The organism is Amycolatopsis decaplanina DSM 44594 (genome assembly GCF_000342005.1).
In the GTDB taxonomy this organism is placed as follows: Bacteria; Actinomycetota; Actinomycetes; order Mycobacteriales; family Pseudonocardiaceae; genus Amycolatopsis; species Amycolatopsis decaplanina.
In genome coordinates this window covers 57,672-115,342 of the sequence record NZ_AOHO01000014.1, presented here as the reverse complement: position 1 = coordinate 115,342, position 57,671 = coordinate 57,672, and the positions used below count along the sequence as shown (strand labels likewise).

The 57,671-nt window shown below is 68.2% G+C and carries 51 protein-coding genes and 2 pseudogenes (2 of these 53 cut by a window edge); 16 read left to right on the top strand and 37 right to left on the bottom strand.

Translation table 11 applies throughout. The features are described 5' to 3' along the window. Positions 1-1,466, top strand: partial view of a 30S ribosomal protein S1 gene (gene rpsA / locus H074_RS00895; protein ID WP_007028125.1) — the 3' portion only. 34 nt of this gene lie to the left of the window's left edge; only the last 1,466 of its 1,500 coding nucleotides appear in the window; its start codon lies off the left edge, out of view; its stop codon occupies positions 1,464-1,466. Positions 1,467-1,623: 157 nt separating this feature from the next. On the opposite strand, the gene H074_RS00890 is transcribed toward rpsA, so the two are convergent. Beyond that, entirely contained in the window at positions 1,624-1,848 is a 225-nt protein-coding gene (locus tag H074_RS00890; protein WP_007028124.1) for a hypothetical protein, read from the bottom strand. 197 nt (positions 1,849-2,045) lie between these two features. Here H074_RS00890 and coaE point away from each other — a divergent pair, with 197 nt between their 5' ends. Continuing rightward, positions 2,046-3,230, top strand: a complete 1,185-nt coding sequence (gene coaE, locus H074_RS00885) for a dephospho-CoA kinase (RefSeq protein WP_007028123.1) — start codon at positions 2,046-2,048, stop codon at positions 3,228-3,230. A 3-nt stretch (positions 3,231-3,233) separates the two neighbouring features. On the opposite strand, the gene H074_RS00880 is transcribed toward coaE, so the two are convergent. The 5 genes from H074_RS00880 to H074_RS00860 all read right to left on the bottom strand — a co-directional run bounded on the left by H074_RS00880 (position 3,234) and on the right by H074_RS00860 (position 8,925). After that, the gene (locus tag H074_RS00880) at positions 3,234-3,860 is read right to left on the bottom strand and encodes a response regulator (RefSeq protein WP_007028122.1); all 627 of its coding nucleotides are present in this window, start codon (positions 3,858-3,860) and stop codon (positions 3,234-3,236) included. Then, positions 3,857-5,131 carry a sensor histidine kinase gene (locus tag H074_RS00875; protein ID WP_007028121.1) on the bottom strand — a complete coding sequence of 425 codons (1,275 nt, stop codon included), beginning with the start codon at positions 5,129-5,131 and terminating at the stop codon, positions 3,857-3,859. The genes H074_RS00880 and H074_RS00875 overlap by 4 nt, the downstream gene beginning before the upstream one ends. Continuing rightward, entirely contained in the window at positions 5,128-6,648 is a 1,521-nt protein-coding gene (locus H074_RS00870; protein ID WP_007028120.1) for an ArnT family glycosyltransferase, read from the bottom strand. The genes H074_RS00875 and H074_RS00870 overlap by 4 nt, the downstream gene beginning before the upstream one ends. Positions 6,649-6,737: 89 nt before the next feature. Next, positions 6,738-8,270: an ArnT family glycosyltransferase gene (locus tag H074_RS00865; protein ID WP_007028119.1), complete on the bottom strand. Its 1,533-nt coding sequence runs from the start codon at positions 8,268-8,270 to the stop codon at positions 6,738-6,740. Between the two features lie 139 nt (positions 8,271-8,409). Beyond that, entirely contained in the window at positions 8,410-8,925 is a 516-nt protein-coding gene (locus tag H074_RS00860; RefSeq protein ID WP_007028118.1) for a ribonuclease FAU-1 family protein, read from the bottom strand. Positions 8,926-9,067: 142 nt separating this feature from the next. On the opposite strand from H074_RS00860, the gene H074_RS00855 reads away from it, so the two are divergent. Together H074_RS00855 and uvrB are read left to right on the top strand one after the other, a co-directional pair. Continuing rightward, entirely contained in the window at positions 9,068-10,354 is a 1,287-nt protein-coding gene (locus tag H074_RS00855; protein WP_007028117.1) for a DUF5685 family protein, read from the top strand. Between the two features lie 51 nt (positions 10,355-10,405). Next, entirely contained in the window at positions 10,406-12,562 is a 2,157-nt protein-coding gene (gene uvrB, locus H074_RS00850; protein WP_007028116.1) for an excinuclease ABC subunit UvrB, read from the top strand. A gap of 72 nt (positions 12,563-12,634) precedes the next feature. On the opposite strand, the gene H074_RS00845 is transcribed toward uvrB, so the two are convergent. The 5 genes from H074_RS00845 to H074_RS00825 form a co-directional block, all read right to left on the bottom strand. Next, positions 12,635-14,044, bottom strand: a complete 1,410-nt coding sequence (locus H074_RS00845) for a S28 family serine protease (RefSeq protein ID WP_007028115.1) — start codon at positions 14,042-14,044, stop codon at positions 12,635-12,637. Positions 14,045-14,133: 89 nt separating this feature from the next. Further along, on the bottom strand, positions 14,134-14,904 hold the full coding sequence (locus H074_RS00840; RefSeq protein WP_007028114.1) for an enoyl-CoA hydratase/isomerase family protein: 771 nt from the start codon (positions 14,902-14,904) through the stop codon (positions 14,134-14,136). Positions 14,905-14,947: 43 nt separating this feature from the next. Further along, positions 14,948-15,370, bottom strand: a complete 423-nt coding sequence (locus H074_RS00835) for a hypothetical protein (protein WP_039921155.1) — start codon at positions 15,368-15,370, stop codon at positions 14,948-14,950. Positions 15,371-15,628: 258 nt separating this feature from the next. After that, positions 15,629-16,588 (bottom strand): ABC transporter permease, encoded by a 960-nt coding sequence (locus H074_RS00830; RefSeq protein WP_007028112.1) that lies wholly within the window; start codon positions 16,586-16,588, stop codon positions 15,629-15,631. Continuing rightward, entirely contained in the window at positions 16,581-19,490 is a 2,910-nt protein-coding gene (locus tag H074_RS00825; protein ID WP_007028111.1) for an alpha/beta fold hydrolase, read from the bottom strand. The genes H074_RS00830 and H074_RS00825 overlap by 8 nt, the downstream gene beginning before the upstream one ends. A 318-nt stretch (positions 19,491-19,808) precedes the next feature. Here H074_RS00825 and H074_RS00820 point away from each other — a divergent pair, with 318 nt between their 5' ends. Continuing rightward, on the top strand, positions 19,809-20,783 hold the full coding sequence (locus H074_RS00820) for a TerC family protein (protein ID WP_007028110.1): 975 nt from the start codon (positions 19,809-19,811) through the stop codon (positions 20,781-20,783). Positions 20,784-20,813: 30 nt separating this feature from the next. Continuing rightward, positions 20,814-22,775 (top strand): S9 family peptidase, encoded by a 1,962-nt coding sequence (locus H074_RS00815; protein ID WP_007028109.1) that lies wholly within the window; start codon positions 20,814-20,816, stop codon positions 22,773-22,775. A 72-nt stretch (positions 22,776-22,847) separates the two neighbouring features. Here H074_RS00815 and H074_RS00810 read toward each other — a convergent pair whose 3' ends face one another. The 3 genes from H074_RS00810 to H074_RS00800 form a co-directional block, all read right to left on the bottom strand. Next, on the bottom strand, positions 22,848-23,504 hold the full coding sequence (locus H074_RS00810; RefSeq protein WP_007028108.1) for an RES family NAD+ phosphorylase: 657 nt from the start codon (positions 23,502-23,504) through the stop codon (positions 22,848-22,850). 98 nt (positions 23,505-23,602) lie between these two features. Then, positions 23,603-24,184: a hypothetical protein gene (locus H074_RS00805; protein WP_007028107.1), complete on the bottom strand. Its 582-nt coding sequence runs from the start codon at positions 24,182-24,184 to the stop codon at positions 23,603-23,605. A gap of 338 nt (positions 24,185-24,522) precedes the next feature. After that, the gene (locus H074_RS00800; RefSeq protein ID WP_007028106.1) at positions 24,523-25,503 is read right to left on the bottom strand and encodes a LacI family DNA-binding transcriptional regulator; all 981 of its coding nucleotides are present in this window, start codon (positions 25,501-25,503) and stop codon (positions 24,523-24,525) included. 114 nt (positions 25,504-25,617) lie between these two features. Here H074_RS00800 and H074_RS00795 point away from each other — a divergent pair, with 114 nt between their 5' ends. Continuing rightward, positions 25,618-27,141, top strand: a complete 1,524-nt coding sequence (locus H074_RS00795) for an FGGY-family carbohydrate kinase (protein ID WP_007028105.1) — start codon at positions 25,618-25,620, stop codon at positions 27,139-27,141. Here the strand turns inward: H074_RS00795 and H074_RS00790 are convergent. Then, positions 27,072-27,764, bottom strand: coding sequence for a helix-turn-helix domain-containing protein (locus H074_RS00790; protein WP_051071862.1), 693 nt, complete (start codon positions 27,762-27,764; stop codon positions 27,072-27,074). The two genes, H074_RS00795 and H074_RS00790, sit on opposite strands and share 70 nt — an antisense overlap. A gap of 30 nt (positions 27,765-27,794) precedes the next feature. Here H074_RS00790 and H074_RS00785 point away from each other — a divergent pair, with 30 nt between their 5' ends. The 3 genes from H074_RS00785 to H074_RS00775 all read left to right on the top strand — a co-directional run bounded on the left by H074_RS00785 (position 27,795) and on the right by H074_RS00775 (position 29,677). Then, a complete protein-coding gene (locus H074_RS00785; protein ID WP_007028103.1) occupies positions 27,795-28,199 on the top strand; it encodes an NUDIX hydrolase in 405 nt (134 codons plus the stop codon). 202 nt (positions 28,200-28,401) lie between these two features. Beyond that, positions 28,402-28,887 (top strand): MmpS family transport accessory protein, encoded by a 486-nt coding sequence (locus H074_RS00780; protein WP_007028102.1) that lies wholly within the window; start codon positions 28,402-28,404, stop codon positions 28,885-28,887. 22 nt (positions 28,888-28,909) lie between these two features. Then, complete coding sequence (locus tag H074_RS00775) at positions 28,910-29,677, top strand: ABC transporter permease (RefSeq protein WP_007028101.1); 768 nt, start codon at positions 28,910-28,912, stop codon at positions 29,675-29,677. On the opposite strand, the gene H074_RS00770 is transcribed toward H074_RS00775, so the two are convergent. The 11 genes from H074_RS00770 to H074_RS00720 all read right to left on the bottom strand — a co-directional run bounded on the left by H074_RS00770 (position 29,640) and on the right by H074_RS00720 (position 41,997). Beyond that, positions 29,640-30,326 carry a histidine phosphatase family protein gene (locus tag H074_RS00770; protein ID WP_007028100.1) on the bottom strand — a complete coding sequence of 229 codons (687 nt, stop codon included), beginning with the start codon at positions 30,324-30,326 and terminating at the stop codon, positions 29,640-29,642. The two genes, H074_RS00775 and H074_RS00770, sit on opposite strands and share 38 nt — an antisense overlap. Positions 30,327-30,354: 28 nt before the next feature. After that, positions 30,355-32,214 (bottom strand): Na+/H+ antiporter, encoded by a 1,860-nt coding sequence (locus tag H074_RS00765; RefSeq protein ID WP_007028099.1) that lies wholly within the window; start codon positions 32,212-32,214, stop codon positions 30,355-30,357. Between the two features lie 48 nt (positions 32,215-32,262). Continuing rightward, positions 32,263-32,658, bottom strand: a complete 396-nt coding sequence (locus H074_RS00760; protein WP_007028098.1) for a VOC family protein — start codon at positions 32,656-32,658, stop codon at positions 32,263-32,265. A 5-nt stretch (positions 32,659-32,663) separates the two neighbouring features. Beyond that, a complete protein-coding gene (locus H074_RS00755) occupies positions 32,664-33,068 on the bottom strand; it encodes a helix-turn-helix transcriptional regulator (protein WP_198935874.1) in 405 nt (134 codons plus the stop codon). A 117-nt stretch (positions 33,069-33,185) separates the two neighbouring features. Next, positions 33,186-36,284 (bottom strand): glycosyl hydrolase 2 galactose-binding domain-containing protein, encoded by a 3,099-nt coding sequence (locus tag H074_RS00750; RefSeq protein ID WP_200865741.1) that lies wholly within the window; start codon positions 36,282-36,284, stop codon positions 33,186-33,188. A gap of 275 nt (positions 36,285-36,559) precedes the next feature. Continuing rightward, on the bottom strand, positions 36,560-36,952 hold the full coding sequence (locus tag H074_RS00745) for a YchJ family protein (protein WP_007028095.1): 393 nt from the start codon (positions 36,950-36,952) through the stop codon (positions 36,560-36,562). 13 nt (positions 36,953-36,965) lie between these two features. After that, a complete protein-coding gene (locus tag H074_RS00740) occupies positions 36,966-37,343 on the bottom strand; it encodes a DUF1801 domain-containing protein (protein WP_007028094.1) in 378 nt (125 codons plus the stop codon). 72 nt (positions 37,344-37,415) lie between these two features. After that, positions 37,416-37,619 (bottom strand): helix-hairpin-helix domain-containing protein, encoded by a 204-nt coding sequence (locus H074_RS00735; RefSeq protein WP_007028093.1) that lies wholly within the window; start codon positions 37,617-37,619, stop codon positions 37,416-37,418. 14 nt (positions 37,620-37,633) lie between these two features. Continuing rightward, on the bottom strand, positions 37,634-39,904 hold the full coding sequence (locus H074_RS00730; protein ID WP_235096630.1) for a UvrD-helicase domain-containing protein: 2,271 nt from the start codon (positions 39,902-39,904) through the stop codon (positions 37,634-37,636). Positions 39,905-39,929: 25 nt separating this feature from the next. After that, positions 39,930-40,343 carry a hypothetical protein gene (locus H074_RS00725; RefSeq protein ID WP_007028091.1) on the bottom strand — a complete coding sequence of 138 codons (414 nt, stop codon included), beginning with the start codon at positions 40,341-40,343 and terminating at the stop codon, positions 39,930-39,932. A 400-nt stretch (positions 40,344-40,743) separates the two neighbouring features. After that, the gene (locus tag H074_RS00720; RefSeq protein ID WP_007028090.1) at positions 40,744-41,997 is read right to left on the bottom strand and encodes an HNH endonuclease signature motif containing protein; all 1,254 of its coding nucleotides are present in this window, start codon (positions 41,995-41,997) and stop codon (positions 40,744-40,746) included. A gap of 153 nt (positions 41,998-42,150) precedes the next feature. Here H074_RS00720 and H074_RS00715 point away from each other — a divergent pair. After that, a pseudogene (locus H074_RS00715) lies at positions 42,151-42,435 on the top strand (DUF1684 domain-containing protein); the annotation flags it as partial. Here H074_RS00715 and H074_RS00710 read toward each other — a convergent pair. The 7 genes from H074_RS00710 to H074_RS00680 all read right to left on the bottom strand — a co-directional run bounded on the left by H074_RS00710 (position 42,417) and on the right by H074_RS00680 (position 50,611). Continuing rightward, positions 42,417-43,412, bottom strand: a complete 996-nt coding sequence (locus H074_RS00710; RefSeq protein ID WP_007028088.1) for a BtrH N-terminal domain-containing protein — start codon at positions 43,410-43,412, stop codon at positions 42,417-42,419. The pseudogene H074_RS00715 and the gene H074_RS00710 overlap by 19 nt on opposite strands. Continuing rightward, positions 43,409-44,212, bottom strand: a complete 804-nt coding sequence (locus tag H074_RS00705) for a MerR family transcriptional regulator (RefSeq protein ID WP_007028087.1) — start codon at positions 44,210-44,212, stop codon at positions 43,409-43,411. Before H074_RS00705 ends, H074_RS00710 begins: the two co-directional genes overlap by 4 nt. 46 nt (positions 44,213-44,258) lie before the next feature. After that, positions 44,259-47,168 carry an alpha-L-fucosidase gene (locus H074_RS00700; protein ID WP_007028086.1) on the bottom strand — a complete coding sequence of 970 codons (2,910 nt, stop codon included), beginning with the start codon at positions 47,166-47,168 and terminating at the stop codon, positions 44,259-44,261. 157 nt (positions 47,169-47,325) lie between these two features. Next, positions 47,326-48,012 (bottom strand): hypothetical protein, encoded by a 687-nt coding sequence (locus tag H074_RS00695; protein ID WP_007028085.1) that lies wholly within the window; start codon positions 48,010-48,012, stop codon positions 47,326-47,328. Between the two features lie 36 nt (positions 48,013-48,048). Next, on the bottom strand, positions 48,049-48,774 hold the full coding sequence (locus H074_RS00690) for a HEAT repeat domain-containing protein (protein ID WP_007028084.1): 726 nt from the start codon (positions 48,772-48,774) through the stop codon (positions 48,049-48,051). Positions 48,775-48,964: 190 nt separating this feature from the next. Continuing rightward, positions 48,965-49,459: an AMIN-like domain-containing (lipo)protein gene (locus H074_RS00685; RefSeq protein WP_007028083.1), complete on the bottom strand. Its 495-nt coding sequence runs from the start codon at positions 49,457-49,459 to the stop codon at positions 48,965-48,967. Between the two features lie 78 nt (positions 49,460-49,537). Next, positions 49,538-50,611 (bottom strand): DUF6734 family protein, encoded by a 1,074-nt coding sequence (locus tag H074_RS00680; protein ID WP_007028082.1) that lies wholly within the window; start codon positions 50,609-50,611, stop codon positions 49,538-49,540. Between the two features lie 102 nt (positions 50,612-50,713). On the opposite strand from H074_RS00680, the gene H074_RS00675 reads away from it, so the two are divergent. Together H074_RS00675 and H074_RS00670 are read left to right on the top strand one after the other, a co-directional pair. Continuing rightward, the gene (locus tag H074_RS00675; protein ID WP_235096628.1) at positions 50,714-51,346 is read left to right on the top strand and encodes a hypothetical protein; all 633 of its coding nucleotides are present in this window, start codon (positions 50,714-50,716) and stop codon (positions 51,344-51,346) included. Between the two features lie 26 nt (positions 51,347-51,372). Continuing rightward, entirely contained in the window at positions 51,373-51,702 is a 330-nt protein-coding gene (locus H074_RS00670) for a hypothetical protein (protein WP_007028080.1), read from the top strand. A 57-nt stretch (positions 51,703-51,759) separates the two neighbouring features. Here the strand turns inward: H074_RS00670 and H074_RS38655 are convergent, their stop codons facing one another. Beyond that, positions 51,760-52,734 (bottom strand): beta family protein, encoded by a 975-nt coding sequence (locus H074_RS38655; RefSeq protein ID WP_007028079.1) that lies wholly within the window; start codon positions 52,732-52,734, stop codon positions 51,760-51,762. A gap of 397 nt (positions 52,735-53,131) precedes the next feature. Between H074_RS38655 and H074_RS00660 the strand changes: the two genes are divergently transcribed. Next, a complete protein-coding gene (locus H074_RS00660) occupies positions 53,132-54,286 on the top strand; it encodes an HAF repeat-containing protein (protein ID WP_007028078.1) in 1,155 nt (384 codons plus the stop codon). Between the two features lie 266 nt (positions 54,287-54,552). Here H074_RS00660 and H074_RS00655 read toward each other — a convergent pair whose 3' ends face one another. Then, the gene (locus H074_RS00655; protein ID WP_007028077.1) at positions 54,553-54,981 is read right to left on the bottom strand and encodes a PaaI family thioesterase; all 429 of its coding nucleotides are present in this window, start codon (positions 54,979-54,981) and stop codon (positions 54,553-54,555) included. Beyond that, positions 54,981-56,189: a 3,4-dihydroxy-2-butanone-4-phosphate synthase gene (locus H074_RS00650; RefSeq protein WP_007028076.1), complete on the bottom strand. Its 1,209-nt coding sequence runs from the start codon at positions 56,187-56,189 to the stop codon at positions 54,981-54,983. Before H074_RS00650 ends, H074_RS00655 begins: the two co-directional genes overlap by 1 nt. Positions 56,190-56,520: 331 nt before the next feature. Here H074_RS00650 and H074_RS00645 point away from each other — a divergent pair, with 331 nt between their 5' ends. Then, on the top strand, positions 56,521-56,799 hold the full coding sequence (locus tag H074_RS00645; RefSeq protein ID WP_007028075.1) for a type II toxin-antitoxin system Phd/YefM family antitoxin: 279 nt from the start codon (positions 56,521-56,523) through the stop codon (positions 56,797-56,799). Further along, complete coding sequence (locus H074_RS00640) at positions 56,792-57,196, top strand: type II toxin-antitoxin system VapC family toxin (RefSeq protein WP_039921109.1); 405 nt, start codon at positions 56,792-56,794, stop codon at positions 57,194-57,196. Before H074_RS00645 ends, H074_RS00640 begins: the two co-directional genes overlap by 8 nt. Before the next feature lie 381 nt (positions 57,197-57,577). Here the strand turns inward: H074_RS00640 and H074_RS39020 are convergent. Beyond that, positions 57,578-57,671, bottom strand: a pseudogene (locus tag H074_RS39020) (MBL fold metallo-hydrolase) (its annotated part continues 101 nt past the right edge of the window); the annotation flags it as partial.

The window sequence follows — 57,671 nt, the reverse complement described above, 5'->3', positions numbered from 1 at the left end:
CCGCCGGGCCCCAGCAAGTCGCTATCAACGACATCGGGTCGGAGGAAGACTTCCTCGCTGCGATCGACAAGACGATCAAGTACTTCAACGATGGCGACATCGTCGAAGGAACCATCGTCAAGGTCGACCGCGACGAGGTCCTGCTCGACATCGGCTACAAGACCGAGGGTGTCATCCCCTCGCGCGAGCTCTCCATCAAGCACGATGTCGACCCGGCTGAGGTTGTCACCGTCGGCGATGAGGTCGAAGCCTTGGTTCTCCAGAAGGAGGACAAGGAAGGCCGTCTGATCCTGTCCAAGAAGCGTGCGCAGTACGAGCGCGCCTGGGGCACGATCGAGGAGCTCAAGGAGAAGGACGAGCCCGTCAAGGGCACCGTCATCGAGGTCGTCAAGGGCGGCCTCATCCTGGACATCGGCCTGCGCGGCTTCCTGCCCGCGTCGCTGGTCGAGATGCGCCGCGTGCGCGACCTGCAGCCGTACGTCGGCCGCGAGCTCGAGGCGAAGATCATCGAGCTGGACAAGAACCGCAACAACGTGGTCCTGTCCCGCCGTGCCTACCTGGAGCAGACCCAGTCCGAGGTGCGCAGCGAGTTCCTCAACGCGCTCGCCAAGGGCCAGGTCCGCAAGGGCGTCGTGTCGTCCATCGTCAACTTCGGTGCCTTCGTGGACCTGGGTGGCGTCGACGGCCTGGTGCACGTCTCCGAGCTGTCCTGGAAGCACATCGACCACCCGTCCGAGGTCGTCGAGGTCGGCCAGGAGGTCACGGTCGAGGTTCTGGACGTCGACATGGACCGCGAGCGCGTCTCGCTGTCGCTGAAGGCGACCCAGGAAGACCCGTGGCGTCAGTTCGCCCGCACCCACGCGATCGGCCAGATCGTGCCGGGCAAGGTCACCAAGCTCGTCCCGTTCGGTGCGTTCGTGCGCGTCGAGGAGGGCATCGAGGGCCTGGTGCACATCTCCGAGCTGGCCGAGCGCCACGTAGAGATCCCGGAGCAGGTCGTCCAGGTCAACGGCGACGTGATGGTCAAGGTCATCGACATCGACCTCGAGCGTCGTCGCATCTCGCTGTCGCTGAAGCAGGCGAACGAGGGCGTCACGCCGGAGACCGAGTTCGACCCCACTCAGTACGGCATGGCCGCCGAGTACGACGCCGAGGGCAACTACATCTACCCCGAAGGCTTCGACCCGGACACCCAGGAGTGGCAGGAAGGCTTCGACAAGCAGCGTGAGGAGTGGGAGCGTCAGTACGCCGAGGCTCACACCCGCTACGAGGCTCACATGAAGCAGGTCCAGAAGGCCGCCGAGGCCGACGCCGAGGCCGCTGCCGACGCCGCGACCGGTGTCACCTCCGGCGACTCGGGCGAGCAGAGCTACACCTCCGCTCCGGCCGAGGCCAAGAGCGGTGGCACGCTCGCCAGCGACGAGCAGCTCGCGGCTCTCCGCGAGAAGCTGTCGGGCGGCGCGTGATCCAGGCGCTCAGCCAGTAGCTGACAGACAGCGGCCCCGGTCCACCACGGACCGGGGCCGCTGTCTTTGTCCGCACTCGCAATTCGGCACCTGGTTGCGATCCGGGATCAGCGCAAGTAGATGACTACTTGCGGCAGGAGCGGGGCGGGAAAGCGGGTCAGGAAGTGGCGGTCCGGACGGCCGGCACCCAGACGTGTTCGAGCGCCGCGGCGCGGGCCTTGCGGCGAAGTCCGGCGAAGCTGTGCTTGGCGGGGACCAGGAGCGCGCTCAGCCACGTGCGCCGATATTCGGCGAGGGCTTCGGCCACGGGACGATGGAGGACACAGTGCACCAGGCCCGGCGTTCCGAGCCGGTGCCTTCCGACGTGCTTGCCGACTGTCATCTTTCCTCCGTGTGGGCTATCTTCGCCGCGCACGGTACGCAATCAAGCTCCCGAAGCCGGGTAATCGCCCGGCGTGTCACCCATAAAGGTCGTGTAACGCGTCACGATGAACTTGCCTTTTGCGCCCTTCTGTGCCGGGTGTACCCATCCAGTGACCCTGAGCGGTCGGTTCAGGTCGCGCCACTAGGCTGATCGTCATGCTGCGTGTGGGCCTGACCGGCGGGATCGGCGCCGGAAAATCGACGGTGGCGAACCGGCTTTCCGAGCACGGCGCCGTCCTCATCGACTCCGACAAGATCGCCAGGGAGGTCGTCGAGCCGGGGACGCCTGGGCTCGCGGAACTCGTCGAGGCGTTCGGGGAAGACATCCTCGCCTCCGACGGTTCGCTCGATCGCGCCGCGCTCGCCGCGAAGGCGTTCGCCGATGAGGACTCACGCAAGCGGCTGAACTCGATCGTCCATCCGAGGGTCGGCGCCAGGACGGCCGAGCTGATGGCGGCCGCGGCGCCTGACGCGATCATCGTCCACGACATCCCGCTGCTGGTCGAAGGCGGACTCGCGCCGATGTACCACCTCGTCGTCATGGTCGACGCGCCGGAGGAGGTCCGTGTCCGCCGCCTGGTCGAGGCGCGGGGAATGGCCGAGACCGACGCGCGCGCCAGGATCAAGGCGCAGGCCACGACCGATCAGCGCCGGGCGGTGGCCGACGTGTGGTTCGACAACAGCGGAGCGCCCGACATCGTGCTCGCCGAGGTCGACGCGCTGTGGGCGGACAGGCTGACCCCGTTCGAAGCGAACGTGCGGCTCCGCAAACCGCGTGCGCCGATGTCGCCGAAGATCGCGCCGTATGACGAGACCTGGCCCGCGCAGGCCGAACGAGCACTCGCGCGGATCCGCGTCGTGGTGGGCGACAACGCCGTAAGGGTCGATCACATCGGTTCGACGTCCGTACCGGGGCTTCCCGCCAAGGACATCCTCGACCTCCAGCTGACGGTGTCCACTTTGGACAAGGCAGACGAGCTGGCCGACGCGCTCTCCGACGCGGGGTTCCCGCGGGCGGAAGGGGAGTGGTTCGACGACGCGCACGGCGAAGAGGGGACCTGGCCGAAGCGGTTCCACTTCGGTGGAGACCCGCGCCGTCCGGTCAACCTGCACGTCCGCTCCCAGGAGACGCCTGCCTGGCGGCTCGCGCTGCTGTTCCCGGAATGGCTGCGGCGGAACCCCGGCGAACGTGACGCCTACGCGGCGGTCAAGAACGCCATGGCCGCGAAGCACGCCAGTGATGGGACAGTCGAGCAGTACACCGACGAGAAGCAGGTGTGGGTCGACGCGGCCTTCGCGCGGGCCGACGCGTGGGCGGATTCGACCGGCTGGACCCCGTAGGGCTCAGCCCCCGAGAAGCCCCCGTGCGAAAGCGGTCGCGACGGCGGCCGCGCGATCCTTCACGCCGAGCTTGGCGTAGGCGTGCACGAGATGCGTCTTCACCGTGGCCTCGCTGATGAACAGCAGTTTCGCGGCCTCCTTGTTGGTCGAACCACGCGAGATCAGGGTGAGGACTTCGAGTTCCCGCCGGCTCAGCGGCTCCGGCGCGGGTGCGCGCATCCTGCCCAGGATCAGGTCTGCGACGGCGGGGGAGAGCACAGCCTCCCCGCGCGCCGTCGCCCGGACCGCGCGGAAGAGCTCCTCGCGAGGAGCGTCCTTGAGCAGGTAGCCGGTCGCGCCCGCTTCGATCGCCGGGACGACGTCGGTGTCGGTGTCGTAGGTCGTCAGCACGAGGATCCGTGCGGGATTCCGGAGTTTCACCAGCTTGGCGATCGCGGCCACTCCACCGGAGCCCGGCATCCGCAGGTCCATCAGCACGACGTCGGGGCGGAGTTTCTCCGCCAGTGCGACGGCTTCGTCGCCGGACGACGCTTCTCCGAGCACCTCGAACCCCTGATCCGCGGTGAAGATGCCGCGCAGCCCGTCACGGACGATGGGATGGTCGTCGGTGATCAGCAGCGTGATCGTCATGCTCGGGCCTCCAGCGCGATGGCGGGCAGATCGGCCGACACGGCAGTCCCGCCGCCCGGCTCCGATTCGACGTGCAGTGTTCCCGCCAGCCGGGCGACGCGGGCACGCATCCCGGGGATGCCGAAACCGCCGTCACCCGCCGGGCGCGCGTCCGGCGCGTTCGGTTCGAAGCCCTTCCCGTCGTCCCGGACGTCGACGGTCACCTGATCGGCCATGTAGGACAACGTGAGCCCCACGATCGTGGCGGCGGCGTGCTTCTCGACGTTGGCCAGCGCCTCCTGGGTGATCCGCAGCAGTGTCGCTTCGATCTCGGGATGCAGCGCCCGCCCGGTCCCGGTGGTGGTGAACCGGACCTCGACGCCGGTCCGGCCGCTCCACTGCCGGGAGACCTCGCCGAGTGCGTCCGGCAGGGTCGCGGCGGCCAGTGGCTGCGGGCCGAGCGCCCGCACCGAACGCCGGGCGGCGGTCAGGTTCTCCCGCGCCAAGGCCATCGCGGAGCCGACGTGCCGTTGCCATTCCGCGGGATCGCCTTTCGCCTCGGCGGCCGCCTCCAGCTGGGTGATGATCCCGGTGAAGCCTTGGGCGAGGGTGTCGTGGATTTCCTGGCTCAGCCGCTGACGCTCGTCGAGGACGCCGGTTTCGTGTGCCTGGCTCAGTAGTTGCCGGTGCAACACCGCGTTCTCCTCCTGCGCGGCGGCAAGTTCGTCGAGCACGCGTTTGCGTTCCGCGTGCTGGCGCGCCATCGCCGCCGAGACGAGCCCGCCCCCGCCGATGGCGGCCGTCTGCACCAGCGTGACCACGGTCCACAGCGCGGGCTGATCGGCGAACGCCCGCACCGGGCCGCCGTTGGGGATCGTGTTGATCAGCGCCGAGACCACGAAGATCCCGGCCAGCGCCAGCGGGGCGGGCCGCAGCCGCATCGCGTCGAAGAACCCGGTGATCATGAAGATGAGGAAGATCGTGTCGTGTCCTTCGAGCACCGCCGCGATCGTGACGAGCCCGGCGAAGGACACGGCGACCACGACCGGATGCTCGGCCCACCGCTTCGGTATCAGCGTGAAGGTGAGCAGGAGCCAGACGGCCGCGATTCCCGCCAGCCCCAGGGTGGTCACCGGGTCGTGCCCGGAAATCACGAGACTGAGCACCGTGCTCAGCGCCAGCAGCGCGTACGGCAGGTACTTTTCGACCCGGCCGGACCAGGGCCGCCACAGCGACCCGCCGTCGTCCGGCGACGGCCACAGCGAGTCCTGCCACCGGATCCAGCTGGTCATACCCGGAATTCTCTCAGTCCGGGCCACGCCGTCGCCCAGGATTCGGTGTGGCCGGTGACCAGCCAGATCGGCATCCCGCGGCTCACATTGCGGACGCCTGTCGCGTTGTCCACGCGGGCGACGATCCGGGCGTCGGTGAACGAACGCAGCAGCCGCGCCGGATCGGGCCCGACGAACAGGACGCTGTCCGCGGTCTCGGGTGGATGCCCGAAGTACCAGAAACCCCGGCTGGGGCTGTACACGGCGGGAAGCCCGTAGTCGGCGCCGTACCGGTCCAGCGCCCCGGCCTGCCAGTATCCGGCCGTGACGAGTGTGGTGCGGGCCCGCTGCTCCGGCGGGAGCCGGTGATAGGCCTCCGCGACCGAACGGGCGAGGTCCGGCCAGCCGATCTCCTCCAGCGCGTACGCCGGGCGCGGTACGTCCCGGCCTTCCGCGAGCCAGGCGGACGGCCACACCGGCAGCGCGTACGGGAGGGTGTACAGCGCGGAAAGCAGGAACACCGGCCAGGCCGGGATCCAGCGGAACCACCAGGACGGCTTCAACTGTCCGAAGTGGACGGCCGCGCCCGCCCACAGGACGCCGAACATGCCCGCGGCGTAGTAGTACCGGCCGTTGGACAGGATGAACAGCGCGATCACGCCGACGGAGGTCCAGCCGAGGAACCGGTATTCGCGCAGCCTGGCCGAGAACAGCAGGACCCAGAGTCCATAAAGGACACCGACGACTCCGATGCCGAGCCCGGCGCCGGTCAGCAGGGCGGGCAGGAACCCGGAGCGGCCGCTCCAGCCACCGGTGGTCTCGTGCGCGATGACGTCGCCCATCTCCAGCTGCGGCCAGCCGTTCGCGGCCTGCCACCAGAGGGTGGGTACGAGCGAGAGCGCGGCGATGCCCGCGCCGATCCAGAGTTTGGGCCTGCGCAACAGATCCCGGGGTCCGAAGACCAGGATCGCGATCCCGGCGGCGACCCAGAACGTCGCGATGAGGAGCTTGACGTTCAACGCGACGGCGGTCGCCACGCCCAGCCACGGCAACAGGTTGTCGTCACGGGTCCGCATCCACCGCACGAGCACCCACGCGATGAGCGTCCACAGCGCCGGATCGATCGTCGAGGTGGCCAGATAGTGCCCGCTGCCGAGGAACTGCCCGCAGATCGCGTACGCGGCGGCGGCGCGGGTCTGCGCCCGGCGGTCTCCGCCCAGTTCGTAGGCGATGAGCCCGGTGAACACGACACCGGCGGCCGTCGCGAGGACGGCGGGCAGGCGGAACACGAAGACGTTGCCCGGCGCGAGTGTGTCCATCGCCAGCGCCAGGAACGGGAGTACGGGCGGTTGGTCCGCATAACCCCAGGCCAGCCGCTTGCCGGCGGCGAGGAAGTACAGTTCGTCACCGAAGTAGCCGTACCGCCACGCCGTCGCCAGCAGGACCGCCGCGGCCGCGGCGGCGAGCAACCCCACCGGGAGCCGGGCGAACGCCGCACTGGACACGGTCGGTGTTTCGGCCGCGCGGGCGGCTTCCATCCATTCCTCGCAGATCCCTCGGGTGCCGGTCCTCTCGCACCTTACGTGCCACCGGCGTGGCGCGTCGGTCGTAAGAGGACCGGCGAGGCTCAGAAGCCCCAATCCGTGAGTTTCGGCCATACCGTGTCCCAAGTGCCGTTCCGGCCGGTGGCCAGCCAGATCTTCATGCCCTGACTCACGTTCGTGATCCCGGCCCGGTTGTCGAGCGCGCCGACCTCCCGCACCTGCGTGAAGTACGGCACAAGGCCCGAAGGGTCGTTTCCGACGAACAGGATGTCCCGTGCCGATTCCGGCGGCCTCGGGAGCGTCGCGTAGCCGCGGTTGGGACTCGACGGCGACGGCAGCCCGAGCTCCGGTCCATAGTGGTCGATGGCACTGGCCTGCCAGTACTTCGCCGTGACGACACCGGTCCGGGGCGGGTCGGGAACTGTCTTGTACGCCTGTGCCACCGACTCCGTGATCTCCCGCCAGCCGATCTCCTCGACGGCGAAGATCGGCCGCGCCCATTCCGGGGTGGTCGCCAGCTCCGCACGCGGGAGGATCGGCAGCGTCTGCGGGATCGCGATCACCGCGGCCACGAGGTACACCGGCCAGGTGGCGATCCAGCGCCAGTACTTCGACGCCTGGCCCGCTTCGATCTCCACCGCCGCGGCGGCGAACAGCGGGGCGAACATCCCGGCCGCGTAGTAGTAACGCCCGTTCGCCAGCAGGAACAGGGCGAGGACGCCGAGCGCGGTCCAGCCGAGGAACCGGTACGGCCGCAGGCGTTCGGACCGCAGCAGGCGCAGGAGTCCATAGCAGACCAGGATCAACCCCACCGGTACTCCGGCGCTCATCACCAGCGTCGGGACGAAGGTGGCGCGCCCTCCCCAGCCGGCCGAGACCTCTTGGGAGATCGCCGTGCCCATGGTCAGCTGCGGCCATCCGTTCGCCGCCTGCCAGACGACGGTGGGCGCGATCATCGCCGCGGCGATCAGCGCGCCGAGCCACAGCGCCGGACGGCGGACGAGGTCACGGGGCCCGCACACCACCGCGGCGGCGAGCGCGACGACCCAGAACGCCCCGATGAGGAACTTCGTGTTCAGCGCGAATCCGGTGACCACGCCGCCCCAGATCAGGAGCCTGTCCTCCCGGGTCCGTACCCAGCGGACGAGCAGCCAGATCAGCAGCGCCCAGAGGAACGGATCGATCGTGCTGGTCGCCAGGTAGTGCCCGCCGCCGAGCATCTGGATGGACACCGCGAAGGTCGCCGCCGCGATCGTCTGCGCTTTGCGGCCGCCGCCCAGTTCCCTGGCGATCAGCGCCGTCAGCACGACACCGGCGACCATCGCCAGCATCGCCGGGATCCGCAGGACGAACGGCGAATCGGCGCCGAACGCGTCCATCAGGCGGGCCAGCAGCGGCAACAGCGGCGGCTGGTCGGCATACCCCCAGTCCAGATGCCGACCCGCCGCCAGGAAGTACAGCTCGTCGCCGAAGTAGCCGTAGCGACCGGCCGTCGCCGCGAGTACCGCCCCCATCGCCCCGGCGATCGCCGGCACCGGTGTCCTGGCGAACGGCGCGACTTCCGCGCGTTGTCGTCCACCGGACCGTTCTCGGAGCCCCTCGGCCTCGATGACCACGGGTATCCGCCCCCTCTCGATCGGTTACGCCCGTGATCGAGAGTCCCGCAACCGGCCCGCTGCCGGGATCCATCGGCCGGTCAGGATCGGCTCGCCCAAGGGATGAGCGAGGATCAACCGATCGATGGATGCCGGCGGATCAGTGCCGTCGCCAGCCGAGTGTGATGTCCTTTGTGGACAGCCAGCCGCGGAGGTCGTGACCGTGGGCAGCCAGCCCGTCCACGGTCGCGTGACTGACGCCGAGCGCGCGTTCGGCGTCCGCGCGGGAGAGCAGCCCGGCCGTGACCGCGGCGAGGAGTTCGTCGGTGTCGATCACCTGGACGGATTTCTTGTCCCGCAGGACGAGGTCGAGATAGAGGTCGGTGGCCACCCAGATGCCGTCTTCACGGCGGATGTCGACGACGTCGAGGTAGAAGTCCTGATCGCGTTCGTGACCGGGGGTGAACCAGAAGTCGGTGATCCGCAGGCCGAGATCCGGCAGCAGCCAGGACTCGATGTAGTGGAACTGCGCCCGTCCCGGCGTCGGCCGCGCCATGTACAGGCCGAAAGGCTCTTCGCGATATTCGTCGACGGCCCTCACGACGCCCTTGGGATCGGTGTTGGTCTTCGCGGCCGGGTCGAAGTACTCGACCTTCGGCGGGTGCAGCGCGGTCATGCGCCCATCTTGGAAGGCGCCGACGCCCGCGAACACCGCCCAACCGGGTGGACGATCACGGTTTCCCGGTTCCGGGGGAGGAACGCCGTCCGGCCGGATAGGGTGCGCTGGTTCCGCCATAGGGATGAGTGGGAGTCGAGAGATGTTCGGGATCATCAGGCCGTGCCGCCACCGGCTTTCCGCGGGTCTGCACGCGGAGTGGCTCGCCCATCTCTGTGGTCTCTGTCTGGCGTTGCGCGATGAACACGGACATCTCGCCCGAATGGTGACGAATTATGACGGCTTGATCATCTCGGCGCTCGTCGAAGCCCAGTCGCCGCGTGCGGAGGGGCGGCGCGACGCCGGCCCTTGCCCGCTTCGGGCGATGAAGGGAACTTCGGTGGCGAAGGGCGGCGGTGCCCAGCTAGCGGCGGCGGTCTCCCTGGTGCTGGCGTCGGCCAAGGTCAGTGACCACGTCGAGGACCGTGATGGTGCCTTCGCGCGGCGTTCAGTCGCTCTCGCCGCGAAGCGGGTCGCGACGCGCTGGGCGGACCAGGGGAGCCGCACGGGTACCCGGATCGGGTTCGACACGGCGGTCCTGACCGAGGCCGTCGACCGGCAGGGCGAGATCGAACGCGCCGTCCGCTTGGGTGATTCGGCCGTGCTCGCCACCGAACCCGCCGAACTGGCGACGGCGGCCGCGTTCGCGCACACCGCGGTCCTGGCGGGACGTCCGGAGAACGCGGCGCCGCTGGCCGAGGCCGGGCGCCTGTTCGGCAGGGCCGCGCATCTGCTCGACGCCGTCGAGGACCTCGCCGTGGACGAGGCCGCCGGTGCGTGGAACCCGTTGACGGCCACCGGCACCGGGCTCGCCGAGGCGCGGCGCCTGTGCGACGACGCCGTGCTCGGCGTCGAACTCGCCCTTCGCGAGGTGAAGTTCGCTCAGCCCACGCTGGTCCACGCGCTGCTGGTGCACGAACTGCGGCAGGCGGTGCGGCGCGCCTTCGGGCACGGGCTCGCCGGACACGGCCACGGTCCGCAGCAGCCGCCCCCGGGCTGGATCGGACCGGGACCGCGGCCGCAAGGGCACCCGCATCAACCCCATCCACCCCAGCGGTACCCGCAAGGCGGCTATCAGCCTCCGCCTCCGCCGCAGGGTGCCCCCGGTGGCGGGGGACCGCCCCAAGAGCCGCCGAAGAAGGGCGGCAAGCACAGCGGCGGCGCGCCGATCGACGGCCAGGGCGGTGGCTGCTGGATCCCGAAGTTCCGGGTCCCGCCCAAGCCGAGGAACTTCTTCTTCGGCTGCGCCGTGGCGACCTACATGTGCTGTTCGTGCCAGTTCTGCTGCCGCGATCCCTTCCCGGGCCCGTGGAGCGGGAAGCCGAACGGTTCCTGCGACTGCAACTGTGATTGTTGTGACTGCTGTTCCTGCTGTGACTGTTCGTGCTGAGCCGACCGGGGGAACCGGAAACTGTCGGACCCAGCGCCTACTCTGGTTCCCGTGGCTTTCGCATCCGAACACCCCGTGCTCGCCCAGTCGGACTTCCGCCCCGTCACGGACATCCCCCGGACCGGTGGCCGGTTCGAGGTGGTCAGCGAGTACAAACCCGCCGGTGACCAGCCGGCGGCCATCGACGAGCTCGAACGCCGGGTCAAAGCAGGCGAAAAGGACATCGTGCTGCTCGGTGCCACGGGTACCGGCAAGTCGGCGACGACGGCTTGGCTGATCGAGCGCGTCCAGCGTCCGACGCTGGTGATGGCGCCGAACAAGACGCTCGCCGCACAGCTGGCGAACGAGCTGAAGGAGCTGTTCCCGCACAACGCGGTCGAATACTTCGTCAGTTACTACGACTACTACCAGCCCGAGGCGTACATCGCGCAGACGGACACCTACATCGAGAAGGACTCGTCGATCAACGACGACGTCGAGCGGCTCCGGCACTCGGCGACGATGAACCTGCTGTCCCGGCGTGACGTCATCGTGGTCGCGAGCGTCTCGTGCATCTACGGCCTGGGCACGCCGCAGTCGTATCTCGACAGGTCCACGAAGCTGAAGGCCGGCGAACAGCTCGACCGGGACGTCTTCCTCCGCGCGCTGGTGGATGTGCAGTACACCCGCAACGACATCGCCTTCGCCCGCGGCACCTTCCGCGCTCGCGGCGACACGGTCGAGATCATCCCGGCGTACGAGGAGCTGGCGATCCGTGTCGAGTTCTTCGGCGACGAGATCGAGAAGCTGTACTACCTGCACCCGCTCACCGGCGACATCGTGAAAGAGGTCGACGAGGTCCGCATCTTCCCGGCCACGCACTACGTCGCGGGCCCGGAGCGGATGGAGAAGGCCATTCGCGGCATCGAGGCCGAGCTCGAGGAGCGGCTGGCCGAGCTGGAGAAGCAGGGCAAGCTGCTCGAAGCGCAGCGGCTGCGGATGCGCACCGCGTACGACATCGAGATGATGCGCCAGGTCGGGTTCTGCTCCGGCATCGAGAACTACTCGCGGCATATCGACGGTCGTGACGCGGGCTCCGCGCCCGCCACGCTCATCGACTACTTCCCGGACGACTTCCTGCTCGTCATCGACGAGTCGCACCAGACCGTCCCGCAGATCGGCGGCATGTTCGAAGGCGACATGTCGCGGAAGCGGAACCTGGTCGACTTCGGGTTCCGGCTGCCCAGCGCGGTCGACAACCGGCCGCTGACCTGGGAGGAGTTCAGCGACCGGATCGGGCAGACGGTGTACCTGTCGGCGACGCCGGGGCCGTACGAGATGGGGCAGGCCGGCGGCGAGTTCGTCGAGCAGGTGATCCGGCCCACCGGCCTGGTCGACCCGAAGGTGGTCGTGAAGCCCACCGAGGGCCAGATCGACGACCTGGTGCACGAGATCCGCGAGCGGGCCGAGAAGGACGAGCGTGTCCTGGTCACCACGCTCACCAAGAAGATGGCCGAGGACCTCACCGACTACCTGCTGGAGCTGGGCATCCGGGTGCGGTATCTGCATTCCGAGGTGGACACGCTGCGCCGGGTCGAGCTGCTGCGGCAGCTGCGCGCGGGCGATTTCGACGTGCTGGTCGGCATCAACCTGCTCCGTGAGGGTCTCGACCTGCCCGAGGTGTCGCTGGTCGCGATCCTCGACGCGGACAAGGAGGGCTTCCTCCGCAGTGGCACGTCGCTGATCCAGACGATCGGCCGCGCGGCGCGAAACGTGTCGGGCGAGGTGCACATGTACGCGGACAAGATCACCGACTCGATGCAGCACGCCATCGACGAGACCGATCGCCGCCGCGCCAAGCAGGTCGCCTACAACAAGGAACGGGGCGTCGACCCGCAGCCGCTGCGGAAGAAGATCGCCGACATCCTCGACCGCGTCTACAGCGAGGCCGAGGACACGGAGTCCGTCGCCGTCGGCGGTTCGGGCCGGAACTCTTCGCGGGGCAAGAAGCCCGAGCAGGGTGATCGCGTGCGCAGCTCCGGGATGCTCGCGGACAAGGACGTCGCCGGGATGCCGCGCGCCGAACTGGCCGACCTCATCCAGCAGATGACCGACCAGATGATGCAGGCCGCGCGCGACCTGCAGTTCGAACTGGCCGCCCGGCTGCGGGACGAGGTCGCGGACCTGAAGAAGGAGCTCCGGGGAATGGACGCGGCCGGCATCAAGTAGCCGCGTTTCGTCCTCCGGTCGCGATCCTTGCGCGTGCAAGTACCGCGATCAGAGGACGAAACGCGTGAGGAGTCAGAGGCGCGGGCGGTGAAGCATGGTCAGGTCGGCGTCGAAGTCCGGGAATCCGGCGGGCACCGAACGCGTGCTGACGCCTGGCGAAACCGGAGGCAGACCGGCCCACCGCCGCACGGTGTTCGTGGCTTCGGCGGCCTGAGCCGCGGGAAGCTGCGAGATGCGAGCGCCGTGGTTCCCGCCCGGCACCGTGTAGCTGTAGGAGTCCTTCGTGCCGAAGCCGAGCCGGAACGGCTCGGCGCCCCACGGGTCGTTGCCGCCGTAGATGAACATCAGCCGCTTCCCCCGCGACTTCACCCAGAAGTCGATGTCCGGCATCGCCAGGTGGTCGAACCGCGGGATGTCGACCGACTTCGGCACGAACGTCCGCGACACGTTGGAGCCCGGGTAGCGCAGCAGATCCCGGAGATAGCCCTCGTAGGACTCGGGGGCGCCGAGCTGGTAGGACGCCTGGAAGTAGTACGGAACGTAGATCTCGAGGTTCTGGTCGGAGTAGGTGTTGAGGCTTTCGACGCGTTCGAACCAGGCGTAGACCTCGGCCGCCGGAGCGCCCGCCTTCGGGATCGTCGCGCAGTCCGCCTGCTTCTGGTACTGCCAGAAGGCGAAGTACGAGTCGATCACCGAGATCTCCAGCGACACGTCGGCCGAGCCGACGGTGTTGAACGTGTAACCGTTCTTGGCCGCCTCGGCGGCGGCGAGCGCCGCGAACTCGGAGCGCCGGGTCAGCACGTCACGCTGGATCGCCTTGAGCGCGGACCGGCAGGCCGGGTCGTTGCCGACGTTCGCCAGGAACTCGTTGTAGCGGTCGTGTTCGTTGATGACGTCATTGGGCGCGACGTACGGGATCGTCGCGTCGACGTCGTCCGGGAAGAACCTACGGAAGTAGGTCGCCGTCATGCCGCCCTTGCTGCCGCCGGTCGCGAGCCACTTGCCCGGGTAGAGCCGCTTGAACGCCTCGACGGCGCGGTGCTGATCGGCCGCCGCCTGCCAGATCGTCAGCTGCTTGCCCCAGTCCGGACGCTCCGGCCGCGAGGGGGTGAAGAACCGGTACTCCATCGACAGCTGGTTGCCGTCGACGAGCTGCGTCGGCTCCGATCGGTTGGGCGATTCCGACACGTTGTACCCGCTCGTGTACACCACGGTCGGCGAGCGGAATTCCTTGTGCAGCAAAGTGAAACGCTGCTGGAAGGTGCCGGCGCCCGGCCTGCGGTGGTCGACGGGCTGGGTGTAGGTGAGTTTGAAGAACCGGTACCCGGTCGGTGCCGGGTTCTCCGAGACGACGGTCAGGCCGGGGATCCGCCCGAGCGCGTCCTTGATGTCCTCGGGTGCCGCCTGCGCTGCCGGGGTCAGCCCGGCCAGTGCGAGAACGATGATCGCCAAAACCGACCACGCGGCCGTGAGCTTCCGCATCCATGCCCTCCCCATCGCCGACCTTCGAGCGGTCGGATACTCACAGAGTCCCCGCCGGTGGGCAATCACCTATCCGGTCGAGCCCGAAGTCACGCCTGCCCGCGCAGCACCCGGTCGACGTAGGCCTTGATGGCCGCGAGCGACTCAGGGGAGCTCCACAGTTCGAGGACGTGGGCGTCGTCGCCGCTGCGGTGTTCGGCGATCCGCTCGTGGAACGGCCGGTGCAGCTGCGCCTTCGTGTGCGCGTACGCGGCCGCCGGGATCTCGGCGAGTTTCCCGGCCACCTCCACCGCCCGCCGGACGACGTTCTCGGGCTCGGTCACCTCGTTCACCAGGCCGAGCCGGAGCGCGTCCGCCGGCGGGTGGGTCTCGCCGAGGAACGCGAGTTCGGCGAGGATGTCGGCGCCGAAGCCGGAGCGCAGGATCTCCAGGGCCGCCAACGGGAACGGCACGCCGACGAGCAGCTCGGTGATCCCGATCCGGCCAGGGCCGTCGGCGAGGACGCGGCGGTCGCAGGCTGCGGCGAGCACCGCCCCACCTGCGATCGCGTGTCCGTTGACGGCCGCGATCACCGGTCCGGGGAAGCCGAACACCGAGAGGAACGCGTCCGACAGCGTGGGCAGGAAGTCCTCGAGATAGTCCGCGCCGCCGTCGTGCACTCGCCGCAGGTCGACGCCCGCCGAGAAGATGCCGCCGGTGCCGGTCAGCACGACACCGCGATAGCCGCCGAGCTGGACGTCTTCGAGCCGGACGATCAGTTCCTGGCAGAACTCGGTGTCGAGGGTGTTCGCCTTGCCGTGCCGCAGGGTGACGACGGCTATCCCGCCTTCGTCGTCCACGCGGATCGAAGAGGTGGCCATGGGCCGACCGTACCGGAGCCGATGGAGTTCTACAGTGGACCGTTCAGTCCGTCAGCCGCACGGTGATGGTCGGGCTGTAGGAACGCTTGCGGTTCCAGCCGGTCTCGGCACCGATGCTCAGCTGGATGGCCCGGTCGGAGGGCGCCCAGTAACCGGTGCGGACGAAGTAGGCGTCCATCGCGGACAGCCTGCTGCTCGACTTGCGGCCGCAGATGGTCTCCCAGCCCCACTGCCTGCCGCTCTCCTCGACACCGTTGCGCCGGACGAACAGATGCGGGTTGCCGATGTCGCGGCAGTAGGTGCCGCCCTCGGAGATGTAGAGGACCCCGTCGATCTTGTAGAACCGCTTGTTGTCGAGAAGGGTCACCTGACCCGAGACGGCGAATCCGACGTGGGCGCCCTTGCCGGAGCTCATGGACCAATCAAGAAAGAACTCTTGAACCGGTATCTCGATCGACTGGGTCATGGTGACGTCCCCGCTTTCCGCTCGCGTCGGCACGTTTCCCCTGAAGATAAGGATTTCCCGGAGGTCTCCGAAGATGAATGCGTACTTTTCACCCAATGAGTCGATGATCGGAGAAAACGATGTTCTCATGCGCATGAAACACCGATTACCGGCGCTAATGGGTGAAGGTCGCCACGGCCAGTGAAAACCGGGGCCCACCAGGAAGAGGATTTCGTCTTCCCGGTGGACCCCGGTCGTTTCTTCAGCGCGGAAACGCTCTCAGCTGGTGATGTCCTTCGTCGCGAACCGCCGGCCCGCCAGCAGGAAGAACACCGTGCCGTACAACGCCGCCGACACCATGCCGTTGGCCATGTTCGTCCAGTCGATGTCGGTCGAGATCAGATCCATCCACGAGAACGCGAAATGCGTCGGCAGGTAGTCCCGCAGGCCTTCCAGCGCGGTGATCTGGTCGAGGATCTGCGAAACGATCGCGACGATCACCGCGCCGCCGACGGCGCCCAGCGGGGCGTCGGTGGCGACCGAGAGCAGCATCGCCAGACCGGCCACCCAAGCCAGTTGCAGGATGATGTAGATCGTCGCCAGCCCCATGGCCACGAGACTGTCGCCGAACGACACCGCGTCCCCGGTCGGGCTGATCGCGTCGCCCGCGCCGTACCAGATGACGCCGACCACCAGCGACACCAGCGGCAACAGGACCAGCGCGACCGCGGAGAGGATGCCGGAGACGATCGCCTTCTGCCGCAGTACCCGGTGCCGGGGGACCGGCATCGCGAGCAGGTATTTCAGGCTCGACCACGACGCCTCGCTCGCGATCGTGTCGCCGTAGAACAACGCGACGATCATCGGGAGCAGGAACGTGCCGGAGACGAACAGGGCGAGCACCACGAAGTTCGGCGCGCTCGCGGTGGCGAGGTCGACGAAGCCGCCGCTGCGCCGGTTCGGGTTGGCCTGCCCGATCTCGAACGCGATCACCAGGATGAACGGCAGCAGTGCGACGAACCCCAGCATGAGCTGGGTCCGCCGCCGTTTGAGCTGCCGCTTCAGTTCGACGCCGAGCCGCAGTGTCCGGTCGGCGCGGTAGCCCGCCACCGCCCCGTCCGGGCCGACCTCGGTCGGTTCGTGCGAAGCGACCTCGGTCAGCTCGAGCAGGGCCGCCGGATCGGTGTGCACGCCGTGATCCGCCCGGGTCGCCGGGCCGGAACCATTGGTCTTACTCACCCTTCGAGTCCTCTCCGACCAGCTGCAGGAACGCGTCTTCCAGACGGCGCCGCGGCCCGGCCTGCTCGACCGCGACCCCGGCCCGCACCAGGGCGGCGACCGCCTCGGCGCGCGCGAGACCGTCGAGATCCGCGTGGACCAGTTCACCGTCGACGTCGACGCCGGAAACGCCACCGACCTTCCGCAGCGCTTCGGCCGCTTCGGCGGGCTTGTCGACGCGGAACGTCGCCTCGCCGCTGGAGGCGGCCAGTTCGCCGACCTCGCCCGAGGCGACCAGCATGCCGCGGTGCATCACGACCACGTGCGTACAGGTCTGCTCGACCTCGGCCAGCAGGTGGCTCGAGACCACCACGGTGCGTCCGGTCGCCGCGTAGCGCTGGAGCACCTCGCGCATCTGGTGGATCTGTGGCGGGTCGAGCCCGTTGGTCGGTTCGTCGAGCACCATGAGCTCCGGCAGGCCGAGCATCGCCTGCGCGATCGCGAGCCGTTGCCGCATGCCCTGGCTGTAGGTGCGGACCCGCCGGTTCACCGCGTCGCCGAGCCCGGCGATCTCCAGTGCCTCGGCGAAATGCGCCTTGTCCTTCGGGCGGCCCGTGCTCGCCCAGTACAGCTCCAGGTTCTCCTTGCCGGACAAATGCGGCAGGAAGCCCGAACCCTCCACAAAGGACCCGATCCGGGACAGTACCGGCGCGCCGGGCGCGATCAGATGGCCGAACACGCGGATGGTGCCCGCGGTCGGCGTGATGAGCCCCATCAGCATGCGCAGGGTCGTCGTCTTGCCCGCGCCGTTCGGTCCGAGCAGGCCGAGCACCTGACCGGGCTCGACCCGGAACGACAGATCCTTCACCGCGACGAAGCCGCCCGCGTAGGCCTTGCGCAGACCCTCGATCACCAAGGGCGTCTTCGCGAGGCTCTCGTCGATGTCGTGGGCACGGCGGCGGCGGAACGCGGCGAGCACCGTGATCGCGATACCCGCGAGCAGCGTTCCGGCGATCCCGAGCAGCTGCGCGGTGGGCGCGCCCGCGCCGACCGAGGTGCCGTGGACGACCGGCACGCCGAGCCGTCCGCCGTCCGCCAGCCCGATGCGGAACACCGCGGGTTCCACCGGCGTCGCGAACGCCTGGTCCGTCGTGCCGACGACCAGCCGGAGCGTGTGCCCGGCCTCCAGCGGCCGCACGATGCCCGGCAGGGTCACCGTCACCTCGACCGGGCTGCCGTCGGCGGGCAGGCCCGGGACGCGGAAGGGTGCGACGGCGTTGGCCGGAAGCGTGCGGACACCTTCCGAGTTGACGTCGTAGAGCTTCGCGAACAGGACGGCTTCTTTCTGCGGAGCCGCGACGGAGGGATCCGCGGAGACCTGCAGCCGGACCGTCGGCGAACCGGCCGCGATCGTCTGCGCGTCGAGCGGCGGCGTCGCGAACTGCGCGGCCTGACCCGGCGGGTCCAAACTGAACAGTCCGGACAGCCGGGACGAGCCCGCCACCGCCCCGTTCAATCCGGGGATCCCGCTCACCGCGGCGGGGTTGCCGCCTGCCGGCCGGACGACCGGCTGAGCAGGGCCGGCCAAGGTGAACTGACGTCGCTCGGTGGCGTCGCCGGTCGCTCCCGGGTACGCCGGTGCGGTGACGGTCCGGACCGAGGGGGCGCCGTTGGCCCGCAGCGTGCCCTGGATGTCGTAGCTGAACCCGGTGCCGGGATCGGTGCCCTGTCCGGTGAGGGAGAACTTCAGGAAGTCGGCGATCCGCGCGCGCAGTTTCTGCCCGGGCTTCCCGCCGTCGTGGCCGCCGGTGTACCAGATCGTGTGAACCTTGCCGCCCGCCGCGGTGATCTGCCGGGCGGTCGCGTCGGACTGGTCCAACCCGAACAGCGTGTCGCTTTCGCCCTGCACCAGCAGGGTCGGCACGGTGATCTTGTCCGTCACGGACGCGGGGGAGACACGGCGGAGCAGATCGACGGTCTTCTGGCTCGCCTTACCGGTGGTGGCGAGCTCGGTGTAGGCCTGGCAGACCTCGGCGGTGAACCGTCCACAAGGGTCGGCGGAGCCGGACGGCGGGCGCTGTCCGGCTCCGCCGCCGAGCGGCAGTGACTGCGCCGCGGCACCTGCCGCGCCCGTGCCCTGTGCCGCACCGGATTCGCTCGTCTCGTCGCCGGCTTCGGGTGCGTCGTTGGCGGGCGAACCGCTCTGCGCCGCGCCGGAACCGGCGGAGAAGAAGATGCCCGCCCACGACTTCTTGAAGACACCGTCCGCGGTGAACGCGCCGGCGGCCGGGGTGGTGGCGTTCGGCGCGGCCGGGGCGGCGGCGTTCGGGAAGAGGCCCTGCGCGAGATCGTTGTAGGTGATCACCGGCGCGATCGCGTCGACCCGTTTGTCGCTCCCGGCGAGCAGCAGGGAAAGCGCGCCGCCGTACGAAGCGCCGGACACGGCCACCTTCGGGTCACCGTTCTCGCTGAGGACCTCGGGCCGGGCGGCCAGGTCGTCGATCAGCTTCCGGGCGTCGGCGACCTCGCGGTCGGGGTCGTTCAGCGCGATCTTCCCGGTGCTGCGGCCGAAACCGCGCGCGGACCAGGTGAGTACGACGAAACCCTTGTCGGCGAGTTCGCGCGCTTCGGTGGCGACACTGTTCTTGTCACCGCCGAAACCGTGGGCCAGCAGGACGGCCGGAGCCGGAGTCCGCTCGGGCAGGTACGTGGTCGTGTCGATCTTGACGACCTCGGACGAGCCCGGGGCTTCGGGCAGGTCGAGAGTCGCATCCTGGGTTTTGATCGCGGACGGGGCGGGTTCGCTGTTCGTCCACACGACGGCCGCGGCGGCCAGGACCACCACGACCGCGGCGAGCGCGGTGAGCTTCGCGCCTCGCGTGCGAGGGAGCGGGATTCGGGGCACGGAATGACCGTATTTCACCGAAGCTGAGAATCGCTTCCCCGGCACACACGGACCACACAAGCGTGACGTCACGTCACCACCGGAACGGGTACCCGACGAGGGAGAAGAGGTGGGTGTGACGGGAGTTACGCCATCATCTTGGTGACAAGGGCAACCTTAACTGGCGTCATGCGTACAGACAGGTCAAACTGGACCAGCTGTGAGGGGAGTATTCCTTCGCGGCGGTGTCGTCAGCACGGTGGCCTTCGCGGGCCCCCGGCACCGTCGGCCGGTTTCGCACCGGCGGAAGAGACCTCCGGTTAGTTGCTGCTGTGCACTATCCGGAGGGTTGGTTACATGTCTGTTCCCCTGTGGCTATGGATCGCCACGGTCGGTGGTCTGCTCGCGCTGATCGCGCTCGACCTGGTCATCGTCGATCGCAAGCCGCATGAGGTCACCACCGGCGAAGCCGCCCGGTGGGTCATCTTCTACGTCGCCGTGGCCGTCGCGTTCGGCATCGGTGTCTGGGTCTTCGGGGGACACGACCCGGGAGTCGAGTTCTTCACCGGGTACATCACCGAGTACTCGCTGAGCGTCGACAACCTGTTCATCTTCATGATCATCATGACCTCGTTCAAGGTGCCCGCGATCCACCAGCACCGCGTGCTGCTGATCGGCATCCTGCTCGCGCTCGCCATGCGCAGCGTGTTCATCGCCGTGGGCGCCGCGCTGATCGCGCAGTTCGTCTGGGTCTTCTTCCTCTTCGGCGCCGTCCTCATCTGGACCGCGATCAGCATGATCCGCAACAAGGACGAAGACGAGGAATACGAAGAGAACGCGCTCACCCGCTGGGTGCGCAAGCTCTTCCCGGTCACCAACGAGTGGCACGGGCACAAGTCCTTCGTGAAGAAGGACGGCAAGCGCTGGATCACCCCGATGTTCCTGGTGATTGTCGCGATCGGCAGCGCGGACCTGCTGTTCGCCGTCGACTCGATCCCCGCGATCTTCGGTATCACGCAGGAGGCCTTCCTGGTCTTCACCGCCAACGCGTTCGCGCTGATGGGCCTGCGCCAGCTGTACTTCCTGCTCGGTGGCCTGGTCACCAAGCTGGTGTACCTGTCCTACGGCCTCGCGGTGATCCTCGCCTTCATCGGCGCCAAGCTGTTCCTGCACGCGCTGCACGAGTACCACGTCGTCCCGGACTGGCTGGACATCAACAACTGGGTCTCCCTGGGTGTCATCGTCGTGGTCCTGAGCGTGACGACGCTGGCCAGCCTCGCGAAGGCGAAGAAGCTGGAAGCCGCTGAGCAGGAGTCTTCAATCAGTAGTTAGAGCTGCTAAGGATCGGGTACCGTCGGGGCCGTGCGTCCCGTTGACATCGAAGCCCTGACGGTCCCCGGCATCCTCGCGCTGCACGGCGACCTGCTGCTCACCGCGGTGAGCAGGCCTGATCTGAAGACGAACAGCTACCGCGGCGGCCTGCGCAGGGTCGACCTGGGCGGTGGCGGAGAAGGGCCTTGGACCCACGGGACCAAGGACTCCGCCCCCGCCTTCTCCCCGGACGGCCGGTGGGTCGCGTTCCTCCGGGCGGGAGAGGGCTCCGGGCGCGCCGCCAAGCCGCAGGTACACGTGATCCCCGCGGCCGGGGGTGACGCGAAGCGGATCACCGACCTGCCGCTCGGGGCGGGTGCCCCGGTCTGGGCGCCCGATTCCCGCCGCATCGCCTTCGTCGCCCGTGTGCCCGAGCCGGGCCGCTACGGCACGGAGAACGCGGACGGCGAAACGCCGGAGCCGGGTGAAGAGGCGCCGCGGCACATCACGAACCTCTTTTATCGCGTCGACGACGCGGGTTTCCTCAACGACCGTCCACAGCGTCTGTTCGTCGTGGACACCGTCGCCGCGCTGCACGAGGACGCGCCGGCCGAGCTCACGCCGCTGACCGACGATCGGGCCGACGTCGAGCATCCTTCGTGGACGGCCGACGGCGAGCACGTCCTGTTCACCGCCCCGCGTGACTGGGCCGCCGAAGACACCGTCCGTTCGGACGTCTACGCCGTGCCCGCCGCCGGCGGCGAACCGCGGCTGCTGGTCAGGACGCCGGGCACCGCGAGCCGGGCGGTCTGTGCCCCGGACGGTTCCATCCTGTTCTACGGCACCGAATTCCCCGGCCTGGAAGAGATCGCCCGTAACACCGGGCTCTGGCAGGCGCCGTGGCCTGTCGGCGCCGAGCCCTCGTCCGCGCGGCGGCTGACCGACGTCGAAACGGTGGACTGCGACAATGCGGCGAGCCCCCCGGTCGTCCTCGGCGGCGAGGTCCTCCTCGTGGTCCGCACCCGCGGTGCCGCCGAGCTCCGCGCCGTCCCTCTCGACGCGGAGCTGGCGGAGCTGAAGTCGTTGCGCTATCTGGCGGGTGAGCGCGCCGCGGTGAAGTCGTTCGCCGTCGACGGCGAACGGATCGCCGCGGTGATCGGGACGCCCGAAAGCTCCGGCGACGTCGTGCTGCTGTCGGACGGGGAACCGCGCGTGCTCACCGACTACTCGAAGACGTTGCGGGACAGCGGGATCCTGCCGCTGGAGGAACTGAACACGACCGCGCCCGACGGCTACCCGGTCCACGGCTGGATCGTCCGCCCCGAGGGTGACGGGCCCCATCCCGTGGTCCTGATGATCCACGGCGGACCGTTCGCGCCGTACGAATGGAAGGTCTTCGACGAGGCGCAGGTACTCGCCGAGGCGGGTTACGCCGTCATCCTGGGGAACCCGCGCGGTTCCGCCGGCTACGGCGAAAGCCACGGCCGGAGCATCGTCCACGGCTTCGGCACCGTGGACGCGGACGATTTGCTGGCCCTGCTGGACGAAGCGCTCAAATTGTCCAATCTGGACAGCGATCGCGTCGGCGTGATGGGCGGCTCGTACGGTGGCTTCATGACCAGCTGGCTCGCCGCGCACCACGGTGGCCGGTTCCGCGCCGCGTGGAGCGAGCGCGCGGTCAACGCCTGGGACTCGTTCGTCGGCAGTTCCGACATCGGCTGGTTCTTCGCCGGGGGCTACGTCGGGGACGACCTCGACGAGCAGCGCAAGCGCAGCCCGCTGACATATGCGGGGAAGATCGACATCCCGTTCATGGTCGTGCACTCCGAGCAGGACTGGCGATGCCCGCTGGAGCAGGCGCAGCGGATGTACGTGGCACTGCGGCAGAACGGCGTCGAGGCCGAGTTCCTGCTGTTCCCCGGCGAGGGCCACGAACTCACGCGATCGGGGCTGCCGCGGCACCGGGTGCAGCGGTTCGACGCCGTGCTGGAGTGGTGGGGCCGTCACCTCTGAGCCTCGGCCGCGGGTCTCGTGAGTGGTAAGGACGGTTAGAACCGGCCTTACCACTCACGAGACCCCGGCGGCTCAGCTGAGAAGCGTGTAGTTCAGCTCTTCGCACACCCGGCCCAGAGGCACGTCGAGACCCGGGTGGTCCAGGGGGAGCAGCACGTCCGGCGCGACCGGCAGCGAATTCCCGGCGGGCGGGTCCCACAGGGCGAGCGCGGGGCCGCCGGAATCCATGGAGGACCGGTACCAGACGCCGTCGAGGTCGCCGAAGGCGGCGCGGATGGCGCGGGCCCAGGCCTGGGTGATCTTCTTCGGTCCGCTGGAGATCTCCTGCGAGGCGCCGACGCGGGTCGGCCACAGGCCTGCGAGGTCGAGCAGCCGCAGTGTGCGGGTCGGCCGCACGACGACCAGGCGCGGGCCGCGGGATTTGCGGTCGACCGTCGACGTGGTCTGGAAGACCTCCGCGATGCTGGTGCGCACGGTGAGACCGAAGTACAGGACGCCGTTCCCGGGGTCGGTGACCGGGCGACCACCGCGACCAGGGGTCTGCGGGTCGAACCGGCCGTGCGGGAGCGGGCCGCTGTAGCGGAACGAATTCCACTGCTGGGGGTGGTTGCCGTGCGCGGTGAAGATCCTGACCAGCCTGGTGCCGGGGTGCACCGTCACCACGTCGTTGGTGCGGTGCAGCTCCTTGACCAGGACAGAGCGTGCGGGCGGCAGGGGGAGCCGGGCCATACCTCGGGAGTCGTCCGTCCTTGTCGGGTGATCTTGCTCGTTGGGGTCAGCCTACGGCCTACCCCCGACTGAAATTTTCCGTCGTCGGGCAAAACCACTTAGAACGGCGTACCCAGCGTGGCCACCAACCTGGCTACGTGCTCGGGATCGCCACCGGAGAGGAGCCATTGGCGCGGGGTGGCGGGGTGCTCGTTGATCACCAGATCGGCCTGCGGTGTGCTCATGAACGCGGCGACGACGAGCGCGGGCTGGTCCTCGGGCACGGCGCGCAGCACGACCTCCAGGCCGGGAAGCACCCCGGAGCCGGCGAACTGCCAGGCGGGCAGCCGCCAGCCCTGGTCCTTCCAGCCGGTGAGCCTGCCCTCCTTCAGACGGTGGCGGATACGGCTGTCGTCCACGCCCAGCGCTTTCGCTGCTTCCAGCACGCTCAGCGCGGAATCGGCCAGTACGGCGTGCGCGGCGACCGTGCGGGCACGGAAGTCCGGTTCGTCCTCACCTCGGGGGGAAAGGTCCAGGCCGACGTCGGTCAGCGCGGCGCGCTGATCCGCCGAGAAGTAGTGCGAGGGGTCGGGGTTCGGTGGGGTCAGCCTCCGCGCCGCGTCCTCGACGAGGTTCAGGAACTCGTTGGCGTCGACCTTCAGGCCCGCCTTGGCGAGAACGTTCTCGAGCGCTATCGACATAGCGCCTAGGGTAACGCGTCTGTGCGGGTTCGTGCGGTCTCATCTCGATTTCGTGGGGGAATTCACCAGAGAAGAACACAGAGTGCACGGAATCCAACACGTGCAGTAGGCAATGTCGCCATAGTGTGCCCGTAACGGGCGAGCTTGTCCAGAACTTCGGCTTGACAGGTCGTAAGCGGGAACTTACCTTCCGAAAGGTAATCGATTTCTTCCCACCGCTTCGGAGAACCCGGCTGGTGTGGGGCCGGCTTGGGGGAACAAGGGGGTGGGGCGTTCCTGGGCGGCCGGTGCGATCCGGTCGCCCAGGCACGTCGTGCACCTGGGATCTCCGTCCGGTGTCAGTCGCGCCGTGAGCTCCGGCGCACGATCAGTTTCGCCTGCAGCGTGGTCGTCGTGGCCTTGCGCGTGCTGTCGCCGATGCGGGCGAGCAGCAACTCGGCGGCGACCTTGCCCACCTCGTTCGCGGGCTGGGCGACCACCGTCAGCGGCGGGTCGATCAGCGTCGTCCACGGCGCGTCGTCGAACGACACGATCCCCACGTCCTGTCCCGACCGCAGGCCGCGTGCGGCCAGCGCCTCCAGGACGCCGATCGCCATCGTGCTGTTGCCGATCAGCAGCGCGTCCGGCGGCTCGGGCTCGTCGAGCAGGCTGAGCGCGGCGAGCCTGCCGCCCTCGGCGCGGAATTCGGCCCGCCGGGTGAGCGCGTTCTCTTCGCCGACGGCGTCGGTGTAGCCGGCCAGCCGGTCTTCGGCCGTGCGCACCCCGGGCGGCCCGCTGACGCAGGCGACCCGCCGGTAGCCGCCGTCGAGCAGGTGCCGTGTCGCGTCACGGGCGGCGAGCCGGGTGTCGACCAGCACCTGGTCGCCGGTGTTCTTCAGCAGTGGCCGGTCGACGGCGACCACGGGCGTGCCGCGTTCGGTCAGCCTGTCGACGTTCGTGGCCCGGCCGGTGGGGGAGAGCACCACGCCGGCGACCCGCTCCTGGAGGGCGACGTCGATGTAGCGCCGCTCCTTCTCCTCGTTGTCGTCGGCGTTGCACAGCACCACCGAATAGCCCGCGGTCTGCGCGATGTCCTCCACGCCGCGGGCGATCGCGGTGAAGAACGGGTTCTCCACGTCGGAGATGATGAGCGCGAGTACCGCGGTTTCCTGACGGCGCAGATTCCTCGCGAGCCCGTTCGGGTGATAGCCCAATTCCGCGGCGGCGGCCTGCACCCGTGCCGCGAGTACCGGGTCCACAGTGGACTTCCCGTTGAGCGTCCTCGACACGGTCGCCGTCGAAACCCCGGCCTTCGCCGCCACGTCGTTGATGGTGGCCACCGCGACCTCCCCTTCTGCAGGTGTATTGACACCTTCGCACGGGAAGAATAGCTTGACCGACAATCGTTACCATCCGCTGATCGCGCTACTCGCGCACAGGAGTTCGGAGGTGTCGTGGGCGAACCGGGCCTGGTGCTCGGCATCGACATCGGCACCTCGAGTTCCAAAGGTGTCCTCGTCGATTCCCGGGGCGCCGTGGTGGCACGGGCGTCCCGGCCGCACGACACGTCCCGCCCCCGTCCCGGCTGGTACGAGCACGACGCCGAAACCGTGTGGTGGCAGGACTTCCTGTTGCTGACAAGGGAACTTTCAGCGGGCGCCGGGGATCATCCCATCATCGGAGTGTCGGTCAGCGGGATCGGGCCGGTGCTGTTGCCCGCCGACTCTTCCGGAAAACCGTTGCGCCCGGCGATCCTCTACGGCGTCGACACCCGCGCGTACGACGAAATCCGGGAACTGAACCGTGAATTTGGCGAAGAATCCATTGTGGAACGTGGTGGGAGCGCGCTCGGCTCACAGGCAGTCGGGCCCAAATGGCGCTGGCTGGCCAAGAACGAGCCGGACGTGTTCGAACGGGCGAAGCTCTTCCTGATGGCGAGTTCGTTCCTCGTACTGCGGCTGACCGGTGAGTACGTCCTCGACCATCATTCCGCGAGCCAATGCGATCCGATGTACGACCTGCGCGAGGCCCGCTGGGCGCCGGACCGGGTCGCCGCGATCGCTCCCGGCATCGAACTGCCCAGGCTAGCGTGGCCGACCGAGGTGATCGGCTCGGTCACCGCCGGGGCGGCCGCGGAAACCGGTCTGCCGCAAGGGATACCGGTGACGGCGGGCACGGTGGACGCCTGGGCCGAGGCGACCAGTGTCGGGGTCACCGCGCCCGGTGACACGATGCTCATGTACGGCACCACGATGTTCCTGATCCAGATGCTCTCCGATCCCCGCCCCGGGCAGGGGTTGTGGACGACCCGCGGTGTCTTCCCGGGCAGCTATTCGCTCGCGGCGGGGATGGCGACGTCCGGCGCGATCACCGACTGGCTGCGGGATCTCGTCGGCGGCGAGTTCGGGGAACTGGCCGCGGCGGCGGCCGAGGTCCCGGCGGGCAGCCGCGGATTGCTGATGCTGCCGTATTTCGCGGGAGAACGGACACCCGTGCCGGATCCGGACGCGAGGGGCGTCATCGCCGGGCTCACCACTTCCCACGATCGCGCCGATCTGTACCGCGCGGCGCTGGAAGGCACGGCGTTCGGGGTGCGGCACAACCTCGAAGCCATGCGGGAGGCCGGTGGCGGCACGGGCCGGTTCGTCGCCGTCGGCGGCGGGACACGAGGCGGCGTGTGGACGCGGATCGTCAGCGACGTCGCGCGGATCGACCAGGAGATCCCCGCGGAAACCATCGGCGCCGCGTTCGGTGACGCCGTTCTCGCGTCCATCGCCCTGGGGCGGGAACCGGATATCGATGCCTGGAACCCCGTCGCCGGAATCGTCCGCCCGAGCGCGGACGCCGACGTCTACGACGAGTTCTACCCGCACTACCGTGACCTGTATCGGTCCACAGTGGACACCGCTCACTTCCTGGCGCGGAAGAATTCGCTCGCCTTCAGCCCGGAGAATTCCCGGCAATCCCGGCTCAGATGAGCTTGATCGGCGTACCCCGCCGAGAACGCCAGCGAGGCGAGATCCGGCGCTTTCCCGGCGAGACCGATGGCGCGCTGGAACCGCGTGACGCGCAGGTACGTCGCCGGGCCGTAGCCGACCGCGAGGGTGAACCGCCGCCGCAACTGTCGCTCCCCGGTGGGGAACCGCTCCAGCGCGGCGGAAACCCGGGGCACACCGCCGTCCAGCCTGGCGATCAACTCCGAGATCTCCCGGTCGGCTCGTCCGGCCCGGCGCCGCGCGACGACGTCGGTCAGCGAAGCGGCGCCGGAGAGCACCCGTTCGGCCAGCAGTTCGCCTTCCTTCCCCCAGAGGTCGCCGAGGGGGACGCGCTGATCACGCAGTTCGTCGGCACCCAGTCCCAGGACGTCGCCCGCCCTGCCGGGGGCGAACCGCACGCCGCGAGCCCGGGCGCCGGGCGATGTCTCCCAGGTCCAGGCCGTGGTGTCCGGCCCGGCGACGAAGACCTCGCCGCCGCTCTCCACCAGGTCCACGCAGCCGTCGGGCACGATCCGCTTCGGCGCCCCGCCCGCGTCCTCCCACAGGCAGCGCACCACGCCGTCCAGCCCGCCGGGTGCCGCCGTCTCCCGATACACGGTTGCCATGATGCCCCCGGGCTACGACAGAATCAGGTCGTGTCCGAAGCAGAGATCGATTCATTGGCCTGGATCCACGTCCGCGACCGCCGTCTGCTGTCGGTGCGGACCGAGGGTAAGGCCAAGTTCTACCTGCCAGGAGGCAAACGTGAGCCGGGCGAGGGCGACGTCGCCGGGCTGTGCCGGGAGATCAGGGAGGAACTCGGCGTCGAGCTCGACCCGCCGAGCTTCCGTTTCTTCGCGGTGCTGAACGAGCAGGCCGACGGCTACGCGGACGGCCGTCGCGTCCGCATGACCTGCTACACCGCCGAGCATCGCGGCGAGCCCGCGCCCGGCCGCGAGATCGCGGAGTCCGCTTGGCTGTCCTCGGCGGACGCCCACCTCTGCCCGCCGGCGGGGCGGCGGATGCTCGGGCTGCTCGCCGACACGGGTCTCATCGACTGAAGCCATGTCACTCAAAGTGAGCTATTCGGCTCACTGTGTTTAGGCCAATCACCCCATAACCAGGCACTGTCCGCTCACTGGGGACACCCAAAAGGGTGAATATCGGGTTTCTTCCCGATAACGGCTAACGCGGAGTCACCTTCGAACGAGAAGTAGTCGACGCACTCGACGGAAGTGCGCTCGGATGAGAGAAGACCTCTCCATGGGTGTTCCCACCGCGACCCCACCGGCATCGGCGCCGGAGCAGGGTGCCCCCGGCAGGCTGAAGCCGCTGGGGACCGTCGTGGTCGTGCTGGGTGTGGTGGCCGTCGCCGTCACACTGACCGGTTACGTGCTGCCGAAGGCCTCGCGCCCGGTGCAGAGTCCGCCGGCGCCGCGGGTCGAACAGGCCGCGGCCGCCGTGCGCACCGTGATCCACTCGGTCGTCTACGAACTTTCCGGCGCGAAGGGCGCCCAGAACGTCACCTACGTCGCGCAGGGTTCGGAACTCATGCAGAAGACCGAGGTGACGGCCCCGTGGAGCACCACTTTCGAGCGCACGAGCCAGGAAGGCCGCGACGAGTTCTACAGCCTCTCCGCGCAGGGTTCGGGCAGCGGCGCGCTGCGGTGCCGGATCCTCGTCGACGGCGAGGTCGTCAGCGACCGTACCGCCCCCACCGCGGGCGCGTCGGTGACCTGCACGTCCTAGGCGCTGCGGCAGGATCATCCGCGTGACGGATGGCGCGATCGCGTTCGGCCCGGTGCTCGCCGTGGTCTTGGCCGTGCTGGCCATCTTCGGCGCGGCGGTGGTGCGGTTCGGGCAGCTGGGGCAGGGCAAAGCGGTGCTGTTCGCGGCCGCGCGCGCCGTCGTGCAGCTCGCCGCCGTGTCGCTGGTGATCGTCGGGATCCTGAAATCGGGCTGGCTGACCGGCGGCTTCGTCCTGCTGATGTTCACGATCGCCGCGGTCACCTCCGCGCGCCGGATCGGTGCGGCGAAGGATCTGGCGTGGGTCGCGCTCGCCATCGCGTCCGGTGTGGTGCCGGTGCTGACGCTCGTGCTCGCGACCGGGGTGGTCCCGTGGCGGCCCATCGCGATCGTGCCGATCGCCGGGATCGTCATCGGCGGCGCGATGTCCGCGACCTCGCAGGCGGCGAGGCGCGCTCTGGACGAGCTCGTGTCCCGGCACGGCGAGTACGAAGCCGCGCTGGCGCTGGGTTTCCTCCGCCGCCCGGCCGCGCTGGAGATCTGCCGCCCCTCGGCGGGGCACGCGCTGATCCCCGCCCTCGACCAGACCCGGACGGTCGGCCTGGTGACCTTGCCCGGCGCCTACGTCGGTGTCCTCCTCGGCGGCGCCGGGCCGTTGCAGGCCGGGGTGACCCAGGTGCTCGTGCTCATCGGGCTGCTGGCCGCCGAGGCGGTCGCGGTCCTGGTCGTCGTGCACCTGGTCGCGGCGGGACGGATCAGCCGAACGGCGGGTGAAGATGCGACGTGTCGTTGAACCGCCGCACCATCCAGTCGTCGCCCGACACCACCAGATGTGAGATCGAGCCGTTGTCCGCACCGAGGAACGCGAACCTGTTCTTCGCGGCGCTGGCCTGCGCGAAGACCTCGCCGATGACGCCGCCGTGGGTGAACACGGCGATCCTCCGGTCCGGGTTGGCCGCCGCGAGCCTGCCGATGGCCGCCTTGATCCGCCCGCCGAACGACTCCATCGTCTCCGCGCCCGGGATGACGTCCCAGCGCTGTTCGCACCACAGCTGCTCGACGATCGGGTGCCCTTCATGGGTGTAGCGCCGGAAGAGGCCGTTCTCCCAGTCGCCGAGGTGGATCTCCCTCAGGTCAGGCTCGACCTCCGGCGTGAGCCCGAGCTTCGCCGCCAGCGGTGCCGCGGTCTGCGGCGTCCGGCGCAGCGTCGTCACGTACAGCGCGGAGATCCGCTCGTCCGCCAGGCGGCGCCCCACCCGCTCGGCGTGATCCCTGCCCTCCGACGCGAGGTCCGGATCGGCCTGCCCGTCGACGAGGTCGAACGGTGCGCTGCCCTTCGCAGGAGCCGATTCACCGTGGCGGACAAGGAAGATCTCGGTCGCGCCCGGCGGAGGTGAGAACCGGTGCTGGCGGTATTCGACTTCCTGCTCAGGGGTGCTCATGCCCCGGACGATACCCAGGTCGTGTCCTCTAACCCAGCTGTTTGTCCACGAAGCACCAGCGCCAGGTCTCGCCGGGTTCGTGGCTGCGCATCACCGGGTGCAGGGTGTCGTGGAAGTGCTCGGTCGCGTGCTTGCCCGGTGACGAGTCGCAGCAGGCGACGTTCCCGCATTTGACGCATTCGCGCAGATGCACCCAGGTCATCCCGTTCTCGACGCAGACGGCGCACACGTCGGGGGAGCTGGGTTCGACGGCAGGCCAGTCCTTGGTCAGGTGTTTGCAGGATCCCGCCGTCGCGGCGGGGGTGCGCAGTTCCCGATCGGAGTCCGGCACGGCCTCCTCCTCCCTGTCCAGCATGGATTCCTCGATGTCGAGGCGTTCGAGGATCCGGCGCAGGACATCATCATCGGCCATCCCGGAGTCGCGCGCCTCCAGGAACTTCTCCCGTTCGACTTCGAGCAGCCGTAGCCGCAGCCGTCGATACGCGTCGCTCGGAGTCTCGGTCAGCGTGCTCTGCCTGCCGAGCTCTTCCCAAGCCGAGTCCGATCGGTGCTGGAGCCGGCTGCGCAGGCGTTCGACGATGTCGTCCGGATCGTCGGGGGTCCGGATCTTCTCCAGCTCTTCGAGCGCGGCCCTGGTCATGTCGTGGAGCACGGCGGCTTCCTGCAGCGCGTCCTCGGCCGGATCGGGCGGCGGGAGTTTCAGACGGCGGACCAGCACCGGCAGCGTCGTCCCGTGCAGCAGCAGCGTTCCCGCCACCACGACGAACGCGACCAGCACCAGCACGGCCCGTTGCGGGGTGTCCGCCGGCAGCACGAACGCCGCCGCGAGCGTGACCACCCCGCGCATGCCCGCCCACGCGATCACGGTCGAGTACCGCCACGGCCAGGCGTGACGGCGGAACACCCGTCGCGCCAGTCCGATGCCCGCCATCCAGATGATCCGGGCGACGATGGTCGCGGCCAGGGTGGCGGCGCAGATCAGGACCAGTTCGAGCGCGGTCAGCCCGCTGTCGCCGACCTCGGTCATGATCCGGCGGACCTGCAGGCCGATCAGCAGGAATACGATGTTCTCGAGCAGGAACTGGATGGTCTGCCAGTTCAGCCTGCTGGCCAGCCGGGAGCGGCCCGAAAGCATGCTCGGCGCCTTGTGCCCGAGGATCAGCCCCGCGACGACCACGGAGATCACGCCGGAACCATGGATCGCCTCGGCGGCCAGATAGGCGACGAACGGGACCACCAGCGAAAGCGCTGTGTCGGTGACCGGATCCTCGAGCCGGGTGCGGATCAGCGCGGCGAGCGCGCCGACGGCGAACCCGATCACCAGCCCGCCACCCGCGGCCAGCAGGAAATCCCCGCCGACCTGCAGCAGGCTCACCGAACCCGCGATGGCTGCGATGGCGGTCCGCAACGCGACCAGCGCGGCCGCGTCGTTGAACAGGCTTTCGCCCTCCAGCAGCCTGGTCAGCTTGCGGGGCATCCCGACCTTGCGGGCGACGGCGGTGGCCGCGACCGCGTCGGGCGGCGCGACCACCGCGCCGATCGCGAGCCCGGCGGCCAGCGGCAGACCGGGGATGACCAGCCACGCCACGACACCGACCGCGGCCGTGGTGAAGATGACGAGCCCCACCGACAACAGCAGGATCGGCCCGCGGTTGCGGCGGAAGTCGATCAGCGACGTGCGGATCGCGGTGGCGTACAGCAGCGGGGGCAGCAGCCCCAGGAGCACGACCTCCGGGTCCAGTTCGTACTCCGGGACGCCCGGCACGTACGAGGCGACGACCCCGACCGCGATCAGGCACAGCGGCGCCGACCAGTCGAGTTTCCGCGCCGCGGCGGTGACCAGGAGGACGGCCACCACCAGTGCCACGAGTTCTACCGCGATCTCCACGCCGTCATCATCACCCGTGGGCCTCGGTGCGCGCGCACCGAGGCCCGGCTACCGTTGTTCGATACGCACCAGGTTGCCCGCGGGGTCGCGGAAAGCGCAGTCGAAGGCGCCGTGGGACTGCTTGACCGGTTCTTGGACGACGTCCGCGCCGGTCGCCTGGATCCGGTCGAAGGTCTCGATCAAGTCGGGTGTGGACAGCACGATGGCTCCGTAGGTGCCCTTGGCCATCAGTTCGGTGACCGTGGCCCGTTCCTCGTCGGTGAGGTCCTGATCGGCGGACGGGAAATGGAGCACGATCGACGTCCGCGGCTGTCCCGGCGGGCCGACGGCCGCCCGGCTCGGGCCTTCCTCACGCACTTCGAAGCCCAGGATGTCGCGATAGAAGGAAAGCGAAGCCTCGAGATCGTCGGCGGGGAGGAAGGACGCGTGAATCGAGAGGGTCATACGACTCAAGGTAGGTCGGCGCGCGGAGGGGCCGCTTCTCGATTCCTGATCGGCCGCATGACCTGTTTGACGACGCAGCCGGGCATCCCTCGGCCGTCCTCCGCCGCTTGCTTGCGGTACGCGCTCGGCGAGATGCCGACCAATTCGGAGAACCGCGTGCTGAACGTGCCCAGCGACGAGAAACCGACGTCGAAGCAGACCTCGGTGACCGACATGTCCCCGCGCCGCAGCAGCATCATGGCCCGCTCGATCCGGCGGGTCATCAGGTAGCTGTAAGGCGATTCGCCGTACGCGGCCCGGAATTCGCGGCTCAGATGCCCCGCGGAGACGTGCACGCCGCGCGCAAGCGCCTCGACGTCCAGGGGCTGCGCGTAGTCGCGATCGATCCGGTCGCGGACACGTCGCAGCATCGCGAGGTCCCGCAGGCGCGGGTCGGGTTTACCGGTCACCCGGAAAGCGTAACCCACGTTTGAACAGGAGAGGCCCCCTCCGCCGGGCGGCGAAGGGGGCCTCGGGCGACTCCCGGCCTAGAGGGTGATCTTGTCGACGTTGGGGCCGCCGTTCGCCGTGGTGGCGACCGCCTTGATCTTGTTCACTCCCGCCGCCAGTGTCACCTTGACGGTTCTCGTCGTCCAGTTCGGCCAGGCCCCGGTGCCGCCGAAGCCGACGCCGGACGCGCTGATCGAGCCGTTGACGGAGAAGTCGAGCGGCCGGTCCGTCGTCGTGCCGTTGGCGTACCGGACGACGACGTCGTAGGTGCCCGCGGCCGGCACGTTCACCGTCCATTCGACGGAGCTGCCGGCCACGTTGTCGTAGTTGACGAACCCGGTGCCGGTGAACCCGGCGTGGTTGGACTCCACCGCGCCCTGGTCGATCGCGGCGTTCTCCGCCTGGTAGTCGACCGGGTCGGTCGGGCCGGTGCCGGATCCGTCGGCCGGAACGGTCTGCGTGCCGGTGTTCCAGCCCGAGACCCGCACCGAAGGCTTGGAGCCGTTGAGGTCGGCCGTGCGGTACTTCGCGGTCAGCGTGGTCGTTTCACCCGGCCACAGGCTCACCGCGTTGTCGTTCCACTCCACCGGCAGCACCGGCTTGCCCGCGGTGTCCACGACCTTCGAGTCGACGTAGAACGCCGGGAGCTTGCCGCCCGAGGTGTTCTTCAGCGTCACGGTGGTCGTGGTGGTGCCGTCGGCGCCGGCGACCGACTTCGCCGTCGCGCTGACGGCGGACTGGCCGAGGTTCTTCAGCCCGGACAGATCGGCGTAGCCCGACTGAGGCGTGTAGTACCAGTCGCTGCCGCTCCAGTTCAGCGTGTCGGCCTTGGTGGAGAGCCAGTACACGTTCCGGCTGACCTCCTTGCCGGACGAGTCGGTGAGCACCAGCTTCGCCAGGTAGGTCGTCGACAACCCGCTCACCGCCGGGACGGTGACCGCGGTGGCCTTGGCGCCCAGCGCGCCGACCGACAGCCCGGTCTTGGTGTTGCTGTACTTCTCGGTGCCGTCGAGGTTGTACAGCTTCGTGGTCGCCGTCAGCCCGCTCACCGCGTTCGACGTCTGGTTGATCACCACGACCGACCGATTGTCGTGCGAGTACTGGATGTGCAGCGGCTCGTTGGCCTTCTTCGCCCCGTAGTAGGCGCCGTTCTGGTCCATGTAGGCGTCGAACAGCTGCCAGTGCAGCGAGGTCCACGGGCTGTTGAGCATCCAGTAGATCAACCCGGTCGACGGGTTGGTCGAGTCGGTGTAGTTGCGCGAATGCGACTCGAACTCCGCACGGACGTTCTCGTACTGCGCGAGCTGTGCCTTACGGACGAAGTCGTTCAGGTCGGCAGGAGCGCCGTAGCGCTTGGTGAGCGCGTTGCCGAAGAGCTTCAAGTTCCCGAAGGTCTCGGAGGACGAGCGGTGGTACTGCGCCGCCGACGGGTTCTTCCACATCGTTTCCAGCTCAGCGGCCGACATCATCCGCTTCAGCGTGTCCATCGTCGGGATGTCGACGCCCGCGCTGGTCTCGGAGTTGAAGCTCCACGCCCCGCCACGGTCCTTTTGCGACTTGTCGTACCAGTACACCGGCGGCACGTAGTCGTACGGGCCGTTCATCTTCATCCCGGACGCGCCGGTGATCGGGGACGGCCTCGCCGAAGCCGCCGGGATCACCGGGAGCAGGAAGTCGGCCGCCTTCATCGCGTCGAGGTAGCCCTGCTCGATCCGCTTGTCCGGCGCGAAGTCGGAGCCGATGTGGAAGGAGATGACGCTCGGGTGGTCACGCAGGCGTTCGGCCTCGGAGAACATCGACGCCTTGGCGATCGGGTAGTCCGACTCGACCCACGGCTCACCCTTCTCCTCGCCGTTGACCTGGCCTTCCCACTTGTCGCAGCATTCCCAGCCGGGCATGGTGAGCACGCCGAGGTCGTCGGCGAGGTCGAAGAACTCGTCCGGCTCGATGTGACCTTCCAGCCGGACCGTGTTGAGCCCGAGGTTCAGCACGTACTTGAGCTTGTCGGCCGCCGCGGTCTCGTTCCAGCGCAGGAACAGGTCCGGCGTGTAGCCGCCGCCGCGGATCAGCAGTGGTTTGCCGTTGACGCTGTACTGCCGTCCGCCGCTGGAGTTCAGCGTCGCCTTGACGTCACGGACACCGAACTTCGACTTCGAGGCGTCGGACGGCGTGCCGCCGACACTCGCGGTGAGGTCGAGTTCGTACCGGTGCTGGCCGCCCATTCCAGCGGGCCACCAGACGTTCGGCTTGTCGAGACCGACGACTCCGAAGGTGACGGTCTTGCGTTCCTTCGCGGCCAGCGAGACGGTCTGGCTGACCGGCTTGCCCGCGACCGTGCCGGCGACGGTGGTCTGCACCGCGTCCGCCGAGTCGTTGCGGACGTCGGCCTTCACCGTGAGGTCGGCGTGGTCGAGCGCGGAGTTCAGCTTCTGGATCACGTGGGCGCTGCGCAGCGCGACCGGGCCGCCGCGCCGGACGAGGACGTCCCGCACGATGCCCATGTTCTGGTCCGGCGGGGTCTGCGCCCAGTCGATCCAGCCCATCGAGAGGTCGTTGTTGGGGTCGTTGGGGTAGACCTTGAACGCGATGCTGTTGACGCCCGCGCGCACGTGCGCGGTGATGTCCAGGTCATGGCGGGTGTAGGCGCCGTTGACCTGGTCCTTCGTCGCGATCCTGGTGCCGTTGACCCAGACGTCGGCCTTGGAGAGCACGCCGCTGAAGTCGAGGTACGTGCGCTGCGAGGTGTCCTCGACGGTCAGGTCCGTGCGGTACCACCACGGCACCGAGAACTGCGCGGTCGGGACGTTCTTCATGTTCGTCGAGTAGAACGGGTCGGCGTACTTGCCGTTCTGCAGCAAGCCGGCGTAGACCGTCGAGCGCGACGACACCGGGTACCAGCCGGAGGTGGGGAAGCCCGGCTTCGACACCGCCGAGTCGTCGCTGACCTGTGCCGAAGACTGGATCACGTAGCCGGGGATCGGGGTGGCGTTGCCCGCGGCGGCGCCGACGGACAGCGGCACGGCCACCTCCGCGCCGGTGGCGGCGGGGGCGGTGGTCACCCCGCAGACCGCGGCGGCCAGCGCGGTGACGGTCATGGCCAGTAACGGGATCCGGGTTCTCTTCTGCCGAAAACTCACGAGCGCGCCTCCTCGGGCACACGGCGGCGGACCAGGGCGAAATCGTTAAGAAAGTTCCCTAACAATATTGGGGGAGATAGTAGCCGTCACTTGACCCTGGGAACAGACCCTTGCATCGGGTTCGTCAGCGATGGAAGCTCCGCCGGAGGGCGGCCGCGCGCAGGCGGAGCAGGAGTGGCAGGGACGCGTCGTCACGCAATCTCGACGGCAGTGAGGGCGCTTCGGTCAGGTCCACGCCGTCGGAAGGGGCCTCGCCCGGCGCCGCGAAGTGGGACTCAGCCGACGGGCGCCACGTAGATCCACTGCCCGTCGACGCGGACGAAGCGACTGTTCTCGTGCATGCTGTCCGCCCGGCGATCCTGCCGGTAGTGGGCCCGGAACTCCACGGTTCCCTCGTTCTCCAGCAGTCCGCCGCCGGTCTTGCCGAGGATCTCCAGGAACGTCCAGCGCTGCCCGGGATCGAGCTCGAGATCGGCGGGCCTGGTCTTCGGATGCCAGGTCTTGGTGAGGTACTCGGTGTCGCCGACGGCGAACGCGCTGAACCGCGACCGCATCAGGAGTTCGGCGGTCGGCGCGGTCGCGGCTCCCCGGTGGAAGCGGCCGCAGCAGACGCCGTAGGGCTCGCCCAGACCGCAGGGGCAACGGGACTCGTCGGTGATCGCAGGCACGCGGCCGATTGTGTCATCGCGCCGTCGCGGTGATTTCGAGGTCTCGCGCCTGCTTGAGCCAGCCGGTGAACAGGTTGGCGTCGATGTCTTCGACGGAGCGCAGCTTGACGTGCGCCATCTCCCGCGCGCTCGCCTCCAGCCTGCCGGACTCGTCGTGGACGAGCTGCCCCTTCCAGAGGGCGAAGGTGACGTACGACGAGTACGCCTTCATCAGGCAGACGAGGTTCTTCCCGACGGCTTCGCCGGCGCTCCAGGTCGGGGAGGCGTGGTACATCGCCTCGATGGATCCCGGCAGGGCGGCGTTGACGATCGGGCGCAGCGCGATGGCGACTTCACGCAGGTTCTCGGGCAGGGCGGCGATGTAGTCGTCGACGTTCGCGAACTTGGCCATGACTGGATCCCTTCGGTCGGTGTGCTGCGCTTAGCTAACCGTCCGAAGGTTCAAGTTGTCAAGACAAAAAAATTAGTCGGTGGGTTTAAGTGTCTGACCTCGTGTTTCCAGGGCTTCGCGGATGATGCGGAGCGCTTTGGGGCCGACGCCGTGCAGGCTTGCGAGTTCGGCTTCGGTGACGCGGGTGAAGTGCTCCAGCCGCGTGTAGCCGGCGCCGGTGAAGGCGCGCGTCGCCGGTTTGCCGATGCCGGGCGGCAGGTCGGTCTGTTCGTCCATGGGGTCCTCTTCGGTCAGTGGCCGTGGCGTCGTATCCATTGTGGACTGCAGCAGAACTCGCACGGCTCGAGCTCACCCGGGGCGACGGAGCCCCACGCGAGACGCGTGACCTCGTGGACGTTCATGCCCTGCCGGTGCGCGCGTCCCTGACCCTTCCGCAGCCAAGTGCAGTCCGGGTCGTTGTGGTACGCGTTTCCTCCGGTGGTCCGGTAGCCGTGGGAGAGGACGTTCGGCGGCGGCTTCCGGCACAGCGAGCACCACGAGATGGGCATGTCGTGGACGCAGTCTTCCTCGGCTTCCACCGGTTTCACTGCTTTCTCGGCCTGCTCGGGCGCGGTGTCGTCGAGCACGCCCCACCAGAGGAAATCGCGGGCCCGGGTCGCCGCGACCAAATGCTGCCTGCCGCGCAGCTCACGGCGTTCCTCTTCGGCCTGGTTGCCGGTCATGCTCTCGTGGGTGTTCTCCAGCACTAGCACGGCCTCGAAGTCCAGCCCCTTCGCCCGGTGCACAGTACCGATCTTGAGCTTGCCGTCGGCCGCGCCGGTGTAGTGCTCTAGCGCCAGCGTGGGGATCCCGGCCGCGCGCAGGATCTCGGTGCATCGGCCGAGATCCTTGTGGTGAAAGACGATCAGCGCCGAATGGTCACGGCGCACCGGCAGCTTCCTGACCGCTCCGACCAGCGCGTCGGACAGCTCGCCGGAGGTGCCGCGCCAGGTCTCGGTCACGCCGCCTTCGCTGGCGGACTCGGCCGCGCGAAGGGAGACTCCGTCGGCGCCGTCGAGATCGTCGATCCGGTTGGTCGCGTCGAAACGCCGCGCGAAGCCCAGGACCTCGGCACGGTTTCGGTAATTGATCTTCAGGATCTCGCCGCGGCCCTGGACTGGGATGCCGGCGTCGGACAGCCGCCAGCCGCCGGGGTAGACCTGCTGCTGGCCGTCCCCGACCAGCAGCAGCCTGTTCGGGCCGTCGCCGGCGAGGTCGCGCAGCAGCCGCAGGCCGCACAGGGGGATGTCCTGCACCTCGTCGACGACGACCCCCGCGTACGGCGTTTCGAGCGGCCGTTCCCCGAGTTCGGTGCGGCCGAGTTCGATCAGGTCGTTGTAGTCGTGCACACCTCTGTCCGCCAACCCTCGCTGGTAGTGCTCATACAGGGCCCAGACGCGCGCTTTCTGGCTCGCGTCGAGCCGTAGGACGCGGCCACGCCGCGGCACCGCGACATAGCTGTCGAGCGTCCTGATCCCCCTGCCCTTGATCACGCGGTCCAATTCCGTGCGCCAGTAGTCGACGCTCGGTTCGATGACCTGGAGCTGTTCACGGTGCGCCATCCACGCGAAGCTGAACGCCGTGTCGATCTTGCGCCGGTCCACGTGCACCGGCACGTCGCGCTCGGCGAGGAACCGGCGGACCCAGGCGTGCAGATTAGTGAACTCGACGCGGCTGCCCAACTCCGGGGCGAGCCGGTCGAAGGCCGTCTTGATCACCGAGGGCAGTGAGTGGACGTACGTTGTGAACAGCAGTGGCCCGGTGCTGAGCCGAGCCAGATGCCGGAGCCGGTGCAGCGCGACGACCGTCTTGCCGGTCCCCGCCGGGCCACTGATGCGCGCAGGGCCCGAGTAGTCGCGTTTGACGATCGCGTTCTGCTGCGGATGCAGAAACGTGAGCCACGAATCGAACGGCCGTCGCTGAGCCGCGCCGAGCTGGTCTTCGATCAGTTCGGAGGCGTCCAGCAGTCCCGCCGTGTCCGGAGCGCGATCAGGCTGCTGGACGGCCAGGGAACGGTAGCCGCGCAGCCGTCGTTCCGCCTGCTCCGCGATGAGATCCACCAGCCGCCGGTCGAGGTGGAGCGCGTCGCGCCGGAAGACCCGGTCGAGGCTGGACTCGGTCAGCGACCAGTAGACGCCGTCCTGACGGGGACTGCCCGCGCCCCGGCCGATCACCACGAGGTGGATCGCGCTCTCGGCCAGGGAACGGCCCTGTGGGCCGGGAATTCCGGCGAAACGCTCCTTCGCGTGGCGCAGGATCTGGTTCGCGGTCTCGTTGTCCGGGACCTTGTCCGCGATCAGGAGGGCGAAGACGCCGGTGCGTCCGATCAGGAAGACGTCCGCGCTCCGGCTGTCCTCCGACGGCAGCGCCGTCTTGACCAGGAGCCGCCAGCCCGCACCGGTCCGGCTGAGCAAGGCGGTGAGCACGTTGCGTTGTAGCGAGTCCAGGCCGGTGAAGGTTCTCTCGAGCAACTGCCGGGCCTGGGTTTCGAGTCGCCTTCTGGAGTGATCGCTCTTGCTCACGTACGTTCCGTTCGTCGGTGGCGGATCAAGGTGCGGGGAACTCGACGGCGATTTCGACCGCGGTCTCCAACGTCGCTTCACTCGGCCGTCCGCCGACGGGAGCGGACTCGGCGATCACGACCAGCTTCCTGGCCAGGCGGGAGTCGTAGTTCTCGCCGGTGAAGCGGCTGCCGGGCTGTACCTCGCCGAAGAGCGCGACGTTGCCGGTGTCGTCCTTGTCGATGAGCCGCTTCAGGTCGCTCGCCTCACTCGCCTTCGGCATCTTCACCCACGCGACGGACACGGCGATGGTGTTGCCGGCGCCGTCGTCGACGGTGACCATCATGCGATCGAGATCGACACAGGGATGGCGCAGAAAGAAGCGCTGGACTTCACCGAAGGAATGCGGTCCGCATTTGAGTTCCCGTTTGGCGGTCTTCTTGAGCTGGCGCCAGCCCAAGCGTTGCCATGCTTCGGAATGGCGACCCTTCTGTGCGGATTTCTTGCTGGAGCTTTTGCCTTTGAGGGCTTGGTTCGCAGTGGAATCCAGGGAGGCGGCAGTGCCTCCGCCTATGCCGTTGGTGGCGGCCACGACCACTCCCGCTGTGGCCAGCGCGCCCGCACCGTACTTGTATTTGATCCAACGGCCGTCCGGACCACGTGGTTGATTCACCATGATGCGTTCCGTCCCCTCCCAAGTCCGGAACGGCCGATCTTGCTCCGGGCTTTCAGGGTGAACGAGGGCTCCCGTACGAATACGCCCGAATGGCGTAGTCGATCTTGGGTTTTTCGCCGGTACTGAACAGTTTCGGGCACCCCGAGGGGCCCGTCGCCGGTGTGGCTGGCGGGCTCCTCGGGGGTCAGACGTGGTGGAGGGTGTTGCGGCGGGGTCTTCGGAGCGGATCCCGGTACTGAGGTGGGATGAACTCCGGTAGTCCGTCGGCGGCCATGCGAACTTCCCAGTCGCCGTGATGGATTAGGCGGTGATGAAACCCGCACAGCAGCACCAGGTTGCGGAGATCCGTCGGGCCTCCGTCTACCCAGTGCTGAATGTGGTGGGCGTGGCAGTGCTTGGGTTTCCGGTGGCAGCCGGGGAACGCGCAGCCGCCGTCCCGGATGTTCAGCGCGCGTCGCTGGCCGGGCGTGACGAACCGTCTGATCCGTCCCACGTCCAGCGGCTCACCCGCGGCGCTCATCACGACCGGCAGCATCAGGCAGTCGCATGCCGCGAGCCGGGCTTCGCGGGCGGTCATCGTGCCGACGAAGTCGAGGCAGGCGGTGCCGAGGCCGGATTTCAGCTCCTCCAGCCCGATGGTGACGTGCACCAACGTGCGGTAGCCACTCGTTCCGGGTTGGTCGGGGCAGGCGATCGCCAGGTCCAGGAGGTCTACCCACGCATCCCCCAGGCGTTCGGATTTCATCCGCAGATCGGCCTGCCCGAACTCATCGACTGGGCGTGGCGTCGCATACGCCTCAAGCGCAGCCGCCGTCCGGGCACCCGCCTCATCGTCAAGCAAGCCGTTCAGTTTCCAGAAGCCGTCTTTGCGGCGTTCCAGAGTGACCTCCCGGCGCGGTTCCTTGGGCTCAGGTTCCTTGGGTTCGTTGCCGTCCGGGTCCAGCCACGCCAGCAGATTCGCTTCGGCTTCCGCTAACTGCCGGGGACCCGCATCCCGGGCCAGATCAGCCAGGATTTTCTCCGCACTCGCCCGATCCTCGGCCGAGGTCTCGGCCGGGAGCTTCGTCAGGATCTCCAGGATCTGGTCGATCCGCTCGTCCCCGACCAACCCCTCCGCGGCCACCGCGGCGGTCGCGGGCGCCGCAGCGGGAACCTCGGTCCCATCCAACGCCCGGGTCGGGTTCAACGCGATCGCCCGCTTCACCACCGGCCGCGCCTCCCCAAGCGACAACCCCGCCACATCCGCGAACCAATTGGCCGTACTGCCATAGCCGTACAAGTCTTTCGCGCCCCGAGACTCGATCTCCGCCAGAAACTGCCCCAACCCGGCGGTGGCCGTCCTGATCACCCGCAAAGACTGCTGCACGCCATGGGCAAGCTCCAGCTTGCCGGCACGCCACAACTCCTGCGGCAACTCGGGAAGAAAGGTCTCGGACACCTCTCCAGAATACCCGACCAAATCGAACGCGTGTTCGTAATTTTACGCAACAATGAAACGGCGCATTTACCACTGACGGGTGGTCTGGGCGCCACGCGACGACCACGCAAAGAAGGCATGGCGCAAGTAGTCGGCTAAACGCAAAGGCGGTCGCGCTTCAAGCACGACGGCGTGGAACGCACGCTCACCGCGTTCAACGGAAAGAAGGACGGCCTGCTCACCGACGCCACGAGCGGCGTCACGACCTACGCGGCGAACCGGTCGCTCGCCGTGCCCGCGCCTGCCGAGGACGGGTCGGTCGTCCTCGATTTCACCCGCGCGACGAATCCGCCGTGCGCGTTCACCGATTTCGCCACGTGCCCGTTGCCGCCGGCGGGTAGCGATCTGCCGTTCGCGGCAAAAGCGGGGAAGAAGCTGCCTTACGAACGGCGGAGCTGAACCGTCGCGAGCGCCGTCATCGCCTCCTGTTCGCGCTGAGCCAGCTCGGACAGGACGGCGGACGCGTCGGTCAAGTGCCGGGCGTCGCCGGTTTCGCCCGCCTGTGTGATCAATCGCGCGACCTCTGTCCACAGTGGAGTGATTTCGCAGTATTTCTCGTGGGCGGTGAGGAGACCGGCGTCGTCGACGAGGGTCGTGCATTCTTCGAGGAAGTCGCGGTAGATCCGGCGGAAGAGCGCACCGCCGGTCCCTGCCCGTTCCATCAGGACGGCGGCCTGCGGCAGGTCGCGAGCCGGATCACTGCTGCGGTCCAGCCATTTCCGTACCTGGACGGCGGCCTTGCCGATGCCGCGATACCCGAGGTTCGCGATGGGCGGATTGAGGAACTCCGCCGCGTTGGCCCGCACGGCCGCCCGGATGGCGCCCGAAAGCGGCTCAAGAGGCGCATCCGCAACGATAGTGAACGAGCGGTTCTTCGCGGTCATGGGGCCTTTCTCCCCGCGGGCGCGTTCCAGGCTCTCCAGCGATGTCGATACGGAGCCACCCTGCTGTGCCGTGTCGACGAGGAAGGCTCTGTCGTCGTCGTAGCCGTACAGGGCGACGAAGTGCCCTCCAAAGTGGACTTTCGATGTGAAGTACTCCAGGTGGTACGAGTCGAGTTGCAGTCCGACCGGCGCACCGGCGTCGATCTCCTCGACCACGTTCCGCCACGCGGTGCGCGCCGACGACGTTTCCTTGACCCGCAGGGGCAGTCCGAGCCGCTCGGTCAGTCTCCGCGTGATCTCACCGGGTTTGCTGCGTCCGCCGAGGAAAGGGAACGGCAGGTTCTTCCCGTCCCAGTAGATGAAGCCCAGCCCTTCGCCGAGTCCGAACAGCATCGGCTCGGACAGTTCGATCCTGGCGTGTCGCAGGAGGACGTCGAGCGTGCTGGTCTCGCAGTGCTCCCCGCCCGAGGTCTTGATTCCGTCGAGGATCACGAGGTCACCGGCCAGGCGATTTCGGTGCGGTAGGCCTCGGGCGCGACCGGTGGTCCGGGCGCCACCAGGTACAGCTCCTCGGCGGGCCCCGCCGGGACGCGGTCGCGTTCGGCGATCCAACGGCCGAGTGATCGGTACGCGGTCTCCACGGCTTCGTAGCCACCCTCGTGGATCGTCGCAACGAGCAGGCCACCGGGAAGTTCGGCGGAGCCGATCTCGCCGTCGTCCCGCACCCGCCCGTCCACCGGGACGAACAGTTCGACGGTCAACTCGTCGGGATCTTCGGTGAGATAACGGGTTCCGGGTGGTCCGGACGGCGCGACCCCTTGCGCGTCGAGCGCCGCGAACAGCCGCGCGTACGCGGGACCGATCAGTTCGGCCAGGCCGCTCAGCGGTGTCCGGATCGACAGCCGGGCGATCGGCTGAGGCGCACGCACGCGTTCGTAGACGTGCAGCCATCGCGTCGGTTCGGCGAGCACCGAGTCGAGCCCCTCGCTGATCGCCGCGAGTTCCGCGGCCCGCGCCGCCACCCGGTCGTGATGCCGTTTGATCGCGGCCTTCACTTCGTCCGGGTCGCCCGCGTCCAGGATCTCGGCGATCTCCGCCAGCGGCACCTCCAGCTCCCGCAGCCGCCGGATCAGGCCCGCGCGGGCGAACTGTTCGAGCGAATACCGGCGGTACCCGGTGCCGGGGTCGATCCGGGCGGGTACCAGCAGCCCGATCCGGTCGTAGTTCCGCAGCGCGCGGACCGACAGCCTGGTGGCGTGCGCGAACACCCCGATCGGCATCAAGGTCGTCATGGGATCAGCCTGAACCCTCTCCCGGGGAGAGGGTCAAGCCGGTCCCTCACCCCAGTGACAGCCGATCGAGATCCGGGGCGGACGCGTGGTCGTTGTGCAGTTCGATCGTGTTCGCCCCCGCCTTCAGCTCGACCGGCAAAGACGTCGTGAGCTGGGTGTTGTTACCGGCACCGTCGACCTTCACCTCGATCGGCGCGCCGCCGTTGACCGTGACGAAGTACGAGCGCGGTCCGTTGACGGTGAAGTCGATGTAGAGGGTGTAGCGCCTGGCCTCGGGCACGGTGACGTCGTCGAACCGCACGAACGAGTCCGGGTCGCCGCCGATGTTGCGGACCTTCTGACCACCCGAGCACACCCCGCAGTTCGTGACACCCGCGTCGCCGACGTCGTTCGCCGAGTCTTCGGCCTCCCGCATGAAGACCCGGTCCGCCGGTCGTGGGCTCACCCGCACCGGTTTGCTCACCGATTTCGCCCGGCCGAGCAGGTCGAACGACGCGGTGACCGGGATGTCGGCCGCGGTGACGCCTTCGGGGGAGACCAGGGTCCAGGAGGCTTCGAGCTCGTTCCCGACCCGCATGGACGACGCCGTGGCCGGAGCACCCCGCAAGGTCCAGCCCGCCGGGACGACCGGTGCGAGCCTGACCTTCCCGATCGCGTCGTCGGCGTCGAGCCGCAGCTTCGCGGTCACCTGAAGGGACTGCTGTCCCGGCGAGAGCCATTGGATGCCGCCCGGTTCGACGGTCAGTGTCGTTTTCGGCGTGTAGGACGACGGCGGCAGGGGAGCGATCGCGATCCGGTCGAGACCCGGCCCCGAGGCCGCGGTGCTGAACACCTTGACGGTGTTGGCGCCGGCGTTCAGCGTGACGGGGATCGCCGTCGAAGCCACGACTCCCGGTGTTCCGGCGTCGATCGCGGTCTCGACGGGGGCACCGCCGTTGACGCTCACGGCCACCGACGTCGCGGGGCCGCCCGTGGTGTCGAGCTGAAGCCGATGACTTCCGGCTTCGGCGGCCATCACGTTCGGATAGGTGACCGAGTTGCGCTGACCGCCGCCGAGTCCGGTGACCTGGAACGATCCGGAGCAGGACGAGCAGTGGCCGAGGCGGGCGCGACCGTCGTGGTCGTTGCGGAAGGACTCGGCTTCCAGCGGAACCTGCGCGCCCAGGACCGAACTCGGGTAGCCGTAGGCCACCTTGATCTCGTCGATCGCCAGCTGCTTGTAGAAAGGTTTCGCCTGCGGACCGGACCAGGTGTTCAGCACCTCGAGTTTGATGAACCGGGTCTGCCGTTCGCCGAAATCGATGAACTGCACGCCGCGGGCGCTCGGCATCGCGCCGGTGTGGACCGGCTCGCCCCAGTTCCGCCCGTCGTCGCTGACGTAGACGCGATAGTCCTGGATCCGGGACGAGTCCTCCGGCCTGCCGAACGACTCGCGCGCGTGTGTCGGCGACATCTCACGCTGATTCACCGCGAGGTAGGCCGCGGTCCGCCGCCTGCCGAGGTCCAAGGTCAGCGAGACCGGTTCCTTGCCATCGGCGTCCCAGTAGTTCTCGAAGTTCCCGTCGACCAGATTCGACGCCGGATGTCCCGCGCGTGAGGACGAAGCGGTCGCCCTGATCGTGCGGGAGTCGTGGAAGTACCGTTGCCCGGCCGTTTCCACCTTGAACACCGTGTCGTAGGTGTCCCAGTCCTTGATGTCCACAATGGTCAGATACCCGCCGGATTGACTGAACCGCAGCGGTTTCCCGGTGCGCACGTCGGACACCCTGGTCACCTTGTACCCGTTGTCGCGCAAGCGGAGCAGATCGGTGCGCGGCCGGGTGACGACGTGAAGGTACTGCGTCCCGGCGCCGGGCTCGACGGTGATGACGCCGTGCGCGCCGTCGTTCCAGAAGCCGGGTTGCATCCCGCCGTACATGTAGCCACCGCCCTCCTTGCCTTGCAGGGCGGCGGACCTGATCGGCGGCACCCAGCTCGCCATGAAGTTGTTGTACGCCTCCTGTTGCGGCGGGAACTTCCCGTTCACCATCGGGGTTTCGGCCATCAGCGACTTCATCGACGAACCCGCGTTGGTGATGTAACGCCCGGTGGACAACCGGAAGTCGACGGCCTGATCGGTGCCGTCGTACCACCAGCCACCGTTGGTCGGCAGTTTGTAGTCGGCTTCGGTGAGCCTCGGCATCGGGGTGAAGGCGGCCTGCGGGTAGTCGTACGGCGGTGTGATGCCGGTCTTCTGTTCGTTGCTGACGGTGTCCATGATCGGGGTGTCCTCGTTGTTGTTGCTCAGCAACCAGGACGGCCGTTTCTCGCGGATCTGTTCGTAGAGCCTGTTCTTCTCCCAGTACTCGTTGTCGTTGTCGATCCAGAACCCGGCGAGGTCCGCGTAACGGTCCATGACCTCGTGGAAGAGGTCGTAGCTGTACTCGCCGAAGCCGGGGCGAGTGGCCAGGTCGACCTGCTTGCCCTTGTAGGCGGAGTACGCGGCGGAATCCAGTGACTCGACACCGGTCTCCTTGTGCCACTGGGGATCGTCGGTCATGTAGAGGATCGTCCGGACGCCCTTCGCGTTGCCTGCTTTGACGAGTTCGCCGAGGAGGTCGCGACGCGTGGAGCAACTGCCCGGGATCGCCGACGGCCACGGCCGCGCGTAGCCCAGCCTGCTGTGGAAGGTGGCGAGCACGATGTAGGAGGCGCCGAGCTTGCGGGCCTCGTCCACCCAGTAGTCCGCGCTCCAGCCGCCGTCGGTGACGGCGCGTTCCCAAGCGGCACAATCGGTATGGCGCGGAGCGGTGAACATGCCCCAGTGGAGGAAGAGGCCCGCGGTGGCCTCGCGCAGCCACTGCTGGCGGGGATGGTGCACCTCCGCGCTCGCCGCCGTCGTGGTGAGCAGACCCGCCAGCACGGCGAGAACAACGGCGAGCCAGGCGGTGCGATGCGCTCGAACTCTCATGACCATCCGCTCTCATCCAAGGCATGGTTACCGAGAGATCCGATGATTGCGGCAGAGATCTCGATGGTCAAGCCCCGATGAGCGGGACATGGCTCAAGTCATCGGAGGTATTCCGTGGCAGAGCCCTCTCGCCTGCAGTGCGAGAGGGCCTGTCGGTCGCGGCTCAGATGTTGAAACCGGGGTGGGTCGCGAAGGCGTTGTCGATCACGAGATTCCCGCGCTGGCGGGCCCGTTCACGCAACGCCGACGTCGTGCGGGCGCCCTGGGCGTAGAACCACCACAGGTAGAGCGCGCCGTACATCCAAGCGCCCTCGTAGCCCCAGGTGGAGTCGGCCCCGCTCTTGCCGGCACCGAACACCGAACCCGCCGGGAAGTTCGCGTTGTGCGGCTTCCCGCCCTGGTGCCGTGATTCGTGGATCAGCGTCTCGGCGCGGCCGGGAACGTCCTTGGAGTACCAGAAGCCCAGGTACAACTCGATCCGGTCGTCGACGAACGCCCCTTTGAACGATCGCGCGATGGCACTTCCGTCGCCGCAGAGCGAGCGGAGGTCGTCGCAGTTGTCGCGGACGTAGCGGCGCGCCCAGTTCAGCATCGCCCCGGAATAGGCGTCGTTCTGGTAGTCCTGTGCCGAATAGGTCAGGAGGTAGCACGCGTTGAACGTCCGGGCCAGCGGCTTGTCGGTGTTGCACGCGTCTTCCCAGCCGAAGCCGTCGTCCCAGTAGTCCTTGTTGCCCGCGAAACCGTAGGTGTTCCAGAAGTAGTCGATGTAGGTCTGATTGCAGATCGAGGCGCCGTAGAAATTGTCCCCGGTCACGTTCTTGTCGGGCACGGTGTAGCTGCAAGTGGCCATCGGAGATCACCTGTCTGTAGAAGGAATTCGTTCGGTTCAGGAGCGCGGGGGCTCCGGCGGGGGCACGTCGTCGGTCCGCGAGTCCTTCACGTACCGGCCGCCGACCGCCTGCGGGACACCGCGGACGTCGACCCGCCGGATGTTCAGCAAACGTTCGTCCCCGGTGCCGCTGAGCGCCTCGCGCACCTGGGCGGTGAGTTCGGTGTCCCCGGTCTCGGCGATGGCCTGGACCGCCGCGCGCCGTACCGTGAACACCTCGTGCCGGACCTGCCGCAGCAGTAGTTCCTTGGCCGTGTTGTCCCCGGCGGATGCCAAGCGCGCCAACGCTTCCACGGCGGTGGTGCGGATGATCACCTCTTCGCCGACGGTGCTGATCCCGTGTGCGGGGTCGTCGGAACGCTCCGGCGGGATCGGCCGGCGTAGCACGTTTTCGAGCACCGGAACGGCGGCGGCATGCCGCAGGTCGGTGAGCAGCTGGACCAGGCCCCACCGCTCCAGGTACTGGTCCTCGGACAAGGCGTCGTACTGCGCTCCGAGTGCCGGGACGACGTCGTCCGCCTGCTCGCGAAGCCGGTCGAGGCTCCGCTGGTAATTGCGCTCGGCGTCCTCACCGGACGCGGCCATGGTTTCGGCGGCCCGGGTCACCAGTTCGCCGATTTCGCTGTTCGAGAAGCTTCCCAGGCCCGAACTGCCCGGGCCCGCTTCGAGGTTGTCGCCACCCGGGCCCAAGGACGGGGTATCGGGATTGCGTGGGGTCGGCATGAGGTTCTCCTTCGCGGCGGCGGTGATGCTGACGGAAGGAAGGAACGCTGTCCCGGGCGGCAGATACCTGATTTTCCGAAAAATCGCCCCTTGGGGCAGGCCGGGATTTTCACCGCGGGAATCCGAAATGGATTTTGCTCACCGGAAGTCGTGCGGCGATCGAAAAGCTTTCACGGACTCCCGCTCGTGATCAATGACGGACATCGATGACGACGCGGTTCGGCGACGTCAGGGTGAACACGGTGACCGGTGTCCTGGACCGGACGCCGAGACCGATGGACAAGGTGCCCTCGTAGTCGCCGGTGACCGCGACCGCCATGACATTGCGCAGATTCCGGGTCCGGAACTTCTGCGGACCGGGATAGGTGGGATTCCCGGCGTCGTCGTGCGCGGCCGCCGGGGTCGCGGTGACCGCGATGAAGAATTCCCCGGTCAGCCAGACGATCTCACCCGAGCCGTCGGCGATCAATTCGTCGACGAGGTCGTACCGGACAGTGGGAGGGGGGCCGGCGGTCAGGTCGAGCACGATCCGGTCGAATCCGGGGTTTTGACCGGTGCGGATCCCCGTCATCGTGGGGATCGTCTGTGCCGCGACCGAAGCGGGCGCGACCGCGGCGATGGCGCCGGTCAGCATGAGGGCGGTGACGGCGAGCGCCCCGAGCACGCGCCGGAGGTTGATGGCCATGGCGACGACCTCCTGCTGGAGAGTTGGTTCCGGAGAGACGTCCCGGACACCGGGGAGGTTGTATTCGTCGCTCTTTCGTTACTGATCGCCGAATAGTCGTCGAGCGATCTCGAAGTCGGCGGGGAAATGGTTTCTCACTCGCTCCGTCAGCCAGTGCATGTAGCGGAGATCGCTTTTCGCGGACGCGATGAGATGCGTGAATTTCTGGGCGACGGCGATGTCTTCGCGGAATGTGTCGTGCTGCGAACCGAAGACGCACTGCACGTCCGTGGTGCCGCCGCCCCAGCACACCGCGCCGAGAAGGTACTGCTCGACAACCAGGTTGTAATCCTCGAGCGGCGCGAGCCGTCGCCAGGCCGTCTGATTCTCGGCCGACTCCACCATGCGGATGGCGAGATCGGCGTAGTGGCGGAGCAGGGGAATCGCCGTGCCGCCGATAACTCCGGTGCAGAGGGCGGCGTCCCCGATGTAGTCGCCGAATTCCTTCGGCAGGAAACCGCCGATGCTCCGGATCGCCGCGGCGACGGCCGACGGCCGGTAGTAGCCGGCATCGGAAGCCGGTGCGTGCTCGGGATTCTGCGCGACGATCTCCCCGTCGAGCCCTTCGGCCGGGAACCCTCGCCAGAGGAACACGTCGTTGTCGATGTGCAGGAACGGTTCGCGCTGCTCCCGGTACGCGTGCAGCTTCCCGAGCGCCCACCACGACGGGTTCTGCCCGGCGAGTCCGTTCAACGACAGGGAGATGTCGTCGAACGGCAGTCGCAGCCGGTCTACGAGAAGTTCGTGTCCCCAGTCGTCGGTCACCAACGCAGTCGTGGGGAAGAGGCGGGACGCGAGGCGGAACGACAGGATCCAGGACAACGCGTGGAAGAAATCGCTGGGCCAATGTCTGCCGTGCTGCCTCCGGTACGGGATGCTCCAAAACGACCAGACCGCCCGGCGGATCGGGCGCGCGGCCCGGTCACCCGGACGGACCACGCGGACCGGTGGGGGACGCCAATCAGGCTCGGTGACCTCGCCGTATCCGCTGTACCGGGGGAACCCGGGCGCGAGCAGATGGCCGCCGATGGCGGCCGCGGTACCGGGACCATATCCGTAGTACGGCATCGCGAAGTGGTTCGGGCCGGGGTGATCGAACGTTACGACGGCCATTTGTCGAACCCGTCGGATGTGGTGTACTAGTACACCTTGGGGCGCGCGACGACCGGTGAAAGCCTTCGCCGGTTCTGATCTTTCACGGTCAGGAGGAGTTTCTTGTCGTCAAGGGTGGGGCCGCCAAGCCGGTTCCCGGAGCCTCGGGCGTCCGTCCGCCTGCCGCAGCCCGTGTTCGTGGAACGCCTGCTGGTGGACGTGGAAATGCGGCGCGGCAGGGCATATCGCCGGCTGGCGGTGCGAACCGTCGTCGCCTGCGAGGACGGCGTCGACGGTTACGTGGCGCGGGCTCCGGCCGGGTGGACCGGCGATCCGGAGTCGGTTCCGGTCAAAGCGATCTTCGGTTGCCGCGTCGAGACTTCGCCGGATGCCGTGGACCTGCGCTTCCCGAAGCCACTGCGCAAAGGAGAACGGCACGAGTTCGTTTCCCTTGTGTGCGAGGACGATCTCGACGAGGAGAGACAGTGGATCAACGTCGACGTCGACCATCACGGGATCGCGCCGGGTGTCGTCGACGGTGAGGGCAAGGTGACCGGAGGATTGAACGTCAGCATCACGTTCGACGACCGCGTCCCCGAGGCCTGCTGGTGGTACGCGGAACAGACCGAGTACGAGCGCATGGTCCGGCCGCCCGCCGGCGACCGGCGTCTGCTCGAGATCCGGCGAGGCGTCGTAGAGCACACGTTTCGGGGGCCTTGTCGTCCGCGAGAGCAGTACGGCATCGCTTTTCGCTGATGGGCTCATGGCCCAGGGGGGTGAACATGTCCGATGAAGAGGGCTTGGAGTCCCTGCTCCGCTACGCGCGAGAAGACCGGGTCGGCCTCTCGGTCGTAGTCGCCATGGCAGCGGCGAAGGTGGGCGAAGGCGCGACGTTCACGGAGACGACCGCGGCACTGCTCTCGGTGGTCAGCGCTCTGATCGACCGAGGCGCGGTCCCCGGCGACCTGGTGGGCGAGGATCGCGACTTCGTGGCGTGGCCGGGATCGAAGGACGAGGTTCTCTCGCGGCTTGCCTGCGAGGTCAAGGCGCTGGGGGAGTTTCCGGCGACGGGGGAGCTTTGCTGGATCCACGATCCCGCCGCCACTGCTTGAGGGCGGCCGACGGTGGCTCCCGAAGACGAACCGTGCCGTTGACGTCGACACGTCGAGTCAGAGGTCGGTGGCTGTTCTCCGCGCCACGTGTTCGAGGTGGTGCGAGGTGGCCATGGCGACCCAGCGAGGCACCGAGCCGGCGGTCTTCCCGCCGATGCGCCGGCATCGCGTCAATTCATGGTCTCCCCACGAGTAGTCCGGCCCGGCGAAGTCGTTTCTTTCGACCAGTTCCTCGACCAGATCTGTGAATCGATCGGCGGGAACGTCGTCCTTTTCGACTTCGCGGCGCAGCATCACGGTCTTCCCCGGCACCGTGTAGCAGAGGTACGGGTCAGGGGTTCTTGCGTTGCCGTCGGATTTCGGTGGTCTTGGATGCGTCACGCCATAGTCGCCGTAGTTGACGTCGTTCGCGTGAGCGTGACGCACCTCGTTCCAGAGGGTGACTTCTGGGCGATCACGTTCGGTCGTCGCGTAGGTGGTTCGTTCGGCTGGGATCGATCCGGCCAGAAGCGTCGTCGTGGCGGGGCCGAGCAGGTCTGACAACGCTGAGGCGGTCTCGGCTGCCGCGGTGGCTTGGCTCGAACGGACGGTTTCGACGAAGCCGGCGTCGATGATCGCATGGACGCGTCCCTGGCGCGTGCCGGTCGACCGCATGATCGAGTCGATCCGCCTGAGGAGTTCGTGCGGTGGCCTGCCCAGGTGAGGGAGCCGGATGACGATGTCGCGATCCTTGTGTTCGAGCAGAAGATGCACTCTGCGCAACTCGTCCTCTGTCGCGTCGAGTGAGACGACGGGAACCAGGTAGGCGACGTCAGGTGCGAAAAGTCCGTGTTCCAACTGTGCTGCGGACTCGATGGCATTGTCGAGGAACTCGAACACCCCTCCCGGCTGCCGGGCGAGCGGACTGTCGGCTCCCAGCCAAGTGGTGTCGAGCCACAAGGTGCGGCCGTAGTACGCGGCCCGCGCGGCAGTTCGGACGAGCGCGGGGAGGATCTTGCCGGTCGGTGTGACGGAATCAAGCAACTCGACCATCACACGTACTTGTGGACGAACAGGGTGCATCCGCCTTCCTCCGAGCAGGTGGCAAATACTGCCCTCTGCGAGTGATCAGGAGTATTACGCGGAGTAGCAGGGCTTGAGCGGAGCGCGGACATTCGCCCACCGCGTTCACGCTCAGGCGAACGGCGCTTGGCGACTTGGCGCCAGGTGACACTTTGTGCCTCTTGTGGCCCCTGTGCTCGTGTTCCGAGCGTGCTGCAGTAGGTGGTGGCCGTGTCACGCATTTCCCGTGAGGAGGAGGAATTACGTGAGGAAACCCCGACGATGGGGAGCGGAGGCGCTGTTTCCGCGACGTCGTGCATGGGGGCTGCGGACCTTCGGTATCGGGGCCGCAGCAGCGGTGGCGGCAGGATTGGTTGTCAGTGTTCCGGTGCGGGCTGTCGCTGCCGACGGCACGGTCAACGGCCAGCCGCCCTCTGTGTCCTATCCCAGGCGCGCGGTGCGGTGGGACCCGGCGGGCCGGATCACCGAGCTGGGCACCCTCGGCGGCGGCGAGAGCCGTGCTCGTGCGATCAATGATGACGGCACGATCGTCGGCTGGGCGCGCACGGCCAGTGGCGACAACCACGCGGTGCGGTGGGACCCGGCGGGGCGGATCACCGACCTGGGAACCCTGTCCGGCGGTCGCTCCAGCGTCGCTGTCGGGATCAACGACGACGGCACGATCATCGGCGAGGCGGCCGCGGACGGCGGCCATTCCCACGCGGTGCGGTGGGACCCGGCGGGCCGGATCACCGACCTGGACACCCTGCCCGGCTGTCCCGAGGACACTGCTGTCGCGGTCAACGCCGACGGCACCATCGTCGGCTGGGCGCGCACGGCCAGCGGCGACAACCACGCGGTGCGGTGGGACCCGGCGGGCCGGATCACCGACCTGGGCACCCTGCCCGGTTACACCGGCAGCGCACCTGACGGGATCAACGCCGACGGCACCATCGCCGGCACGGCGACCGTGGCCAAACTCCAGCCCCGCGCGGTGCGGTGGGACCCAGCGGGCCGGATCACCGACCTGGGCAGCCTGCCCGGCGGTCGCTCCAGCGTCGCTGTCGGGATCAACGACGACGGCACGATCATCGGCCAGGCGGCCGCGGACGGCGGCCATTCCCACGCGGTGCGGTGGGACCCGGCGGGCCGGATCACCGACCTGGGCGCCTTGCCGCCCCGCCATCCCGAGAGCAGTGCTGTCGGAATCAACGCTGACGGCGTGATCATCGGCAGGACGTCCGAAGCCACTGGCGAGTCCCGCGCGGCGAGGTGGGACCAGACGGGCCGGATCACCGACCTGGGCACCCTCAGCGGCGGCGAGAGCACCGCTTACGCGATCAATGACGACGGTACGATCATCGGTCAGGCGGAGCTGCGGAGCGGCTATTCCCGCGCGGTGCGGTGGGACCCGGCGGGCCGGATCACCGACCTGGGCACGCTGCCCGGCCACAACGACAGCAGTACTGTCGGGATCAACGCCCACGGCACAATCATCGGATGGTCGGACAGGTTCGACAGCCGGCAGCACGCTGTGCAGTAGCACAATCCCCCTACGCCCCATGCGCCGGAGGTCGGCCTGTCCCGTGATCCAGGCGTGGAATCCGTCCGGGTCCCGATTTCGTTCATGCTTAGCGCGGGGCTGATCTGTGCCCAAGAATCGAACGCACCGGCTCACGGCAGTTCGGCGATCCTGGCCAGAAACGTCCGCTTCCGGGCGTCGGATCGGTGCCCTGGCTGCGCGCTCACCGGCTGGTCCGAATGTGACCGGGGGACCGCCCTGGTCGGACACCGCGAAAGCTTGGCCGCCTAATCAGGGGTGGAACGATTCCTGGTCATCACGCTCCCTTGTGCCACGGCACTGAGCGTCATGATCCCGTCCTGGCTGATCACGTGGAGATCACAGCGGCAGGTGGCTTGCCGACGGCCGCTGTGCAGGACCTGCGCCTCCGCCACGAGCCGGATTCCTTTCGCCGGCCGCAGATATTCGATGCTGAATCCACTGGTGAGAATGGCTGGTCCCAGCGTCGTCCCGGCGGCGAAGGTGATCGCGTTGTCCGCGGCATAAGCGAGTACGCCGCCGTGGAGATAGCCGTTCTGTTGCAACAGGTCTTCGCGGATGTCGAGTTCCAGGGCCGCCGCGCCGTCGCCGAATGCGGTCACCCGGGTGCCGAGCAGAACGCTGAACGGCTGCGAAGCGAGGCCCTTCCGGGCGTCTTCGAGGGTCAGGGCGGTCATCAGAGCCACGCTTTCAGGTCGGCCAAATCCACCACGGGCATCCCCCAGCGCAGCGCCGCCACTTCAAGGTCGGCACTGCCTGCCATCGTGCCGTCGGGGTTCATCACTTCGCAGCACACGCCGACCGGAGGAAGGCCGGCGGCCGTGCACAATGCGACAGTCGCTTCGGTGTGCCCGGACCGGTCGGCGAGCAGACCCGGCCGAGCGGCGAGCGGGAACACGTGTCCAGGGCGCAGAAAGTCCTTGGCTGTCGCGTCCGGATCGGCCAGCTTCCTCACAGTGGCGGCGCGTTCGGCAGCGGACACGCCGGTGCCCGTTCCCGCGGCCAGGTCGACCGGTATCGACCACGCGGTTCCCTGCCGGTCGCCTTCGCCGGGCATCTGCGCGATCTCCAAGCGCCGCAGCACTTCCGGTGCGCATGGCACCGCCGGAAAACCGCAGACCTGGGTCAGCAGGAAGGTGAACGATTCGGGGCGAAGCCGGGCGCCGGCGAAGATCACGTCGCCCTCGCCCTCGGTTTCCGGGTCCCAGACGATGACACCGCCACCGGCGGCGAGCTGGCGCAGTACCTTCTCCACGCCGGCACGTCCGTCGACATGACCAGCCCACGGCAGCTGAGGCAATGCTTTGCCCACCGGTGAAAGAGGGGCCTTCTCCACCAAACGGCCGACCAGGTCGAGCTCCAAGTTCACCCGGTCTCCGGCCTTCAGGTCGCCGAGCGTGGTGGCCGATCGGGTCATCGGAAGCAGCACGACCGAAATCCGGTCACGCAGTACCTCGGCGATGGTCACGCTGACGCCGTCGACCGCGATGGGGGATTTCGCGAGCAGCCTGTCCAGCAGACGCTGCGGCGGCCGGAGCCAAATCCGGTGGGCACCGCCTTCGTCGTCAACCCGGATCACCTTGCCGACCGCGTCGACGTAGCCCTGGACCAGGTGGCCGTCCAGCGGATCGCCGACATGAAGCGGCGTCTCGATATTGACAAGATCCCCCGCCGCGAGTGTGTCGAACGTCGATCGACGACGGGTTTCCGCGGAGAGCACCGCCTCGAGGAGGCCGTCGGCCGGCCGTACGGTGAGCCGTACCCCGTTGACGCACGCTGATCCGCCTTCGCGGACGCGGTCCGCGCTCCTCGGCGCGCGCACCCGCAGCACGTCGCCCTTGATCTGTTCGATGGAACCCAGCTCGCCGATTCGCCCAGTGAACATGAATCAACACCCCGTTTTGACGCCGTACCCCAGGAAGCCCGGCGATGACCGGACGCAGGGGACGCGGGGTCTCACCGCTTGGTCCCGGAATCACACCGGGTCGTTCCACCCCCTCGGCGGAACCGGCCGACTATACGGCCACACCGTGGAATCGCACCACGAGCCGATCATAGCCACATTGTGGATCTCTTCGAGGAAAAACGCCATGGGGCCGTGGGGCCGCCTTGTTTCCGTTGCCACGTTGCGCTGAAGGCCAAGTGGACGAGGCCTTGCCAGGTTCAGACCGCGGCCAGGCGTAGCCCACTGAGCTACACCTGGCTACACTCGTCTCATGAAGGTGATCAGCCAGCGCGAGTTTCGCAACAACTCCGCCGCCGTCATGGACGCCGTCGAGGCAGGCGAGATTTACCACGTCACTCGCAACGGTGTCGAAGTGGCTGAGCTGCGGCCGATACCTCGTAGACGACGTCCGACCGCTGAGGAACTGGTCCAGAGGCATCGAGGGTTGCCGAAGGTCGAGGCGGCCCAAATGCGGCAAGAAGCCGACGAGTTCTTCGGAACCGAAGACCGTGTCGATTCTGACGACGTGTGGGAGCAGGGGCGTGGCTGAGCGTCACGAAGCAGGTGTGCTCGACACCTGTACTTACATCGATCTTGGTCTGCTCGACCCTGCTGCACTGCCGAAGATCCCGGAACTCACCGCTGTCACCATGGCTGAGCTCCATCAAGGGGTGGCGATGGCGAAGGATGCCGCGGTTCGCGCGGCGCGCACTGAGAAGCTCGGTGCCGCGATCGTCGACTTCGCCCCGCTTCCGTTCGACGGTGATGCCGCTGCCCGCTATGGAACGTTGGTCGCGCTGGTCCTCGCGGCGAACCGGGATCCGCGACCTCGGCGGATAGATTTGATGATCGCCGCCATCGCGTCCTCGCGAGAGCTGCCGCTGTATACCCGGAACGAAGACGACTTCAAAGGCTTGGACAGCGTGGTCGAAGTCGTCGGTGTCTGAGCAGGTGCTTGCCCGCTTTTTGATCCGATTGTTGATCGGTGCCGCTTCGGTGACGATCCTTGTCGGGCGCTCAGCGAGAAGATTGATCCGGCTGGAATGTCGAGATACGCCGCTGGGTTCCGGACGGTCCGCGAACTGAGGAAGGCCGCAGTTCCAGCGGTGAGTCTGTACTCGACTGAGTTCGGTCGGAGCCGCCGACTCTCTCGGAGATCGCCGAACTGCTGAATCTGAGTGGTGGGCAGTTCGACGTGTTGGCCGCCTGGGCAAAAACCGCCGTGGGAGAAGCCCTCGCTGGAACAGCCTTCGTCGTGACAAAACGATACGAAGAGTAAAGGCAGGGCAGGGCCGCCGCAGGCCTGGTGCGGCCTGCCTTGCCTAGCTTCACCAGCCGCGTTCGCGCCACTCCGCGACATGCGGGCGCTGCTCTCCCAGCGTCGAGTCGTCCCCGTGTCCCGGGTAGAACCACGTTTCGTCC

Excerpts from the sequence above, each read along its gene's own strand:
- H074_RS00890 (WP_007028124.1), bottom strand. The coding sequence starts at position 1,848 with ATGACAGTCGGCAAGCACGTCGGAAGGCACCGGCTCGGAACGCCGGGC.
- coaE (WP_007028123.1), top strand. The coding sequence starts at position 2,046 with ATGCTGCGTGTGGGCCTGACCGGCGGGATCGGCGCCGGAAAATCGACG.
- H074_RS00880 (WP_007028122.1), bottom strand. The coding sequence starts at position 3,860 with ATGACGATCACGCTGCTGATCACCGACGACCATCCCATCGTCCGTGAC.
- H074_RS00875 (WP_007028121.1), bottom strand. The coding sequence starts at position 5,131 with ATGACCAGCTGGATCCGGTGGCAGGACTCGCTGTGGCCGTCGCCGGAC.
- H074_RS00870 (WP_007028120.1), bottom strand. The coding sequence starts at position 6,648 with ATGGAAGCCGCCCGCGCGGCCGAAACACCGACCGTGTCCAGTGCGGCG.
- H074_RS00860 (WP_007028118.1), bottom strand. The coding sequence starts at position 8,925 with ATGACCGCGCTGCACCCGCCGAAGGTCGAGTACTTCGACCCGGCCGCG.
- H074_RS00855 (WP_007028117.1), top strand. The coding sequence starts at position 9,068 with ATGTTCGGGATCATCAGGCCGTGCCGCCACCGGCTTTCCGCGGGTCTG.
- H074_RS00845 (WP_007028115.1), bottom strand. The coding sequence starts at position 14,044 with ATGCGGAAGCTCACGGCCGCGTGGTCGGTTTTGGCGATCATCGTTCTC.
- H074_RS00840 (WP_007028114.1), bottom strand. The coding sequence starts at position 14,904 with ATGGCCACCTCTTCGATCCGCGTGGACGACGAAGGCGGGATAGCCGTC.
- H074_RS00835 (WP_039921155.1), bottom strand. The coding sequence starts at position 15,370 with ATGACCCAGTCGATCGAGATACCGGTTCAAGAGTTCTTTCTTGATTGG.
- H074_RS00820 (WP_007028110.1), top strand. The coding sequence starts at position 19,809 with ATGTCTGTTCCCCTGTGGCTATGGATCGCCACGGTCGGTGGTCTGCTC.
- H074_RS00810 (WP_007028108.1), bottom strand. The coding sequence starts at position 23,504 with ATGGCCCGGCTCCCCCTGCCGCCCGCACGCTCTGTCCTGGTCAAGGAG.
- H074_RS00805 (WP_007028107.1), bottom strand. The coding sequence starts at position 24,184 with ATGTCGATAGCGCTCGAGAACGTTCTCGCCAAGGCGGGCCTGAAGGTC.
- H074_RS00790 (WP_051071862.1), bottom strand. The coding sequence starts at position 27,764 with ATGGCAACCGTGTATCGGGAGACGGCGGCACCCGGCGGGCTGGACGGC.
- H074_RS00780 (WP_007028102.1), top strand. The coding sequence starts at position 28,402 with ATGGGTGTTCCCACCGCGACCCCACCGGCATCGGCGCCGGAGCAGGGT.
- H074_RS00770 (WP_007028100.1), bottom strand. The coding sequence starts at position 30,326 with ATGAGCACCCCTGAGCAGGAAGTCGAATACCGCCAGCACCGGTTCTCA.
- H074_RS00760 (WP_007028098.1), bottom strand. The coding sequence starts at position 32,658 with ATGACCCTCTCGATTCACGCGTCCTTCCTCCCCGCCGACGATCTCGAG.
- H074_RS00755 (WP_198935874.1), bottom strand. The coding sequence starts at position 33,068 with ATGCTGCGACGTGTCCGCGACCGGATCGATCGCGACTACGCGCAGCCC.
- H074_RS00740 (WP_007028094.1), bottom strand. The coding sequence starts at position 37,343 with ATGGCCAAGTTCGCGAACGTCGACGACTACATCGCCGCCCTGCCCGAG.
- H074_RS00735 (WP_007028093.1), bottom strand. The coding sequence starts at position 37,619 with ATGGACGAACAGACCGACCTGCCGCCCGGCATCGGCAAACCGGCGACG.
- H074_RS00705 (WP_007028087.1), bottom strand. The coding sequence starts at position 44,212 with ATGACGACCTTGATGCCGATCGGGGTGTTCGCGCACGCCACCAGGCTG.
- H074_RS00700 (WP_007028086.1), bottom strand. The coding sequence starts at position 47,168 with ATGGTCATGAGAGTTCGAGCGCATCGCACCGCCTGGCTCGCCGTTGTT.
- H074_RS00695 (WP_007028085.1), bottom strand. The coding sequence starts at position 48,012 with ATGGCCACTTGCAGCTACACCGTGCCCGACAAGAACGTGACCGGGGAC.
- H074_RS00690 (WP_007028084.1), bottom strand. The coding sequence starts at position 48,774 with ATGCCGACCCCACGCAATCCCGATACCCCGTCCTTGGGCCCGGGTGGC.
- H074_RS00685 (WP_007028083.1), bottom strand. The coding sequence starts at position 49,459 with ATGGCCATCAACCTCCGGCGCGTGCTCGGGGCGCTCGCCGTCACCGCC.
- H074_RS00680 (WP_007028082.1), bottom strand. The coding sequence starts at position 50,611 with ATGGCCGTCGTAACGTTCGATCACCCCGGCCCGAACCACTTCGCGATG.
- H074_RS00670 (WP_007028080.1), top strand. The coding sequence starts at position 51,373 with ATGTCCGATGAAGAGGGCTTGGAGTCCCTGCTCCGCTACGCGCGAGAA.
- H074_RS38655 (WP_007028079.1), bottom strand. The coding sequence starts at position 52,734 with ATGGTCGAGTTGCTTGATTCCGTCACACCGACCGGCAAGATCCTCCCC.
- H074_RS00655 (WP_007028077.1), bottom strand. The coding sequence starts at position 54,981 with ATGACCGCCCTGACCCTCGAAGACGCCCGGAAGGGCCTCGCTTCGCAG.
- H074_RS00650 (WP_007028076.1), bottom strand. The coding sequence starts at position 56,189 with ATGTTCACTGGGCGAATCGGCGAGCTGGGTTCCATCGAACAGATCAAG.
- H074_RS00645 (WP_007028075.1), top strand. The coding sequence starts at position 56,521 with ATGAAGGTGATCAGCCAGCGCGAGTTTCGCAACAACTCCGCCGCCGTC.